A 57,671-nucleotide genomic window follows, 5' to 3' on the forward strand; every position below is an offset into this window, starting at 1 on the left:
ATCCAGATACAAATACTTTTTTTTTCATTAGAATATTTTTCAAAGTTTTAACTTACAATATATTTCATGATCTAAAATATAGCAAACATTTGTTATTGTAAATATTTGCCTTATTTGATACTTTTTTGAAAAAAATAAAATTAATTATTGTTTTTTACATCCCAAAAATCTCTTAATTGATTTCCAAGAATCATAAATGACAAGACTAAAAGAACAATCAAGGTACCAGGAATAATAGCCAAGTATGCTTTACCTGTAACAATATAATTGTAGTGGTTTTTAATAATAATTCCCCAAGATGGAGTAGGAGGTTGTGCACCTAAACCTAGAAAGCTCAACCCACTTTCTACTAAGATCGAGGCTGCAAAATTGGATGCAGAAATAACAATAACAGGTCCAATAATGTTGGGTAAAATATGTTTGGTAATGATTCTAAAGTTAGAAAGTCCTAAAACTTTAGCAGCTTCAATATATTGTAAGTTTTTAACACTTTTTGTTTGCCCTCTAACCACTCTGGCAACTTCTACCCACATGGTTAATCCCACAGCTACATATATTTGCCATAAACCTTTTCCTAAGCTCACCGTAATAGCAATGACCAACAATATGGTTGGAATGGACCAAGTAACATTAATAATCCACATGATAATGCTGTCTATAATTCCACCAAAATAACCTGCTAAAGCACCCAAAGTCAATCCAATAATTAAAGATATGCTAACAGCTATTATCCCGATAGAAAATGAAATACGAGCTCCAACAATCAATCGGCTTAATAAATCTCTTCCGTATTTATCTGTGCCTAACCAAAATGTTTTTTTAAAGACTTTTATTTGGTCACTTTTAGCAATACTTAAAGTTTCATCTTGATTTAGTAATTGATATTCAATCTTTTTTTCTCCAACTTTAAAATTATGATTGATAGGAGTTTCTTTATTGTAGGCTTTACTTCCAGAGACCATTTTACTCCATAAACTTTGCTCAATACTTTTATTGTTTTCTTGTAGGATGTAAGTTGAAAAACCAGGGGGTTTTGTTTGTATAGTTACATGCATGGTGTTTGCATTAGCAGTACTATCAGGAGCTATAACATAAGCAAACAAAGCCACGAAGGCTCCAAAACAAATAAAGCCAACACAGAGGTTGGCTAATAGGTTTTTAGAAAAAATATTTTTAAAAAGTTGCATACCCTTATTTGTTGGCTACTTTTAATTTACTCAAAGTTTCAATCGCTTCATTTACATAAATGTCATCATGTAAGCTTTTGTGCCAAAATTTTCTTTTATCTCTTAAAATGGTGTCTGTTGCTATTAAATTATTTTCGTAGTTAGGAGAATAAAAAGTAAAAGGAGAATTGTATTTTAAGACATCTTTATATTGTTTAGCTTCTTTATTTAGGGCTTCTTGTTCTTCTTGATATCCTTTTAAAGTTAATGGATATGTTAAATTATCTTGATTCTTTTTAAGCCATTTAGCGTAAGAATCAATTTTATTAAATTGAGGATTGGTGTTTATGCTATTTTGCATATCAGCTACTACTTCGTTAAAATTAGTATAGTAGTCACTATTGTTGTATTTAGCTTTTTCAATTTGATCCCAATTTAATGGAGCATCTAATTCACGCTCAGCAATGTCTAAATAACTATATCTATCTGGCATCACAATATCAGAGCTTACTCCTTTTAGTTGTGTAGAACCTCCGTTAATTCTATAGAATTTTTGAATGGTTAATTTTAGCGCTCCCAAATCTTCACTGTAGTTTAAATATTGGTTGATTGGGATAACATTTTGTACAGTTCCTTTACCATACGTTTGTTTGCTACCAATAATTATCGCTCTTTTATAATCTTGCATAGCAGCCGCTAAAATTTCAGAAGCTGAAGCAGAAAGTTCGTTCACCATGATTACCAAAGGTCCATCCCAAAGTAAACCACTATCAGTATCGTTTTTAATATCTGGTTTGTTGTCTTTGTATTTTACTTGAACAACAGGTCCTTTATCAATAAACAAACCTGCAATATCAATAGCGGTGCTTAAAGATCCTCCACCATTGTTTCGTAAATCAATTGCTAATCCTTCAATTCCTTCTTTTTTAAGTGCTTCAATTTCTTTACGCATGTCTTTTGCAGAATTGCGCTGTCCTTGTTTGGTAAAATCAATATAGAATTTTGGCAAATCTATAATTCCGTATTTTTTTCCATCTTTTACAGTTGTGGTAGATTTTACAAAAGTATCTTCAAACTCAACAATGTCTCTAACAATAGCTATTTTTTTATAAGTATTGTCAACTTTTTTTACAGTTAAAACTACAGTGGTTCCTTTTTTACCTTTGATTAATTCAATAGCATCCGTTAAACGCATACCTACAATATTAGTAGGTTCTCCATCTACTCCTTGAGCTACTTTGGTAATAATATCTCCAACCTCTAACTCACCTTGTTTATAAGCAGGTCCACCAGCAATTAATTCAACAATTTTGGTATAACCTCTTTCGTCAGAAAGTCTAGCACCAATTCCTTCAATAGATCCTGCCATGCTAGAGTCAAATTTCTTTTTCATGTCGGGAGCAAAGTAGTTGGTATGCGGATCAAATTGTGCAGTAATACAGTTTAGGAAAATAGAAAACCTATCATTTTCAGGGGTACTGTCTTCGTAATAATATAAGTCTTCAATGTTGTCTAAAGTTTTCTCTCTAGCCTTTTTCTCCAACTCATCAAAGCTTAATTTTTGATAATTCTTATCATCTTTAAATTTGTCCTCTTCATCTTTTAAGTCATCAGTCAATTTACTAATTGTAGAAAACTTTAAATGTTTACGCCAAACATCTTTTTTTGCTTCAAGGTCTTTGGGATATTCGGTAGTTTTTGGATCTAAATTGATAGATTCTTTTTTATCGTAATCGAATTTGTTCTTTAAAATATCTTGATAAATAGGTTTTGATTCTTTTAATCTTTTAACAAAAGTATCGGTTACTTCTTTAAAAAAATCGAATTTTCTTCGAATGATTTGATTGTCAATATCGTGATAGTATTTTTTAAATTCAGCCACATCACTTGCTAAAAAGTAACGTTTATAAGGATCTAAATCTTCAATATATTTTTGAAAAACAGCTTCAGAAAATTTGTCATCAATCATTTTAGGCTCGTAATGTCCTTTCTCAAGAATAAAACGAAGTGCTTCCATTAAGATTTGATCTCTTTCTGGATCTTTGTCTGCTTGATGAGTATTGAAACTGTAAAATATTGATAATCCAATAATTAAAGTAAGTGCGTATATGTGTTTGATATATTTTTTCATGTAAATGGATGGAATCTATATTGAGAGCTACTAATTTAGTTTTTTTTCAAGGGGAATTAAAATAAAATTTAGGACATCTGCAAATAATCAATAAACGTATGATTAGTTTAATTTATTCCTAAATATTAATAGTAAATTTGAATCATAATATGCTACTTATGTCAAAAAACAAGCCAAAGATTTTAGTAACCAATGATGATGGGATTACTGCTAAAGGAATTAGAAATTTAATAAAAGAGATGTGCAAGCTAGGAGATGTTTATGTGGTAGCTCCAGACAAACCTCAGAGCGGAAAAGGGCATGCCATTACTATCGATGCTATATTAGAGTTAAAGCCTGTAAAAGTAGCCGATGGAGCTATGGTAGAAGTTGCCTGCTCTGGAACTCCAGCAGATTGTGTAAAATTAGCGATTAATGAAGTTTTAGAGGTAAAGCCAGATTTATGTGTATCTGGAATCAATCACGGGAGTAATTCCTCTATTAGTGTTATTTATTCTGGAACCATGAGTGCTGCCATTGAGGCAGGAATTGAGGGAATTCCATCCATTGGTTTTTCTTTGTGTGATTATTCTAAAGATGCCGATTTTGAAGAAGCTAGACCCTTTGTATATAAAATTGCAAAGCAAGTTTTAGAAAATGGACTGCCAGATGGAGTGGTCTTGAATGTTAACTTTCCTAAAATGTCTGAAGAAGCTTATCAAGGAATTAAGGTTTGTAGACAGGCAAGAGCCAATTGGAGAGAAAAGTTTGATAAAAGAATTAATCCATTAGGAAAAGAATATTTTTGGTTAACAGGAGAGTTTGAAAACCTAGATGCTGGTGAAGATACAGATGAGTATTGGTTGGCAAAAAATTATATTTCTTTGGTGCCTATTCAGTTTGATTTAACGGCTCATCACATGATTCAGAAACTAAATACTTGGAAATTAAATGAATAATATTGTAAAACAAGTGTTGGCAGGAACGGTTTTAGGACTTTTAGTAAGTGCTCTTGGGGCGTTTATTTTTATGTTGATTTTATTGCCAACCAATGATTTACAAGATACTTTCAATAAATTGTTAACTAACGGGTTACTAACCAAAATAATCACTTTAGGGACATTGCCTAACGTAATAGTTTTTCATTTGTTGATAAAAAATAAAAGAGATTATATAGCGAGGGGAGTATTAATGGCTGTGGTTATATTGGCTATTCTTTTTGCTATTTTAAAAATGTTATAAATGAAATATTACTTAATCGCAGGTGAAGCTTCGGGAGATTTACATGCTTCTAATTTGATGAAAGCTTTGTTAAAAAAAGATCCCAAAGCAGATTTTAGATTTTGGGGAGGAGATTTAATGCAAAGCGTTGGAGGGACTTTGGTAAAACACTACAAAGACCTTGCTTTTATGGGGTTATTGGAAGTGTTAAAAAATATCAGAAGCATTTTTAAAAACATTGATACTTGTAAAAAAGATCTTTTAGATTACAATCCTGATATGGTGATTTTGATTGATTATCCAGGATTTAATTTACGAATAGCAGAATTTGCTAAAAAGAATGGTATTAAAGTTCATTATTATATTTCTCCAAAAATTTGGGCTTGGAAGGAAAATAGAATCCACAAAATAAAAAGAGATGTAGATGAAATGCATGTTATTTTCCCTTTTGAGATTGATTTTTATGAAAAGAAACACAACTTTCCTGTAAACTATGTAGGGAATCCTTTGTTGGATGCTATTGCTGATAGAGAAGCCATAAGCGAAGCAGATTTTAGAAAGGAACACCAATTAAGTGACAAACCTATTATAGCACTATTGCCAGGAAGCAGAACCCAAGAAATCACAAAAATATTAACCATTATGCTTTCGGTAGTTGATGTTTACAAAGATTATCAATTTGTTATCGCGGGTGCTCCAAGTAAATCTGATGAATTTTATGAACCCTTTATAGGGGATTCTAATGTAAAACTCATTAATAATAAAACATACGATTTGTTATCTATTTCCCATGCGGCATTGGTAACTTCTGGAACAGCTACTTTAGAAACAGCTTTATTTAAAGTGCCAGAAGTAGTTTGTTATAAAACTAGTTGGTTGACCTACAAAGTAGGAGTCATGTTGGTGAAAATGGAATTCTTTTCTTTGGTCAATTTGGTGATGGATAGGGAAGTAGTGAAAGAGCTGCTTCAGGATGAATTAAATAAAGAAAACCTAATTACAGAGTTGAATAAAATTTTATCCGGAGCAGGAAGAACTAAAATGTTAGCAGATTATGAAGAACTTCACAAAAAACTTGGCGGTGTTGGTGCTTCAGAAAAACTTGCCACGGCTATTTTAAAATAAAACAATAATTAGTAACTTCATGATGCTATGAATTTACTAATCAGCTATATACCGTTTCAGGTATTGTTGGGCGTTTTGATAGGAATTCTATATCCTGTACAGAACATCTACGTTATTTGTGTTTTACCACTTGTTACATTAATAATGATGTTTTTATTACATCGTTATTTGATGAGTAAAAGTTTTTCGCATCAACTTTTCTTTTTATTGTTGATGCTATTCGGAATGTCTGTCAGTTGGTTTTCTCAAGTCCTACAAGATGATTTAAAGGATGAAAATCATTATATAAAGTATTTAAATCAACAGGTCCATACAAAAATTACACTAGTAAAACAGTTAACCGATACCAATACTTATCAACGTTTTTATGCAAGCGTAAATGTTGTAAATGACACTTTAACAGAAGGAAAAATATTGATTGAAATTCCTGTAAAAACTTCAAAAGTTTCGGAGTTACAAGTTGGGGATATTTTGTTTTGTAAAAGTAATTTCAAAAGAATAAATCCACCATCTTCTCCATATGATTTTGACTATAAAACTTATTTAGCTAGACAAGATATTTATGCTAAAATTAAATTAGAGCACAATTATATCAAAATTGGGAATAATACTTCTTGCTTAATCAAACTTCAAAAACTCAGAAATAAAGTAAATACAGTCTTAGAAAGTTCTAGTTTATCAGCAAATACCATTGGTTTGATGAAAGCGATGTTGTTGGGAGATAAGAATGGAGTGACAGATGAAATGTTAACTTCTTTTACCAATTCTGGAGTGGTACATATTATTGCTATTTCTGGAATGCACGTAGGCGTTTTATATTTTATGTTGCTTTATACTTTTGTATTCATTAAAAGATTTAAATACGGAAATTATGTATATGTAATTGTCGTTATTCTTTGTTTGTGGAGTTTTGCTGTTTTTTCTGGTATGTCTAGTTCAGTCATTAGATCTGTAACCATGTTTAGTTTTTTTACCTTAACCAAGTTAAAAAGTGGTAAAAGATTGGTTTTAGAAGCCATCATTACCTCCATGTTGGTTTTGTTGTTATATGATTCAAATTATTTATTCAATGTAGGCTTTCAATTAAGTTATTCAGCTGTTATATCCATTGTTGTTTTTTATCCTTTGTTTTCTAAGTGGATAAAAGTAAAGTATAAAATTGCTAAATATTTTGTAGATGTTTTAGTGGTTTCGGTCATTGCTCAATTGGGTGTTTTGCCTTTTGCTTTGTATTATTTTCATCAAGTACCCCTACAATTTTTGTTTACTAACTTTTTTGCTGTTTCGTTATTACCTGTTGTTTTGTATGGAGGAATTATTGTGTTGTTTAAACTTTTGCTATTTAAAAACCAGTGTTTTATAGAAAGTTTATACAATGATTTTATTACTTATTATTTAGAAGTTGTTCAGTATTTTTCATCGTTTTCCAATTGGATTCTTAAAGATGTTTCTTTTTCTAAAATGGAGATTATATATTATTACGTTTTTCTTTTTTGTGTTTGGTACTTGGTTGATTCTTTTAATTACAAACGAATCAAACATTCATTATTTTTGATTATTATTTGTCAGTTACTTCTTTTGTTTGAGATGTATAAAGAAAATAAGGTCTCAGAATTATTGATCTATAATAGTATTGGTCAAAATATGATTACGGTTAGGCATCAAAATACAATCACAATATTTGCAAAAGATTCTTTAACAGCGAAAGATTCAGTTTTATTAAAAGCCAATCAGCTAAAAAATAAACTAAAAGAAATTAATTATTCAAGTAAAGAGGTGTTTACTTTTAAAAACGATAATTATTTAGTCATCAACAAAAACAAACCATACTATTTACTAAAACAAAAAGAGTTGATTTTAATTATTGTTGATAACCCTAGAATAAACTTAGAAAGATTGATTACTTCATTAAAGCCAAAACAGATAATCATTGCAAGCTCTAATTATAAAAACAACCAATTAAAATGGAAAAGCACCTGTAAAAAATTACAAGTGCCTATTTATTGTGTTACAGAATTAGGAGCTTTTATAAAGAATTAAAGATTGCTTTTAAATTCTTTTTCAAAATCAGCCCATTCTTTATTGATGTAAATTCCTTCGCTCATATAGGTGATGATTTTTTCCATCATAGGAGCTTGTAAATATCCAGGAATAACTTCTACCAATTCTTGATTTTTATTCAAAAAAACAGTGGAAGGAAAACTTAGCTTTCCATTTAAAAGAGAAGCTGCTAATTGATGAGTTCCTCTTCTTCCATTGGCTACAAATTTAAAGGTGTGACCATTATAAGTAATATCTTCTTTTTGTTCTGCATTTAGCTTTACTGCATAAAAATGATCATTCACATAATTCACAATTACTTCTTCACTGTAAGTACTAGCATCCATTTTATGACACCAAGTACACCAATCTGTGTAAACATCAATTAAAATAGGTTTAGGATTGGTTTTATTTAGTTCTATTGCTTTTTCAAAACTAATCCATTTAATTGATTTAACCTTAGGTTCAGGATTTGCAAATAATAGAGTTGGAATGACTAAGAGTGATAATAAAAATGATTTCATGTAAATAGATTTTATTTTTTATGTCAATTATTTTAGTTAAACCTAACAAAATTATTTAATTCCATGCATTTTTTGTACCAATACTTTGTTTAATCCAGCCATAATTAATCCAGCAATAATAGGGATGATTGTAAAGATTAAAAAGAAAGTTGATAAACTATATTTTTGAGTGATTTCTTCAATCATACCACCTGTCATACCTGCTATTTTGTTACCTGTAGCAATAAACAAATAATATACTCCAAACATAATTCCAATCCATGAAGCAGGTACTAGTTTTGACACGTAAGATAAACCTACAGGAGAAATACATAACTCCCCTAAAGTATGAAATAAATAAGCTAAAATAAGCCATACCATACTAACTTTTACAACATTTTCAGTTGATAAACCAAAGCTTCCATATGCTAGAAATCCAAAACCTAACCCTAACAGAATCAATCCTACAGCAAATTTAAAAGGTCCAGATAGGTTATATTTACTTTCCCACCATTTTGAAAATACAGGAGCAAGCAAAATGATAAATAGTGAGTTTAAAATTCCAAACCATGTTGCAGGAACTTCTGTACCCGTGGTAAAAAATTCATTATAAACCTTCCAGCCTACAATTCCCCAAATAATGATAAAACTTAATGACAAGATGATATTTCCAACTGGATATTTTTTGATAGTTTCTTTAAAAAGTTTTGCTAGTACATAGGTTATAATCGCTAATGGTACTATTGTTAAAATAGCATCTACTATTTTAAAAATAGTTCCAGCATTTCCAAATAATTCTCTTTGCGTGTATTTGTCAGCAAAAATGGTCATAGATCCTCCTGCTTGTTCAAAAGCAGCCCAAAAGAAAATAGTAAAAATTGAAAAAACCATGATAACCATTATCCTATCAAGAATTACTTTTCTTGGAGTGTGTTCAACTGCTGTGGCAACTTCATTGTCTGTCTTTGCATATTCTTTTGATTTTTTTGGTGTTAAACCAATATGTCCAAAAATATCTTGGGTAAAGTAGAACTGCAACATTCCAAAAAACATGAATATTCCAGCCAATCCAAACCCCCAACTCCATGAAACTTTCTCACCAATATATCCACACAGCATAATCCCCAAAAAGGCACCAGCATTAACTCCCATATAAAACAAGGAATAAGCTCCATCTTTTTTTTCTGGATGACTAGCGTATGCATTAGAAATAATAGAGGTCATGTTAGGTTTAAAAAAACCATTTCCAATAATCAAACAACCAATACCGATATATAAAAATAAAGGAGTTTCTACAGCCATAGCAGCGTGTCCAAGAGTCATAATAAAAGCTCCTAAAATTACAGCCCATCGATATCCCAAAAGTTTATCTGCTAAAAGACCTCCAATAACGGGAGTAAAATAAACAGACATAGTATATGTACCATACAAGGCCATTGCATCTTGAGTAGACCAAGCCCATCCGCCTTTTGCTAATTCTGATGTTAAAAATAATACCAGTAATGCACGCATTCCGTAATAAGAAAAACGTTCCCACATTTCTGTAAAAAATAAAATAAATAAACCTGCCGGATGTCCTAGCACATTACTACTGAAAAAATGATCGGATGATTTTTGACTCATAATTTTTTTATAAATAATTTTAATTTTCGTTTTCTTCTGCTCCGTGTGTTAAGGCTTTTAATTTTTTAAGGAATAACAAAATTAATCCTCCAAAAAGCATACAAAATAAAGCAATTCCGGTAAAAACAGCATATTCTCCTAAAGACGATGCTGACTCTCCTAATAATCCAGCTAATTTATTACCAATACCAGTCATAGCAAAATAAACTCCCATCATAATAGAACCATACTTTACTGGTGATAATTTGGTAATGAAGGATAGTGCTACTGGAGAAGATGATAATTCTCCAATGGTATGAAACAAATAGGCTAATACAAGCCAGTACATTGCAGACTCTCCATTGTTGTTGTATTGCGCAACTGCAGCTGTCATAAATAAGAAACCAAACCCCATAATCATGGTACCTAAAGCCATTTTAAATAATGAAGAAGCTTCTTTGTTTTTTAACTTTCTTTTAGCCCAAAATCCAGCCACTGATGATCCAAGTAAAATGATAAACAATGCATTTAATGATTGAAACCATGAAGCAGGGACTGAATTACCAATTAAAGGTAGAGAGAATGGTAATGACCGATCTGTTTTTTCAGAGGTAAAAATATTCATCAAACCTCCTGCTTGTTCAAAAGCTCCCCAAAAGACAATAACAATTAAAAATGATAATAATAGAACTATAATTCTATCTTTTTCTATGGATGTTAAAGGTTTGTTGAATTCAATATTAGATTCTTGTTTATTTGATTTTCCTAAAAAATTACCAACGTGGGATAAATGTTTTTGTCCAAATATGTATATAAGCTGCCCTAGTAACATACCTACACCAGCTAAGCCAAATCCATAATGCCAGCCAATGTTTTCACCAATATATCCAACTAATAATGAAGCTAAAAAAGCTCCTAAGTTTATTCCTATATAAAAAATAGTAAACCCTTTGTCTCTTCTAATATCTCCTTGCTTGTATAATCCACCAACCATGGTAGATATATTAGGTTTTAATAATCCTACTCCAGCAATAATTAATCCTAATCCAGTATAAAAAGCCCAATATTCTTCAATAGCTAATATTCCGTGTCCTAAAACTAAAAGGAAACCACCTATCATAACGGAACGTTTTTGTCCAATAAGCCTATCAGCAATAATACCTCCAGGTATTGATGCTACATAAACCAACATGGTATACCATCCGTATAATGCTAAGGCTTCAGTTTGTGTCCATCCTAGTCCTGCATTCTTATCTGTTGTTTGTGCGACTAAATATAGAACAAGAATAGCTCTCATACCATAGTATGAAAAACGCTCCCACATTTCTGTAAAAAATAAAATAAATAGACCTGAAGGGTGTCCTAGTATATTTTTTTGATTGCTTTTATTCTCTCCATACGTAAATTCCATGTAATTATTAATTTTAAAGGTTCAAAAATACATTTTTGTATTTTGTTTCCCTTTGATATGTAAAATAAAAAAAGCTGCCAATTGGCAGCTTTTTTTATTTTACATATGTTTTTTACAACCATTTGTTGTATCCAAATACAAGGTTTATACCGAATCTTAAGTTAACGTTTTTTATATCTTTAGGATTTCCCAATACCTCATTTAATCTAGAAGTAGCAAAAAATAATTGAACTGGACCTAATTTTGTTGCGAAATTTAATCCTAAATCCATATCTCCTTGAGCATTTTTAATACCAACAATACCATATGTAGATTTGTCTAGTGCTATGTTATACCCTAGAGCAAGAGTCGCTTCATTATTAGTATTAATAAGGTCGTTAAACATGGTAAGTCTAAGCTGGTGTATACGAGCTAATTTATAACTTGCAGAGAAATATGAGTTTGTAGCTAAGGATGTTCTGTAACTTTCACCTTTTCTTTCGCCTGTTCCTACATCATCAGCTAATTTATCTCCAAATTTTTCAGCAATATCATCATCAGTGTCTAAATCAACACCATTAACCATCAAGTCTGTTTTATCGTTTAAATAATATTCCGTGATGTTCTCTTTCCAAGTGATAGAACCTATGTCATTAATAGCAGCCTCAATAACTAAATTTGGAATAATTTCGTAACTCGCTCCAATATCAAAACCAAAACCACTATTTGCAGTATTAATTTCATAGTCTTCACCATCTTTATAACCTGCGACTCTAGCTACCGCATCTTGTGTGTTTATTATCCAAGTTAAATCATCATTTATATTAACTTTAGCATAACCATCTTCTTTAGTAGATCCGTTAGCAAGTCCAAGAATGTATTTAACACGAACACCAATCGCTAATTTATCATCTAAAAATTGTTGGGTAAATCCGATACCTCCTTCAGCATAGGCAGAACTATTGATTTTGTCGTTTAATAAAATTTCATCCTCAACACTATTAGCTAGCAAATTAATAATTCCATTTTTACTCATTTGCCAATTAGAGTTTTCTTTAATATTAGCAAAGAAGCTTATAGAACCATGTTTGCGTTTAACAGATACAGTTAAAAGGTTAACGTTTACTTTCTGATTAAGTGTACTATAATCTCCTTCTATACTATTATAAAGATTTGTAAAATTATATTTTAACTTATCTGTTCCTTCTATTGGAGTTAATAAGTCTGAAGCTGAAAACCCATTACTAAATGCCATTCCTATGTTAGGCAAAGAAATAGATAAAGAGTTTTTAGGAATATATACAGGAGATATATCTGTAGATTGTTGAACGTAGTCTCCTAAATGAAAGAAAGAGATCTCACTTTGTGCTTTTACACTGTTGTAACCTAAGACAGTGAAAGCAAATATTGCTATTAATTTTTTATAGTTTTTCATGTCTATGGATTTAGTTTTTGCTTAATTTTAAATCTCCTTTAAGGGCTAAATCAATTCTAACTTGATCTGTACTTTTAACTTTGACTGCTGTAGCAGTTCCATCACCATTGCTATCTGTGTCAAATACAATTGATAAGTTTACATTGACAGCATCACTAAGTAATTTGATTTCAGATTCGTTAAAAGTAACTGCAAAATCATTTCCATTCATAGGAACATGAGCATTTATAACACTATTATTAGTGGTGTCTATAAGGTTGTTATTGTTGTCTAAATTGTAAATAGAAAAACCATCTGTTCCTACAGGTGCTGCAACAATGGCTTGTATAGTTTTAGAAAATAGAACATTTTCATTTTCATCAACAAAATCCATATTGATAGTTCCGTTAAAAGGAATGGTGTTTTTTGTAGCAACTCTTAAAGATAATCTCTTTGCATTGTCTTGTATATCATCACCTAAGTCTAACTTAATAGGATCAGGATTGAAAGTTACATCATCAAAAGTAACATGAAGAGGCAATTCTACATCTACATTAACACTCATTGTATTACTAATATTGAAAAAGTTGTTATTGGTAGTAGTAGAATTAGGGTTGGAAGTACCAGCAACATTTAAAATAAATTGAGTTGGTTTTTCATTTAATAAAGCCGCTAAGTTTGAGTTATTACTGTTTAATGTAATTTCTGATGAAACAGCCGTGTTTGAACCAGCGGCGATCATTGCATAGTAATCACCAGCTGCTGCTGTATCTGTATTTTCAGCAATGTTATCACTTGGGTCTATTCCTGGAGCATTAATTTCTAAAATATTATTAGAAGTAGCGTCTGTAGATATTCCCTCTAATTTAATACCAATAGGGAATCCGTATTCGTTTGTAGCAGAAAGTTTTAAAATAGGTTCTTCAAAAATAAGAGATCCTTCTCCAATCTCATTAAAAAAGTCCATGTCAAAACTTTGGCTGCTTACATTAAATCCACTTTTTTTGAAATCTCCTTCAGCAGTATTCACTATAGGGTTTTCAAGGGCAATTGTGTAGGTTAACTTATCATCTGAACTAACAAGATCTCCAGTTTCAAAGGTAACAGTAGCGTCTAATTGTACAGCTATGTTGTTAAATCCACCTTTAGTATCTGGATCATTCTCAATATTTGTGTAGGTAAAATCAAAGTCATATCTATTTAAATCTACTGGTATAGTAAATTCATCAGACCCTGAGTTGTTGTTTAATATAAATTTTCTACAGTAGCTACCAGGGTATTCAGGATTTTCTATTAGTCCAGGTTCATTTGGGTCTTTTCTTTTAAAAGAAGGTATCGTAAATATAATTTCTGTTTGAGCCTCAGTAGTGGTTTCTAAAGTAATGGTAAAAGTACCTGAAGAAAAATCAGCAGCTGTTAGATCAGAATCTAAAGTTAGTGTTTGAATATCTTTAAATGAATCTTCTACTTTATCATCTGGAACTAATCCTAATGAGTAAGGTGCTTGCCCTATTAACCCAGAATCTTCCAAAAGGTTGAAATTACCATTAAATGTTTGATCTTCAACGTTTACGAAATCTGTGTTTTGACCACCATCTAAAGTTTGAGAATAAGAAAAAGTAATGATGTCATCAGTTCCAGTAGCTACTGTTAAATCTTCATTAAGTTCTTCAAATAATTGAGTAGCTGTATAGTTTACATATCCAATAGGTATACCCGAAATAGGAATTTCTGGATCTTCTATTTCCTTATCAAAAAAAGAAGTGTCAAATGTGTCGGAACAGCTAACTGTACTAAAGAGTACAGCAGCAACAAGAAAATGAAATCTTGTCTTTTTCATGTAGTTTTTCATAATTTTAATTATAGTTGTTGAAACAAAAATAGGGAAATGAACCAGATTTAACAAATGTTATCTTAATTAACCTTAGTTGTTTAATATTATAGATTCAAGCGATCTCTATTTTTGATAATATTTTAAAAAAGTAATGTAAAAATCTTTATTATATAATCTTTACATGACTTAAATGCAAAGTTACCTATACATAAAAACTTTTGAGTAGCCCAATAGGACAAAATAGTAGCCCAATAAGACATTTGTCTAGGTGTTTTGATTTATTAGAAAATCCATATAACTATTAATTGAGTGAAACCTAAGTTATTTTCTCTTTAGCTAAAGTTTAAAATAAGCAATGTATATTTGCCATAAATTTATAGCAAGTATCTAAATGTCAAAATTAGTATCAGGTTTCTCTAAACTGAACAAAGAAGAAAAGATAGCATGGCTGTCAAATTATTTTTTAAAAGACAATGTAAATGCTAGCGACATTCTTCGTTTATATTGGAATTCCGACAAAAAATTACAGCAATTACATGACGATTTTATAGAAAATACCGTGTCTAATTATTATATGCCATTTGGTGTGGCTCCTAATTTTATAATCAATGGTAAGCATTACACTATTCCTATGGCAATTGAAGAGAGTTCTGTGGTGGCTGCAGCTTCGTTAGTAGCAAAATTTTGGTCTGATAAAGGAGGTTTTAAAGCTGAAGTCATCAACACAGTTAAAGTAGGACAGGTACATTTTATGTATGATGGTGATAAAAGGGACTTACAAGAATATTTTTCTACAAAAAAATTTAACTTAATAGCTGTTACCAATGACATCACTGAAAATATGCGTAAGCGTGGTGGTGGTATTCTGGATATCGAATTAAGAGATAAAACAGCTGATTTAGAAAATTATTATCAGTTACACGTTACTTTTGAAACCCAAGATTCCATGGGGGCTAATTTTATCAATTCTTGTTTGGAGGCGATGGCTCAAGAATTTAAAAAAGACGATATTCAAATAGTGATGAGTATTTTGTCTAATTACGTTCCAGAGTGTTTGGTTAAGGCAGAAGTGAGTTGTGAGGTTGAAAAATTACATCCAACAAATGGTGCTCTATTTGCTAAAAAAATGAAACAAGCTGTTGATATTGCAAATGTAGATCCTCATAGAGCGGTAACTCATAATAAAGGAGTCATGAATGGAATTGATGCTGTGGTGATTGCTACAGGGAATGATTTTAGAGCTGTTGAGGCTGGAGTACATGCATATGCTGCAAGAACAGGTAAATATAAAAGTTTGACATCTTGTAAGATAGAAAATGGTATTTTTACTTTTTCTATTGAAATACCTTTGGCTTTAGGTACTGTAGGTGGATTAACAAGTACACATCCATTGTCTAAATTATCTTTGGAAATGTTAGGCAATCCATCGGCAAAAGAATTAATGCAAATAATTGCTGTGGCTGGATTGGCACAAAATTTTGCAGCTTTAAGAGCATTAACAACTACTGGAATTCAACAAGGGCACATGAAAATGCACTTAGGGAATATTCTGAATCAGTTAGAAGCAACCCAAGAAGAAAAAGAAGCGGTAACCAAAGAGTTATCAGGAAAAACCGTAAGTTATAGTGGAGTAGCTGATGTATTAAAAAAAATAAGAGCTTAATGCAACAATTTTATAGCAATGGTAAATTATTAATTTCGGGAGAATATCTTGTTTTGGATGGGGCTGTTTCTTTGGCTTTGCCTACTAAATATGGGCAGTCTTTGGAGGTGAATAATACTACTGCAAATACCATCTGTTGGAAAAGTTATACTGTTGACAAAGAATGTTGGTTTAATGCGGAGTTTAATATTGATGATTTTGGAATCATTAATAATTCATCTATCAAAAATGATGGAAATAAAATTGCCAAAACGCTTCAAGAAATATTAAGAACTGCAAAGTTGTTGAATCCTTACTTTCTTAAAGACTGTAAAGGGTTAGAAATAAAAACAGCTTTAAGTTTTCCTAATTATTGGGGATTGGGAACTTCATCTACCTTAATTAATAACATTGCTACCTGGGCAAATGTAAATGCTTTTGAATTGTTAGAAAAATCTTTTGGAGGTAGCGGATATGATATTGCTTGTGCTCAAAACAATCATGTGATTACTTACCAAAGAAATGGAATTCAACCTGTTGTAAAACAAATAGATTTTAACCCTTCTTTTAAAAATGAATTGTTTTTTGTGTATTTAAATCAGAAACAAGACAGTAAGGAAGGAATTAAAATGTATCGTTCTTTGTCTGTTGATAAACAGAGTTATATTGATGAGATTAATAGCATAACCAATAAAATAATTGCTTCTAAAAGTATAGAAGAGTTTGCCAAATTATTAACTGAACATGAAATTTTTTTAGGAGATATTTTAAAGGTAAAACCAGTGAAAGAAAAATTATTTCCTGATTATCATGGAGCAGTAAAAAGTTTAGGAGCTTGGGGAGGTGATTTTGTTTTGGTAACAGGTACAGAAAAAGAAGTTAAAGATTATTTTTTAAGCAAAAACTACCCAACGATTATTTCTTACAACGATATGATTTTGAATTAATAATTATCAAAATCAATATCGTCTAAGCTATCAAACTCATCAAAATGAGTATCAAAGTCATCATCATCTAAATCAAACTCATCTTTTTTAGGTTTGTCTGCTTTAAATTCTTTTTCAGGAGCTTCATCAGGAACCTCTCCAATGGTTAAAATTAACTTTGGTAATTCAGAAGTAGTTGTTTTGGTAACTTCTATCAGCTCACAGTAAAAAGTCCACATGTTTAAATAATCATATACATAAATTAATTTCTCTTCAGGATCTTCTATGTTTTGCTCAATAGTTGTTGTGGACATCGATAAAGCATTAGGATCATCATCCATAGAAAATAAAGGAATTTCTTCTCCTTGGTTCCATTCATCGTCAGATCTATAAAAAGAAGCCATTTCTTGACCGTTAAAACCAAATACTTTAGCAATTAACTTATGTAAATCCTCTAAGGTGCTTGATGAGTCTACCAAAAGGGTTCTAATTACATCTTTTTTTGTGTCTAGAATTACTCTTATTTTGTATATCATTTCTTCTAATTTATGAATGCAAAAGTAGCTATAAAACTCAATAAATATGTAATTTTACAAGAATTAAAATAGGAAGAATGGATTTTGAAAAAGCATTGATAAAAATAAATCAGGTGAGTAAAAACACTTTGATGGAAACATTGGGGATTGAGTATACTGAAATAGGGGAAAACTATTTAGTAGCTACAATGCCAGTAAATTCAAGAGTTCATCAGCCCTTAGGAATTTTACATGGAGGTGCTACGGTAGCTTTGGCAGAAAGTGTTGGTAGTGCTGCTTCATTTTTATTTGTGAATTCTAATGATTTTGTGGTAAAAGGAATTGAGATTTCTGCAAATCATCTAAAAAGTAAAACAGAAGGAGTGGTTACAGCAAAAGCAACTATTGTCCATAAAGGAAGAACGACTCATTTGTGGCAAGTAGCTATTACTGATGAAGATGGAGCGTTGATTTCCTTGTGTAAAATTACCAATATTGTAATCCCTAAGTAAACTTTTAATTTGAATTATTCCGAACAAATAAATATTGCCTTTAAGGCACAAAAGCCTTTTGTTGCTTATAAAAATCCTAATGAAAATAAAGTTCAGGTTATTATTCAAACAAGTGATGAGTTGATTGAATTTGATGATTTTTCGTTGTCTGGTTATGTTTTTGCTCCTTTTAACAATGATGAAAAAGCATATCTGATTCAACCCGATGTTTATTTTAAGGATGAGGTACAAGTTTTTGATTTTGAACCCACAGGAGTTGAGGAAAAAAACCAAGAAGCAGCAAAATTAACACATATAAATATTGTTAAAAAAGCTATAAAAACTATTCAGGAGACAGAAATTTCTAAAATTGTAGTTTCTAGAAAAGAAGAGGTTTTGGTTTCAGATTTTAACTTGTTGGAGGTTTATAACAAGTTGATGAATCAATACCCTAATGCTTATGTTTATGTGTGGTTTCATCCAAAAGTTGGTTTGTGGATGGGAGCAACACCAGAAACATTGTTAAACATTGAAAATAATACTTTTAAAACCATGGCTTTGGCTGGTACGCAAACTTTTAAAGGCGATTTAAATCCAGCATGGGGAACTAAAGAATTAGAAGAGCAACAAATGGTTTCTGATTTTATTAAGGAACATTTAGAAAATGCTGTTCAAAATTTAGAGTTCTCAAAAGTAGAAACTGTAAGAGCAGGAAGTTTGTTACATCTAAAAACAAATATTAGCGGAACTTTAGTTGATTCAAAAGATGTTGAAACCTTGGTGAAATTATTACATCCAACACCCGCGGTTTGTGGGTTGCCAAAAGAGTTGAGTAAAAAGTTTATCTTACAAAACGAAAGTTATAACAGATCTTATTATAGTGGTTATTTAGGGGCGTTAAATATGGCAAATGAAACATCTTTTTTTGTGAATTTAAGATGTTTTCAATATGTAAATAATAAAGTTGTTTTGTATGTGGGTGGTGGAATTACAGCAGAAAGCAATGCAGAAAAAGAATGGGAAGAAACGGTTGCTAAGAGTCAAATTATTAAAGCAGTTCTTTAGTTTTCTTTCTTGATTCTTTCTAATAAAGTTTTTTTGAATTTGTGTTCAGCATAATTAAGTTTTAGTATTTGTTTATACGCTAATATTTTGCTTAATTCCTTAATATAATTTGTTTTTGCTTGATTGATTTGTACTTCTTTGTCTTGAATTTTTTGAACTAAGATTTTAGCCTCTTTTTCGGTGACTTTATTAAAGTCTACACGTCTTTCAATGTTGTGTTTTTCACCATATAATTTATACATACTGTCTCTAAAGCTGTTGTAAATTGGCCAAAATTTTTCTGCTTGTTCAGGAGTAAGTGATATTTCGTTAGAGATAAAGCTAACTTTAGCACTTCTTATTTTTTCACGAGAATTTTCATCATTTCCTTGTCCAAAAAAGCTAACGCTCATGAATAGGAAAAATAAAAGTAGGGTAAACTGTTTTTTCATATGGCTAATATTCTAAAATATCATATTCGTTTAGTTCTATATCTAATTGGTCTATGTCCATGTCAATATTATCTAAACTGGTAAACATGATATTGTTTGTGTTAATGGATGTGTTTTCTAAAATATCACTGGTTTCAATACCATCTTCTGAGCTAAGGTAGTTGATAATATCTTCTCTACTTAATTTATCTATAGAAGATTGATTGTTGTTGTTAAAAATAAAAAATCCAAAAACAATAACTGCAGCTGTAGTAAAATAAGGTAGTAATGATATAATTTTACTTTGTGGTTTTTTTACTTTAAAGTTTTCAAAATAAAGTTCAGGTGTTTTAAATCCAGATTCATTAGGTAAACTTTGCTCAAAAATATCAATAGCTATTTTTTCTGATAAATTATCAAAGTAATTTTCAGGAGTTTTAAATGGATTTTTGCCTTTGGTTAAATCCTTTAAAAATTGGTCACTATGTTGATGGTTTTCATTCATGTTATTTATTAGATACACTAATAATCAAAAGGTTTAATGGTTTTTTATAAAAGCTTCTATTTTTTTTACTGCATGATGATAAGATGCTTTTAAAGCCCCTACAGAAGTTTCCAAAATTTCAGACATTTCTTCGTACTTCATTTCATCATAATACTTCATGTTAAATACAAGTTGTTGTTTTTGAGGTAACTCTGCAATTGCTTTTTGTAAAATTATTTGAATGGCATCACCATCAAAAAGTTCATCATCTTGTAAAGAAGACCTAAGTTCCTTTTGATAATCATCTATATCTAGATTACTTTTTTTAGCCTTTTTATTAAGAAAAGTGATGGCTTCGTTTGTAGCAATGCGGTACATCCATGAGAAAAGTTTGCTTTCTTCTTTAAATCCACCAATGTTTTTAAATACTTTGATAAAAGTATTTTGTAAAACATCATCTGTATCATCGTGACTAATCACAATTTTACGGATGTGCCAATACAAGCGTACCTTGTATAGTTTAACCAATTCATCAAATGCCTTAGATTGAGTTTTGGCATTTTTTAAATCGTTAATTAGTTTTTGTTCGTTATCTATCAAACTAATTATAAGTTTATTTGCTTTTTATAGCCAAACAACCCTTTAAACTTAATTGTTTCTGCAATTCCTTCAGGTAGCATTGCTTCCCAACCTTCTTCGTTAGTACTAATTTTTCTAAATACATCATGACCTTGAATTTTCATGTGAGATACATCATATTCTTTAATGTCTATAATTTTATTAGCCTGTTTAAAGTATTTATAAAGTTCTTTTACTTTATGATTTAACTTTAAATTGTTACTATCAATAATGGTTTTTTCATCGGCTCCTAAAATAGGATATAAGTATATTTTTAAGTTGTTTGAAAATAATTTTCCGATTCCTTCAAGGATACTTCCTTTTAAATTGTTGTAGTATTTAATATCAAAAATATTCATAATACTATCGGTACCCATGGCGAATCCAATTTGTTCGTTAGTAAATTCACCAAAGTATTCCACCAACTTATAATATTCTTGAAAATTGGTAATCATTACAATTTGCCCTAAAGAGCACAATAAATCTGCTCGGTCTAAAAAGTCACGTTCATTAATCTCCCCTTCATTTTTTAAGTTAGAAAGTGTAATTTCAAAAATGGTTCTGGTTGCTGCTGGATCTACTCTTTTGTTTTCAAAAAATAATTTCTGTGATCCTTCGTAAACATCCATGTTTACTTTGGTAACAGGTCTAAATCGACCTCTTAATGCCAAAATATTTTTTTTATATAGTTCTTGAGCAGGCAAAAGATTTTTCCCTAAAGAATCAAACATTACCGCATTGGTCATTCCGTTTTTAACCAATTGTAAACTCATCAATCGGTTATCAACATAAGTAAAACGAGGACCAGAGAAGTTAATCATGTCAATTTCAATTTCATCTAAACCTATGTTGTCATACAAAGACTTGATTAAATCTTTAGGGTTGTCATTATAATAAAAAGCTCCGTAAATAAGGTTGACTCCTAAACGTCCAAGCGTTTCTTGTTGTAAAGTAGCGTCTGTTTGTTTAAATCTGGTATGCAGTACAATTTCGTTGTAACGCTCATTAGGATCTAATTGAAACTGAATTCCAACCCATCCATGACCTTTAAATTTTTTGGCAAAATCTATGGTTGCAACAGTATTGGCGTAAGAAAAGTAAATTTTTTCTGGATGTTTAATTCGGTCAAGTCTGTCTTCAATTAATTGAATTTCGTGACGCAACATTTTCTTTAAACGACTTTCGGTAACATATCTATTGTGTTCTTCGACTCCATAAATTGCATCAGAAAAGTCTTTGTCATAAGCACTCATGGCTTTAGCAATAGTTCCGGAAGATCCACCAGCTCTAAAAAAATGTCTTACTGTTTCTTGTCCGGCACCAATTTCAGAAAACGTTCCATAAATGTTTTCATTAAGATTAATTTTAAGAGCCTTGGTTTTACTAGTTAGGATATTTTCAACAGGAATGTCTCCTTTATGTATTACAGCCATGTTAATTTATTCAATGTTTTATCCCAAATATACCAATTTTTGTGCCGTAACTAACTGTGTTTTCGTATTTTTGAATAAGATTTTTTTACATGAAGATAACTTTTTTAGGCACAGGTACTTCCCAAGGTATTCCCATGTTATTATCTGATGAACCAGTCAATTTTTCAACAGATAACAAGGACAAAAGAATGCGTTCCTCCATTCATATTCAATGGGACAAATTTTCTTGTTTGATAGATTGTGGAGCCGATTTTAGAATGCAAATATTAAATAATAATATCAAGAATATTGATGGTATTTTCTTTACCCACGAACATTCTGACCATATTGCGGGTTTAGATGATATTAGACCTTTTTGTTATAAAATTGGACCAATGCCTGTTTATGCAATGCCTAGAGTAATGGAAAGTTTGGCTAATAGATACGATTATATTTTTAGTACGGAAAACAGGTACCCTGGTGCGGCAGCTGTACTTCCTAATATTGTTGATGAACATCCTTTTACTTTTAAAGATAAAATCATTATTCCTATAGAAGTAGATCATGGAGGTTTGCCTATTTTAGGATATAGAATTGATGATTTTGCCTATTTAACAGATGTAAAAACAATTTGTAAAGCATCTTTAGAAAAACTAAAAGGAGTAAAAACCATTGTGTTGAGTGCGCTTAGAATTGAAACACATCCTACGCATATGAATTTGGAAGAAGCTTTGGAAATGGTAAAAATCATCCATCCAGAAAAAGCTTATTTTACTCATATTAGTCACCGATTGGGTTTTCACGAAGAAGTGAGTAAGACTTTACCTAAGAATGTTTTTTTAGCTTATGATGGTTTACAAATTGAATTGTAAACATAATTATTCGTAATTTAGGTTGGTAACACTCAATCTAAAATTATGACCAACAAAATCTTACTCATCATACTTGCTATTTTATTACCACCATTAGCTGTCTATTTAAAAAGAGGAGTAGACAAACATTTACTGATCAATATTGTATTATGTTTTGTCTTTTTTTTACCAGCTATTATACATGGATTGTGGGTGGTGATGCAAGATTAAAATCATTTCTTTTTAACTCAAAAATCAAAGATGTCATTGTAAATGACATCTTTTTTTATGTCTAAAAACTATATAATTAGTTATTTAACTATTTTTTTAGTTGTATAACTAATAAAATAGTTTTAGGTTTGTGTCAACGAACGATTCATATATGAATATGTTTTTGGAATTTAACAATAAAAAGGATATGGAAAAATTAACAAACAAAGAAGAAGAAGTAATGCATGTAATATGGAAGTTAGAAAAAGCTTTTGTAAAAGATGTGTTGGCAGAAATTAAGGGAGACAAACCTCATTACAATACGCTGTCTACCATAGTTAGGAATTTAGAAGAGAAAGGATATGTAACTTATCATGCTTATGGAAAAACACATCAATATTATCCTGTGGTTAAAAAAGAAGAGTATAGAAAACAATTTATGAATCAGGCCATTGATCATTATTTTAACAATTCTTATAAAAACATGGTGTCATTTTTTGCTAAAGAAGAAAAGATAAGTGTAGAAGAGCTAAAAGATATTATTGCCTTAATAGAAAACAAAAAATAGCATGGAATATTTATTAAAAGTAAGCGCTGTTATTGTAGTTTTTTATGGAATTTATAGGTTGTTTTTACAAAGAGATACTTTTTTTGAGGCAAACAGATGGTTTTTAATTTTAGGAATTTTAATGTCTTTTACAATTCCACTAATTGTGATTCCGGTATATCATGAATATATTCCTCGGGAAGAGTCTGTTGATTCTATTGAAAGTTTTCAAGAAGTAGAAATGTTGACGCCTACAGTTGTTGACAAGCCTTTTGATCTATTAGATTATTTGCCGATGGTCTATGCTTTAGGAATCATCATTTTTTCTCTTCGTTTTTTCTTTAGATTGATTTCTTTGGCTAGCGTGATTAAGAAAAATAAGAGTCACAAAAAAGAAGGATACATTTTTACAGAAACCACAACTGAACTTTCGCCTTTTTCATTTTTTAAATGGATTGTTTACAATCCAAATCAGTTTAACTCAACAGAGTTAGAGCAAATTATTACGCATGAAAAAGTACATGCCAAGCAATATCATTCTGTAGATATTTTATTGATGGAAATTTGTTGTGTATTGCTTTGGTTTCATCCTTTTGTATGGTTGTATAACAAAAGTTTAAAACAAAACTTAGAGTTTTTAGCCGATAAATATGCTTTAAATCAATTTAACGATACAAAAAGTTATCAATATACTTTGTTAAAAGTCAGTGTTCCTAACCATCAAGTGGCTTTGAGCAATCATTTTTACAATTCATTAATCAAAAAAAGAATCGCTATGTTACAAAAATCAAAATCTAAAAAAATTAATTTATTAAAGTATGCGCTGGTAGTTCCTGCGTTAGCTTTGTTTTTAATGAGCTTTAATACTGAAGATGTTTATGTGGAGAGAATTGAAGAACATGTTTTAAATAAAAATGAGTTTATTATTTACAATACATTCTCTGAACTAGATTTTAAACAGTTTAGACAAAAGCTAGAAAGTCAAGGTTTTGAATTGGATTTAAAAAAAGTAAAAAGAAATGATAATAATTTAATTACATGGATAGATTTTACAATTCTTAAAGACGGGAAAGATGGACGTTATAGAATTAACAGTGGTGCTCCTATAAATGCAATACATATAAAATATGAAAACAATTTGTTTCACATTAATTCTTTGGATTTTGTTGAAAACGAGAGAAAAAAAGGACGTAACGATATTTTTGAAATTATAATAGATAAAGATATAACGGTCGATTACTTAGAGAGTGTTAAAAAACATTTTAATGATAAGTATGATGTTGAGTTTAATTTTAAAGTATTAAAAAGAAACGAAAATAATAAAATTAGTCAACTAGAATATGAATTCAAAAATAATGGTGGGGGAAAAACTGTGACTATGGATGTTAAAGATAAAAGTGTTTTAAGATATAATCCCGTAACTAAATTATTATCTACTTCTAAAGTAAATAAAACTGGAGCGGTTACTTATGGAGATCTAGACGTTCTTGCGGGGTCTCATTCTTTCGCGACTAGAATAACTAAAAATTATAGTGATAAATTCTTAGAAAAGTGTGTAGACCGATTAAAGGAAAAAGGAATTATTATAGAGTTTAAAAATGTTAAAAGGAATAGTAACGGTCAGATAAAAGCTATAGAAATTATTGCAGAATCAAAGTATTCTGATAAAAAAAAATTAATTGTAGAATCTCCAGAAGCTCTAAAAAAGGATATTATGATTTCATATGTAGGAGATGGATACGGTCTCAAGTTGTATCAAGAGAAAGCATTTAGTTTCGAGAAAAAGAAGATCGTTGTTTTAAAAGAAAATATTAACTCTAAAGATTCTATCATTAAGATGAAATCTCTAGGCGATTTAAGAAGTGATAATGCTACCGAGGCTGATTATGGTAATCCCCCCAATAATTCATCAGTAATAATAAAAAGAAAGATTTCTTTGAGTGATAAAAATCCACTATATATTATCGATGGAAAAGAAATTTCTGATGAAGAGTTCAAAAAAATAAATCCAGATGATATAGATAATATTACTGTTTTGAAAGATAAACATGCCACAGAAAAATATGGAGAGAAAGGAAAAAATGGAGTTGTGGAGATTACCATGAAAAAAGATAATGATTCAACAACTCAAGTTTCAAAATCTTATCCTGATATAAAAGTTGTATCCTATGGAGATGGAGTTAAAACCGAATCTTTAGGTATAAAACAACGTACAATAGAGTTAGATGCTAAGGATCTAAATTTAATTAAAAACCCTTTATATATTATCGATGGAGAAGAAGTTTCCGATGAAGAGTTCAAAAAAATAAATCCAGACGATATTCAATCAATAAATGTTTTAAAAGATAAACATGCAACAGATAAATATGGAGAAAAAGGAAAAGATGGAGTGATAGAAATTACGATGAAAAAGAAAAAAAAATAAATTAAACTCCTCTTTTATGTAAAACGCTCAACTTAAGTTGAGCGTTTTTTGTTACATACGTTTTAAAATCCAATCTTTAAAATCGTAGAAATTGTTAGGGTGTATTCCGTGTCCTACAGGATATTCTTTATAAGTATTATCAATTCCAAGAGACGTTAAAAATTCAGGAGCTTTTCTAGCCCAATCTACAGGAATTACTTGATCTACGGTTCCGTGAGAAATAAAATAATCAACCTTATTTTTAGTAGGTTTTTCTATCAAAAAATCGTGATTAAAATATCCGCTTATCGCCGCTACATGTTGTACTTTATCAGGAAAAGTAAAAGAATAGGCATAACTTAAAATAGCTCCTTGACTAAATCCTGTTAAGAAAATATTGTTTTCATCAACCTTATATTTTTGAATGATTTCTTCTAAAAAAATATTCAATTTTTGAACAGAAGCTTTTCCTTCATCAGGATCAGAAAACTTATTTTCATCGGCATCAAAAGTAATACTGTACCAAGCATAGCCACCAAAAGGCAAAGCAATAGGAGCTTGTACGCTTACTATCAAAGCTTGTTTTGGCAATTCACTAGCAAAAGAGAATAAATCTTCTTTGTTACTTCCGTATCCGTGAATCAATAATATTAAAGGTGTTTTGTCTGTTTTTATACTTGGTTCTTGTACCAAATATTCTAAAGATAAATCTGTCATTAAGCTAAAGTTAAAATCCCATTGTTATAAGTTCCGTATACTTTACCAGTTGCTTTTTTACCTAAATAAGCACTGTTTGTTGAGGTAGATAAGATATCTTCCTGAGTAAATGTTTTGGTTCCTTTGGTGGTGAATAAACTTAAATTTGCTTTTTCTCCTTCTGTAATAGTTGAGTTTGATAATCCAAAAATTGTTTGTGGAGTTGTTGTAATTTTTTCAATCAATAAATCTAGACCTAAAATATCTTGTAAACTCACAAACAAACTTTCTAAACCAATACTTCCATCAATGGCATGGCTGAATTCTAGTTTTTTGTTTTCTATATCAATAGGGTCGTGGTCAGAAGTAATAAAATCAATGGTTCCATCTTTTAATCCCTCAATCAATGCATTTACATCTTGTTGCGTTCTTAGTGGTGGAGCAATTTTGTAATTGGCATCAAAACTAGCCAATTCATCATCTGTAATGGTTAAGTGATCTGCACTTACGCTACAGGTAATATTTAACCCTTTTGCTTTTGCTTCTTTTATTAAGGCTACTGATTTTTGAGTACTGATGGTAGGTATATGAAGTTTTCCTCCGGTATATTCTAGTAAAAATAAATCTCTACTCACTTGTAATTCTTCTGCCAAAGCAGGCGTACCTTTTAAACCTAAACGGGTACTGTTAATTCCTTCATTTACCAAACCTTCACCCGCAATGTTACAGTTGCTTGGGTAACTCATCACCAAACCACCAAAACTTTGTGTGTACTGTAAGGCAATTTTTATAAGATTGGCATTTTGGGTTCCTTTTTTATAATCGTTAAAAGCAATGGCACCTGCTTGTTGCATGTCATACAATTCTGCAATTTCTGTTCCTTCACTTTTTTTAGTCAAGCTTCCTATAGGATAAATATTAACAGCAGTTCCTACAGCTTTGGTTTTTAAAAAGTTTACGATTGATTTTGAATCTGTATAAGGATAACAGTTTGAGTTTAGTCCTATTTGAGTAAATCCACTTTTGGCAGCTACTTCAATACCGTTGGCAATGGTTTCTCTGTCTTCGTAACCAGGTTCTCCAAAACTGACACTAGCATCAAACCATCCGTTAGAAATAATTAAGTTTTCTAGGTTGATTTCATCACAGTTTGTTGGACAAGAAATGTTGTTGTCTATTTTAGAAATAAGACCATTTTCTATTAAAACATCCACTGTTTGGTTATGGTGCGTGCTTTTAGGGTCAAAAACGGTAGCCGATTTTAATAATATATTCATGCTGTTTGCTTAATCAAAATGTTGGAAAATATGGAATAAGTTGCCCTATAAATAGGGAAATAAACAAATTTGCTCTGTTGAGCTGACTGGTATTTCGCGTAAAGATGTTTAGCGTTATTCGTCATTGTTTCAAGGATTGGTCAAAGATACAGAAACTATGCTTAACTGCAATAATTTTCTAGAATCCCTTTTGCATACTTGCTGGCAATTTGTTTGGTAAAGGCAGGGAAATCTATATGTGCACTATGGTCTGCCTTGTCTGATATAATTCTAATAATATGAAAAGGAATTTTATATTCATCACAAACTTGAGCCACTGCAGCTCCTTCCATTTCTACACATTGTAAATCAGGAATGTCATTTTGTAATTGTTTTTGTTTGATATTATCGCTAATAAATTCATCACCACTAGCAATAATTCCTTTGATTATTTTAGGATATTTAATTCCGAATTCATTGGCTTCTTCTGGAGAAACATACTCATAATATTGCTCCTTAAATTCCTCAATGCAACTAAATAATTTTTCATCTTCTACAGTTTGAATGGTTGATTTCCCTAATAATGGAATTTCAAATTTTGGAAACAATGGAGAAGCGTCCATATCGTGCTGAATTAAAGAAGTTCCATAAACAATATCACCAATATTTAAGGTCGGATTGATAGCACCAGCCACCCCAGAAAAAATAATTTTGGTAGGTTTAAAACTACTAATTAGTTGAGTAGTAGTAATAGCAGCGGCGACTTTTCCCCATTTAGAAAAAACAATGACTACTTTTTGATTGGTAATATTTCCTGTGTAATATTCTCTATTCCCAAGAACTATTGTTTTTTTGTCTTGTAAAATATCTAAGAGTTCTGCCAACTCATCGTGCATAGCACTAATAATTCCGATCATGTTTTTTTTAGTTGTTAATTGGTGGTTACTGGTTTCTAGTTGATTTTAGAATAGTTATACACTTATTTTATAGGCGTTTGAAGAAATGTGTTTATGAATTTTATCATTGGCATATTTAAGGAACAACCAAGAACTATAAACCAAAACCCAAGAACTAGTTTACAAGATGTCCATCTCTCATGGTTAATTTTCTATCAGCCATGTTGGCTAAGGTTTCGTTGTGGGTAACAATCACAAATGTTTGGTCAAATTTATCTCTTAGTTCAAAAAACAAATCATGTAAATTGGCAGCACTTTCAGTATCTAAGTTTCCACTAGGTTCATCAGCAAACACTATAGCTGGTTGATTAATTAAGGCTCTAGCAACCGCAACACGTTGTTGTTCTCCACCAGAAAGTTGATTGGGTTTACGGTCTGCTTTGTCTTTAATTCCTAAAAAATCTAACAATTCTAAAGCTCTTTGTTTTGTCTCTTCTGTTTTTTTATTTCCTATATAGGCAGGAATACAAACATTTTCTAGGGCAGTAAATTCAGGTAACAATTGATGAAATTGAAAAACAAAACCAATATGCTCATTCCTGAATTCCGATATTTTTTTATCATTTAATTCAATAGGCGAGATGTTATTAATTTTTAATGCACTCTCTTTAATTTCATCAGGTTTATCTAACGTGCTTAAAATTTGCAAAAGGGTTGTTTTACCGGCACCAGAGGGACCAACAATAGCAACTACTTCGGCTTTTTTAATATGTAAATCTATTCCTTTAAGAACAAGATTGTTGTTAAAGGTTTTTTGAATGTTTTTTGCAGTTATCATAATATGTAGAAAGTAACCAAACGAAAGTACTAAAAAAGTTACGATTCTGGCTTTTTTGTTAAATACTTATTTTTTATAGAAAAATATTGTGTGAATGAGGAGGTTAGTGGCAGGTAATTTATATTTTTGATTTTATTACACATAATTTTAAGAGAGAGTTTTATGAATTTACACGAATTTCAAGGAAAGGAAATTTTAAAGAGTTTTGGAGTAAAAGTGCCTATGGAGCTTGTTGCAACAACTCCTGAAGAAGCATTAGAAGCTGCAAATAAGATTCATGCAGAAAAAGGATGTACTGTTTTTGCGGTAAAAGCACAAATACACGCTGGTGGACGTGGTAAAGGAGGTGGTGTAAAAATCGCTAAATCTATCGAAGAAGTTAAAATGTATGCTGAGCAAATCATCGGAATGATGTTGGTGACCCCTCAAACTTCTGCTGAAGGAAAAGAAGTACACCAAGTATTGATTTCTGAGAACGTTTATTACGATGGACCTTCTAAACCAGAAGAATATTATATGTCTGTTTTATTAAACAGAGCTACTGGAAAAAATATGATTATGTATTCTCCAGAAGGGGGTATGGATATTGAAGAGGTTGCAGAAAAAACTCCTGAGTTAATTTTTACTGAAGAAATTGACCCAGCAACAGGATTGTTACCTTTTCAGGCTCGTAAAATTGCTTTTAATTTAGGATTGTCTGGAGCTGCGTTTAAAGACATGACCAAGTTTGCAACTGCTTTATACAAAGCATACGAAGGTTCTGATTCTTCTTTATTTGAAATAAATCCAGTATTTAAGACTGCTGATGATCAAATTTTAGCGGTTGATGCAAAAGTTTCTTTAGATGAAAATGCATTGTATCGTCATAAAGATTATTTAGCATACAGAGATATTCGTGAAGAGCATCCAATTGAAGTAGAAGCAAAAGCTGCAGGATTAAACTATGTTGCTTTAGATGGAAACGTAGGGTGTATGGTAAACGGAGCAGGTTTGGCAATGGGAACCATGGATTTAATTAAACAAGCAGGTGGAGAACCAGCTAACTTTTTAGATGTTGGTGGTACTGCAGATGCAAAAAGAGTAGAGATTGCTTTTAGAATTATTTTAAAAGATCCTAATGTAAAAGCTATTTTGGTAAATATTTTTGGAGGTATTGTTCGTTGTGACCGTGTGGCACAAGGGGTTGTAGATGCTTACAACAATATGAAAAACGCTATTAATGTGCCAATTATTGTAAGATTACAAGGGACTAATGCTGTAGAAGCAAAAGCATTGATTGATGCTCAAGAAGGATTAAACGTAATTTCAGCAGTTGAATTCCAAGAAGCTGCAGAAAAAGTACAAGAAGTATTGGCATAGTTTTCCATTACTTTTATATATTAAAAAAACCGCTTTCATGTATTTGAAAGCGGTTTTTTGATTGTTGTAATTACTGGGTTTATAGTGGTAGAAAACGTTTTAGAAAATTTTAATTAAAAATTACAAATATTACTAAAAGATATATATTGATATCACTACTTTTACGGCGATTATAAAAACACTTATTAAAAAATAACAATGAACTTACACGAATATCAAGGAAAAGAGATTTTAAGTAGTTTTGGCGTTGGAATTCAAAGAGGAATTGTAGCTCAAACTCCTGAAGAAGCTGTTGAGGCTGCCAAAGAATTAACCGAGAAAACAGGAACTAGCTGGTACGTTGTAAAAGCTCAAGTTCACGCTGGTGGTCGTGGTAAAGGTGGTGGAGTTAAGTTGGCTAAAAACTTAGACGAAGTAAAAAAGATTTCTAATGATATTATTGGAATGATGTTGATTACACCTCAAACTTCAGCAGAAGGAAAATTGGTGAGTCAAGTTTTAATAGCAGAAGATGTATATTACCCAGGAGAAAGCGAAACAGAAGAGTTTTATGTTTCTGTATTGTTAAACAGAGCTACGGGTAAAAATATGGTAATGTATTCTCCAGAAGGAGGAATGGATATTGAAGAGGTTGCTGAAAAAACGCCAGAATTAATCTATACTGAAGAAATTGATCCGGGAACAGGATTGTTACCTTTCCAAGCACGTAAAATTGCTTTTAACTTAGGGTTGTCAGGAAATGCTTTTAAAGAAATGACAAAATTTGTGATGTCTTTATATAAAGCATACGAAAGTTCTGATGCTGCCATGTTTGAAATCAACCCAGTATTAAAAACTTCTGATAATAAAATTTTAGCAGTAGATGCAAAAGTTTCTTTAGATGAAAATGCATTATACCGTCATCAAGATTATTTAGCATATAGAGACATTCGTGAAGAGCACCCAATTGAAGTAGAAGCAAAAGCAGCAGGATTAAACTATGTTGCTTTAGATGGAAACGTGGGATGTATGGTAAACGGAGCAGGTTTGGCAATGGGAACTATGGACTTAATAAAGCAAGCGGGTGGAGAACCAGCTAACTTTTTAGATGTTGGTGGTACTGCAGATGCAAAAAGAGTTGAAATCGCTTTTAGAATTATCTTAAAAGATCCTAATGTAAAAGCTATTTTAGTAAATATTTTTGGAGGTATTGTTCGTTGTGACCGTGTGGCACAAGGGGTTGTAGATGCTTACAAAAACATGAAAAACGCGATTAATGTACCAATTATTGTAAGATTACAAGGGACTAACGCTGTGGAAGCAAAAGCATTGATTGATGCTCAAGAAGGATTAAACGTAATTTCAGCAGTTGAATTCCAAGAGGCTGCAGAAAAAGTACAAGAAGTGTTAGCTTAAGCTTACTGCTTTTTATAAATTTTAAAAACCCACTTTCATTAGATTGAAAGTGGGTTTTTTAGTTGAGAGTTGTTTTAAATTGAGTGTTTAAAGAGCTCTTAATTTAGACTCAAGAAGATGCTTATGGAATTTAGAATCTTTAAATTTGTAAGTATCAAATAAAAAATAAAGTATGTCAAAATTATTTACCCCATTAAAAATAAAAAATATCACTTTTAAAAACAGAATCGTAACCTCACCAATGTGTATGTATTCTGCTAAAGAAGGTTTTGCTTCAGAATGGCATTTGGTTCATTATGGTACAAGAGCCATGGGAGGAGCGGGTACAGTTTTTTTAGAAGCAACAGCAGTACATCCTGAAGGTAGAATTAGTTTAGGAGATTTAGGTATTTGGAATGATGAACATATTGAGTCCTTAGAGCGAATTACAAATTTTATTAAAAGTACAGGTGCAGTAGCAGGTATTCAATTAGCCCATGCAGGAAGAAAAGGTAGTTATAAAGTAGAAGGTTCTGATCATAAATTGTTAAGAACAAAAGAAGAAGGCGGATGGAAAGTATTAGCTCCATCATCTATTCCTTTTTCTGAGGAAGCTTTAGTTCCCAAAGAAATGAATTTAGACGATATCAATAATATTAAAGAATATTTTAAAAGCGCTGCCGAAAGAGCTTTAAAAGCAGGATTTCAATTGTTAGAAATTCATGGAGCACATGGGTATTTAATCAATTCTTTTTTGTCACCAGTTTCTAACAAAAGAATTGATGAATATGGAGGAAGTATAGAGAATAGGGCTAGATTATTGTTTGAGATTATAGAGGAGGTAAAAAGCGTTTGGCCATCTAATTTACCGATGGCAGTTAGAATTTCTGCAACAGATTGGGATGAACGTGGATGGGATATAGAATCTTCCGTATGGTTAAGTAAGGAGTTAGAAAAATTAGGGATTGATATTATTGATGTTTCTAGCGGAGGTTCTCTACCTAATGTAAAAATTCCTGTTGGGCCATCTTATCAATTACCATTGGCAAAAGAGATTAGGAATACAACACTATCATCAAATATGTATGTAGGAACTGTTGGGATGATTACAAGTGCAGCCCAAGCGGAGACTATTTTGCTTAATAACGATGCGGACTTTATATTTCTTGGAAGAGAATTGTTAAGAAATCCATACTTTCCAATACAAGCAGCAAAGGAGTTAAGAGCTGATATTGAAATTCCTAAGCAGTACGAACGAGCATTTCCTGGGTAGTTTTAATTAAAAAGACAAGAATAAAAAAAGCTCCGTTTAGAAATAAACGGAGCTTTTTTTATTAAATATCATCAAAATTAACTTCTGTGAAATCTGCAGTTGCCATGTTTTCATCATCGGCATCTTCTTCTTTCTTAAAGTCTTTTTGATGTCTTTCGCTAATAACTTCTTCACCTTTTTCGTTAATGATATAGTCTGTAGCTTGTTTTAATTGTTCCTGAAATTCAACAAAATCTTCTTTGTATAAATAAATTTTGTGTTTTTGGTAATGAAAAGATCCATCATCATGAGTAAATTTTTTACTCTCGGTTACCGTTAAGTAATAATCTCCTGCTTTGGTAGCTCTTACATCAAAAAAATAGGTTCTTCTTCCTGCCCTCAAAATTTGAGAAAAAATTTCTTCTTGCCCTTCTCTTTCTTTCATTATTTAGCTAATTATTGTTATCTACTCAAATATATAAAAATAATTATTTAGAGCACATTATTCTATTTCTTTTTCTTGTAACTGTTGTTCGTACATATCGTGGAAAATTCCTTGTTGGTTTAATAGCTGAGAATGAGTTCCTTGTTGTACGATTTCACCATTATCTAACACAATAACTTTGTCTGCATTTTGAGCTGCACTAATTCTGTGACTCACAATTAACGTGGTATTGTTCTTACTAATAGATTTTAAGTTTCTTAAAATTTGTTCTTCCGTTTCGGTATCTACAGCAGATAAACAGTCATCAAAAATATAAATCTTAGGATTTTTAATAATCGCTCTGGCAATAGAAACTCTTTGTTTTTGTCCTCCTGATAAAGTAACCCCACGTTCACCTAAAATAGTATTGTATTTTTTGTTAAACGCAATAATATTATCGTGAACCACTGCTTTTTTAGCAGCCTCCATCATTTCTTCTTCTGTAGCGTCTTCTTTACCAAAACGAATGTTATTGGCAATGGTGTCAGAAAACAAGAAAGGATCTTGTGGTACAAAACCAATGTTGTTTCTTAGGTGGTAAAGATGATGTTCCTGAATAGGTTGTTCATCAATTTCAATAACACCTGTGGTTGCATCATATAATCTACTAACAAGATTTAAGATACTAGATTTTCCGGATCCTGTTTTACCAATAATAGCAATGGTTTCTCCAGGATTTACTTCAAAAGAAATATTTTTTAGCGCTATAATATTAGTATCATCATAAGTAAGAGATACATTTTTAAATTTAATAGCTCCTTTTATTTCAACTAAATTTTCATTCTGATTGGTGATTTCAGGTTCTTGTTTTAAAAACTCGTTGATTCTTTTTTGCGATGCTTCTGCTTCTTGTACGGTAGAAGTAACCCAACCCACAATAGCCACTGGCCATGTTAACATATTGGTATACATAATAAACTCAGCAATAACTCCAACGCTAATGTTTCCTTTAATATATTCCATTCCCCCCACATACAGTACAATAATGTTTGCAGTACCAATTAGTAAAATCATCAAAGGAAAAAAGAAAGCCTGAACTTTAAATAGACTAATGTTTTTCTGTTTGTTTTCTTCTGCAATATTAACAAAGTCATTACGAGAAATTCCTTCTATAGCATAAGATTTAATTACATTCATTCCAGAAAAAATTTCTTGAGTAAACGTAGTTAGTTTAGATAATTGTTGTTGAACAATGGTACTTCTTTTGTTGATGTTTTTACTTAATATGAAGATTGAAATCGATAACAAAGGAAAAGGAATTAAAGTATAAAAGGTAAGTTTTATATCAATCTGAACCATTTTATAAATCGCCACAGAAAACATCACCAACATATTTATGGTGTACATAATGGCTGGTCCAACATACATTCTAACTTTTCCAACATCTTCACTAATACGGTTCATTAAATCTCCCGTACGATTCTTTTTATAAAAATTTAAGCTCAAACGTTGGTATTGTTGATAAACCTGATTTTTTAAATCATACTCCACCAATCTAGAAGTTACAATAATAGTTTGTCTCATTAAAAAAGTAAAGAAACCAGATAGGGTGGCCAAACCAACAATTAATAAAATGTTGTGTAGTAATTCAGTTTCCACAGCAGCTAAGTCAGTTAGTTTTCCTTTGTGATAATCTGTGGCAGCATTTACAGAATTTTTAACAATCTCGGGTACTTTAACAGCTAAGTATCTTGAGGCTATGGAAATTAAGATACCTAATAACAAACGATATCTGTATTTATAAAAAAATTGATTGATATATTGTAATTCTTTCATAGGAAAGGGGAGTGCATTATTTACGGGTACGAAGATACTATATTCTTGTTATTAAACTAGGTCGATTTCATGTGGAAGCATTACACAAAATGTACCGAAGTAATATTTTTAACTTAATCTTTCAAAATAATTCAATTATGTATTACTTTTGCATACTCAAAACTATAAGTTCTTTGTAAATGATTAACAGAAGACATATTCGTGTAAAGGTGATGCAATCCGTTTACGCAATGATTCATGCCAAAAGTGATAATATTGTTAAAGAAGAAAAATTCTTGAGACAAAGTATTGATAAAATGTACGACTTGTACATCCTGTCTTTAGATATGTTGGTAAGGGTTAATCAAATAGCAGAAAAAACTTCAGAAATTTCTAAAAAGAAGTATTTTGTTACCAAAGAAGAATTAAATCCAAACCGAAAATTTATAGATAATAAAGTCATAAAAACTTTAAAAGAAAGTGTGTCTTTACAAAACTATATAGAAGAAAACAATTTAAACAATTGGTACTTAGATGATAAGTATGTTTCTATTGTTTACAACAACTTGTTGGCTAGTGATTTGTATAAAGATTATATGGCAGAAGAAGAAACTTCTTTTAAAAAAGATCAAAAATTTGCCATTAAGTTTTTTGCTGAATTTATTGCTCCTAATGAAAAATTGGCTGAATATTTTGAAGGGGAAAACATTAGCTGGGTAGATGATATTCCTTTTGTAAATACTTGGGTAGTAAAAACCTTACAAGAGTTAAAAGCTAAAGATGATTTTATTATTGGTAGACTTTATAAGAATAGTGATGATGAGGCATTTGCTTCAGAATTGTTTAAAAAAACTGTTTTAAATTTACCAAAGTTTGAAGAAGAAGTAGCTGATAAAACACCAAACTGGGAAACAGATCGTATTGCAGATTTAGATATGATTTTGATTAAAATGGCTATTTGCGAATTTTTAAAGTTCCCATCAATACCAGTAAAAGCAACCATAAACGAATATTTAGAAATAGCTAAAGATTACTCAACAGAAAAAAGTAGTACGTTTATCAATGGTGTTTTAGATAAAATTTGGAAAGATTTTCAAGAAACAAATAGATTAAATAAAATTGGTAGAGGAACTTTGTAGTAAAGAAACAAACTCATAAGTTTACTGTAAATTTTTAAAGATATAAATTAATCAACAAATAGTTTAAAATGATAGCATTACAAGAAGGAGCCATGAGCCCAATGTTTTTAGTTATAATGGTAATTTTCGTAGTATTTTTTATGATCATTCCACAAGTAAGAAGAAGCAGAAACGAAAAGAAATTTAAAGAAACTTTGGTAAAAGGAACTAAAGTAGTAACTACTGGAGGAATTCATGGGAAATTAGTAGAAGTGAATGAAGGTACCGTAATGATTGAAACCAATGCTGGTAAATTGTTAATGGAAAAAACAGCCATATCTATGGAGTTAACAAAAAAATACAATCTTCCTGAAAAAAAATAATTTTTTAGAAAAGTCATAAATTAAACACCTTTAGAGAAATCTAAAGGTGTTTTTGTTTGTAATAAAAGTACTTTGTTTGGCTTTCATTTCCTATTTTAGCTACTATGAAGAAAAATAAAAAACAAACTATTTTTAAATTCAATAAAAAGCGAGACTCTGTGTTTTTAATATTTGTTTTAGGAACTTTTGTTTTTTGGTTTCTTAATAAATTATCAAAAGAATACAGTCAGGTAATTTATTATCCCATTCATTATTCTTCATTGTCAAAAGAATACGTATTTCAAGAAAACCCACCAAAAGAGTTAGGGTTTAGAATAAAAGCCAATGGTTTTTATTTTTTAGGAGCAGCGTTTAATAAGTCAGAAATTGATGTTTCGGTAAAACATTTAAAAAGAAAAAATAGGTACGACTATTACTTGGTTAACGATGATTTAAAAAAACAAGTAAGAAATTCTATCAAAGAAAATATTACCTTGGTTGATGTGATTTCAGATACCTTATTTGTGAAATTAGGAAAGAGAAGTTTTAAGAAAGTTCCAGTGGTACCAAATATTAATATAGGATATCATTTAGGATATAAATCTTTTTCAGGAAACGTAATTGCTCCAGATTCTATACAAATTTCAGGACCAGAGATGCAGGTAGCTAAAATTGATAAAATAGCTTTAGAGTCATTTAAAAAAATGAATATTCAAGAATCTTTAAATGAAGAGATTGCTATTGTAAAGCCCAACATTCCAAAAATTACTTACTCAACTGAGAAAGTAACTTTAAAAGTAGAGGTTGAAAAAATTACAGAAAAAACATTAACAGTTCCCGTGCAAATTATCAATGCTCCAAGCAATGGTGAAATTGTGGTTTATCCTAAAAAAATAGAATTAAGCTGTTTGGTAAGATTGTCTCAGTTTAATGAAGTAAAAGCTTCTGAATTTTTAGTAGTTTGTGATTATAACAAAAGAACAAGCAAACATATGAAGCCTGAAATAAGACAAAAACCCACCATGGTTTCTTCTGTTAAATTAAATATTGATGAAGTGGAATATTTAATTCTAAAATAAATGATTGTAGGATTAACAGGAGGTATAGGAAGTGGTAAAAGTACTGTGTTAAAAATGTTTGAATCTTTAGGGGTTCCAATATATCAGGCAGATATTGAAGCTAAAAACATTATGGTTCACTCTCAAGAGGTTAAAAAAAAGATCATTCATTTGTTAGGAGATGAATCTTATCAAAATGATGAGTTAAACAGAACTTACATAGCACAAAAAGTATTTAATAACAAAGAATTATTAGCATCATTAAATGCTATTGTTCATCCTGCTGTTTACAAACATTTTAAAAATTTTGTTGCAAAGCAAACCGCTCCATATTTGGTCTATGAAAATGCTATTTTATACGAGAATAAAAGTGAGCATCTTTGCGATAAAGTTATAGTGGTAACAGCAGATTTAGAAGACAGGATTTCTAGGGTGATGAAAAGAGACAAAGTAGATAGAGAAGCTGTATTGGCTAGAATGAACAATCAATGGTGTCAAGAAGATAAAATTAAAAAAGCTGATTTTGTGATTCATAATAGTAATTTAGACGAACTAGCTAAAGAAGTAGCAGTAGTACATAATCAATTATTAAAGGCGAATGAGTTTTAGATAAAATCTAAAATTAGATTATGCATAAATATTAAAATCAACCGTTTATATTTGCTCACGAAGAAGTATTAAAGAATGAAGTATATAATTTTTCTGTTTTCTGCATTAATATCAAGCAGTCTGTTTTCGCAAACTGGAGGTGAGACTTTATATTCTTTTTTGAATATTCCCACTTCTGCCAAGCAAGTTGCTTTGGGTGGAGTGACTTTAACTTCTAGAGATGATGTTTCTCAAACTTTGTGGAATCCATCATCGGTAAACTTAAAAATGGAGAATGATTTATCTTTAAATTATATCAAATATATTTCAGGAATCAATGTAGGATCACTTTCTTATGCAAAATCCATCAATCCTTCATATGGAACCGCATTTTTTGGTGTTCAATATTTTGACTATGGTGATTTAGAAAGAACAGATGCCAGTGGACCAACTGTTTTGGGAGTGTTTTCGGCAAGAGATCTTTCTTTTAATTTAGGATATGGATATACTTTTCAATCTGTTTCTTTTGGAGCTTCATTAAAATATATTTCCTCTAAAATAGATACCTATACCTCGTCTGCTCTTTTATATGATTTAGGAATTACTTACATACATCCTACCAAACCATTGGTGATGTCTTTAGTGTTAAGAAACTCAGGAAATCAATTAACTCAATTTATAGACGATAAAGAACCTGTAAACAACAATGTCATATTTGCTATTGAATATAGGTTAGAGCATGTTCCTATTAAAGTATATGGAGCTATTGATGAATTGAATAATTGGAATATTAGTGAGCCAAATCCATCAAGATCAAAAACAGATTTAGAAAACAATGTTACCCCCGAAACAATTAGTGATATTAATAATGCTTTAAGACATGTTTCCATAGGTGCTGAGTTATGGCCAGAAAAAATGATTAATGTTAGAATAGGATATAATCACCGTAGATCTCAAGAATATCAATTAAACGAAGTAAGAACAGGAGCAGGATTGTCTTATGGTTTCGGTTTCAATACTAAATTTTTAAGATTTGATTATGCTTATGCTAAATTTCAAGAAGGAGCAAAGTATAGCACTTTTGGATTAACTGTACATTTATAATATATGACATCAAAAATAACCATTGCTATTGATGGATTTTCATCAACAGGAAAAAGTACTGTAGCCAAACAATTGGCAAAAGAATTAGGGTATATTTATGTAGATACTGGAGCGATGTATAGAACTGTAGCTTTATATGCATTACAAAATAATTTTGCTAAGCAAGGTGAAGTAGATGCTGAGAAGTTGATAGAAAATTTAGATAAAGTAAATATAGACTTTAAGTACAATGCTCAACTAGGTTTTTCGGAAGTATATTTAAACGGCGTAAATGTTGAAACTGAAATTAGAGGAATGGAAGTTTCTTCATATGTAAGTAAAGTAGCTTCTATTTCTGCAGTAAGACAAAAATTAGTAGCTCTTCAGCAAGAGATGGGTAAAGCCAAAGGGATTGTAATGGATGGTAGAGATATTGGTACGGTGGTGTTTCCAAATGCTGAGTTAAAATTATTTATGACCGCTTCGGCAGAAACCAGAGCACAACGCAGGTTTGATGAACTACAAGCCAAAGGAAATACAGAGGTTTCTTATAAAGAAGTATTCAACAATGTTTTAGAACGTGATACTTTAGATACCACAAGAGCAGATTCGCCTTTAGAAATGGCAAAAGATGCTGTTGAAATAGACAATTCAAACCTATCTAGAAAAGAACAGTTTGATAAAATTTTATTGTTGGTAAACGCTAAGCTTTAAGGAATATTTAAATACTTATGAGTTTGTAAAGAAATTTTCCATTTAGGATTTTTCATTACATAATCTACAATCATAGGAGTCATCAATTCTTTTTTACTCCATTCAGGTTGTAAGTACAATCCACATTTATCAGAAACTTTAGCCGCTTGTTGCTCAGCAAATTCAAAATCACTCTTGTTGTGAATAATCATTTTTAGTTCATGTGCTTCAGAATAAATTCCCTCTAAAGGTAATTTTGTTTTTTTAGGCGATAAACAAATCCAGTTCCATTGTCCACTTAATGGATAAGCACCAGAAGTTTCAATATGTGTTTGTAATCCTTGATTTTGCAAAGAGGAAGTTAAATATTGCATGTCCCACATTAAAGGTTCACCACCAGTAATCACAATAGTTTTATAAGGACTAGCATTTTTAACAATTAAATCAGCATGTGTTGGCGGGTGTAAATTTGCATCCCAACTTTCTTTTACATCACACCAATGGCAACCAACATCACAACCACCTACTCTAATAAAGTAAGCAGCAGTACCTGTGTGCGCACCTTCTCCTTGAATGGTGTAGAACTCTTCCATTAAAGGAAGCATAACACCTTTGTTTACAAGTTCTTTAGTTTTGTTGTCCATTGGGTTTGTTTTGGTGCGCAAAGATACAAGAAAATAAAGAATATAAATTAATTGTTGTTCAAAGCTTTTGTGATCGATATCCTGATGGATTTGTGTAACTTAGTACTTTAAATTTTTAAACTATATGAAAAGAGTATTTGCCCTGTTGGTAGTGATTGTAATGGCAGTTTCGTGCCAGTCAAAAGACACTACTATTGCTTTACACAAAGTTGGACCTATTACTAATACGACAAGTGTTAAAGAATTACCTAATTTATTTAAGAATGATTCTATTGTTTCTAGATTAAGCGAAGGAGATTTAGGAAACATGAACGATTACATTGGAGATAATGATACTTATTTGGTTTATCAAAAAGGAGGGAAGTTGTTATTATCTATATCACCTATTAATCCTTTAGATAGTGTTTCTAAAATTAAGAGTGTTACGGTTTTTAGTGATGAATTTAAAACAAAGCAGTCTGTAGGTTTGGGATCTACTTTTAATGATTTAAATGTGAATCATACCATAGAAAAATTAGAAGCAAGTTTTAAATTGATTACAGTTTTTGTAAAAGACATTAATGCTACTTTTACTATTGATAAAGAAGATGTTGGTATTAAAGTTTTTACATTGGGGAATATTGATAAAAATCAAATACCAGAGAGCTCAAAATTTACATCATTTACGGTTTGGTTTGATCAGGAATAGTGTTCTTATAAAACCATAAAAAAGGCATCCTAAATTTAGGATGCCTTTTTTATGATATAAGGTCTTGAATAATTAAGCTCTGTTTTCTCCAGCCAATAAAGTATTCTTTAATAACATGGCAATCGTCATTGGACCAACACCTCCAGGAACAGGAGTGATAAAAGCTGCTTTTGGTGCTACAGATTCAAAATGAACATCACCTGCCAAACGGAAACCATTCTTTTTAGATGGATCGTCTAAACGAGTAATTCCAACATCAATAATAGTCACCCCTTCTTTTACCATGTCACCAGTTAAGAATTCTGCAACTCCCAAGGCAACTACAATAATGTCAGCCTTTAAAGTCAATTCTTTTAAGTTAGCCGTTCTTGAGTGTGCCACGGTTACAGTAGCATCACCAGCAGCTCTTTTTTGAGACATTAAAATACTCATAGGTCTTCCTACAATATGAGAACGACCAATAACGACTACATTTTTACCAGAAGTAGGAACCTTGTAACGCTCCAATAATTCCATTACTCCATAAGGAGTAGCAGGTAAGAACGTAGGGAGTTCTAAAGCCATTCTACCTACATTTGTAGGGTGAAAACCATCTACATCTTTAGTCGCATCAACGGCTAATAAAACTTTATGCTCATCAATGTGTTTTGGTAAAGGCAATTGTACAATATAACCATCAATAGCGTCATTATTGTTTAATTCTTCTATTTTAGCTAACAATTCAGCCTCTGTAGTTTCGGTTGGTAATTCTATTAGAGTAGAATCAAAACCAACTAACTCACACGCTTTAACTTTAGCTCCAACATAGGTTTTACTGGCACCATCATTTCCAACAATAACAGCTGCTAAATGAGGTGTTTTTTTACCTTGAGCTTTTAATTCTTTTACTTTTTCTGCAATTTCAGCTTTGATGTCTGCAGAGGTTTTTTTACCGTCTAATATTGTCATCTCTTAATTAGTTTACAGTTTTTCAGTTTTCAGTAATCAGTTTTGCAAATGAATTTAAGTTACTTACTTCCGAATCTTTCTGGGTTATTAATCATGTAATTAATAAGCTTGCCTATTTCTTTACTTTTGTTTTCTAATTCAATTGCTTTTTCTTGGTCAATGTATTTACAAGCTAAAGCAAAGTCTATCCATAATTGTGTTTCAGAATTTTCACTATCAGCATCGGAAAGTTTACTTCTGAAATGCTTAATATACTGCCTCTTTCTATAGGCTTCTGCAATAGCAGAACAAACAGCTCTACTTGATCTTACTACTAGTGAAGTTAATGCAAATTGTTCATGTGATGGAAAATCTTTACTAACTTGAAAAACTTCCATAGCTAATTCAAATCCTTTTTGATATGCTAGTAAAGTTTTAAAACTCATCACTTATAATTTAAATAACTGAAAACTGAAGACTAAGTATTGCTAACTTGTTTACATTCCCGGCATTCCACCTTTCATTCCTTGCATCATCTGCATCATTTTTCTAGAACCACCACCTTGCATCATTTTCATCATTTTACTCATTTGGAAGAATTGCTTTAATAATTGGTTTACTTCGGTAATAGAAGTTCCAGATCCTTTGGCAATTCTCTTTTTTCTAGAAGCGTTAATTACTTTAGGCTCTGTTCTTTCTAAAGGAGTCATAGATTTTATAATCGCTTCAATTCCTTTAAACGCATCATCATCAATATCAACATCTTTTAAGGCTTTTCCAGCACCTGGTATCATTCCAACCAAGTCTTTCATGTTTCCCATTTTTTTAATTTGCTGAATTTGACTTAAGAAATCATCAAAACCAAATTGATCTTTGGCGATTTTCTTTTGTAATTTTCTAGCTTCTTCTTCATCATATTGTTCTTGGGCACGTTCTACTAAAGAAACAACATCTCCCATTCCTAAAATACGATCAGCCATACGTTCTGGATAGAAAACATCTATGGCCTCCATTTTTTCTCCAGTACCAATAAACTTAATAGGCTTGTTAACTACAGATTTAATAGTTAAAGCAGCACCACCACGCGTATCACCATCTAATTTTGTTAAAACAACTCCATCAAAATTTAACAAATCATTAAAAGCTTTGGCAGTATTCACAGCATCTTGACCTGTCATAGAATCCACTACAAATAATGTTTCTTGTGGATTTACCGCTTTGTGAATGTTAGAGATTTCGGTCATCAAAGCTTCATCAATTGCCAAACGACCAGCCGTATCTATAATTACTGTATTTTTACCATTAGCTTTTGCATAAGCAATTGCATTTTTAGCAATTTCTACAGGATTTTTATTTTCAATTTCAGCATATACTTCAACACCAATTTGTTCTCCAACAACTTGTAGCTGATTAATAGCGGCAGGACGATAAACATCGGCTCCAACCAAAAGTACTTGCTTGGTTTTTTTAGTTTTTAGATAGTTGGCTAACTTTCCAGAAAAAGTAGTTTTACCAGAACCTTGTAAACCAGCCATTAAAATTACAGTTGGTGTACCTGTTAAATTTACTCCAGCAGTTTCGCCTCCCATTAATTCAGTTAACTCGTCTTTTACAAGTTTTACCATTAATTGACCTGGATTCAAGGTGGTTAATACATCTTGTCCAAGGGCTTTTTCTTTAACTCTTACCGTAAAATCTTTAGCAATTTTAAAGTTTACATCGGCATCTAACAATGCTCTACGTACTTCTTTTAAAGTTTCTGCTACATTTACTTCTGTTATTTTTCCGTGTCCTTTTAAAAGATGTAAGGCTTTATCTAGTTTATCTGATAAATTATTAAACATATGCTGTAATTTACTTTGTTAAAGTTGAGCTGCAAATATACAAGAATATCATAACTTTTAAAGGGTTTATACATAACAAAAAACCCTCCATATTTGGAGGGGTTAATTGTAAAACATAAAAACAAATACTATAATTTTTCTTAAAATGATTAAACGACCATGAAACGAGTTGTTTAACATTTGTTCTCCATAAATTTATGTATTAAGTGTTTAAATATCATTGACTTATGTTAGGTTATTGTGATTTCTTGAATTTTAAGGCTAAAGAATTTACACAATATCTTTTTCCTGTGGTTTTTTTTGGCCCATCCATAAACATATGTCCTAAGTGTCCATCACAAATATTACAAATAATTTCCGTTATAGTATCTCCAAATCTATGATCTTCATTAAAACCAACATTATTTCCTATATGGTTATCAAAGGAAGGCCATCCTGAACCTGAATCAAATTTATTTTTAGAACTGAATAAAGGAGTTCCGCAAGCAGCACAATAATAAGTTCCCTTTTCATAAAAGTGATCATATTTTCCAGAAAAGGCACGTTCTGTTCCAGCTTTTCTTAGAACTTGATATTCAGCTGGAGAAAGAATTTTTTTCCATTCAGCATCTGTTTTAATAATTTTTGTTTGAGCAGAAATACTATTGATACAAAGAATTGCGAATAAGGTAAAAAGGCTAAGTTTTGATTTCATTTTTTTGATATTTAAAAATTAAGTCGAATCTCTAGTGGAATCATTACTTAGTTTTCTGTCAAATGTTATATTTGTGTAAATCAAATTTATTTTCGACATGAAAAAAATAATATCATTAATTATAGTAACATCAATCATGGTAGCTTGTTCTACCGTTCCCATTACAGGAAGAAAACGTTTAAACTTTGTTTCTGATGCAGAGGTGCTTCCTACAAGTTTTGCACAATATGATGCCTTTTTAAAAGAAAACACCATTTCTACAGACAAAGCAAAGACTCAAGAAATTAAAGCTGTTGGAGCTAGAATTGCAGCAGCAGTTGATAAGTTTATGCGTAAGAATGGAATGAGTGCCGAAGCAGATAGTTATCAATGGGAGTTTAATTTGGTAAAAGATGACCAATTAAATGCATGGTGTATGCCAGGAGGGAAAGTAGTTTTTTATACGGGAATTTTACCTGTGGCTAAAAATACGGATGGAATTGCAGCCATTATGGGACATGAAGTTGCCCATGCTTTTGCTAAACATGGTCAAGAGCGTATGAGTTCTAGTCAAATTCAACAATATGGTGCAATGGCTATTGAAATTGGAACAGGAGATGCAGATGCAAAGACCAAAGAAATGTGGAATATGGCTTATGGAGTTGGATCTCAATTAGGAATGTTAAAATACAGTAGAACTCATGAAACAGAAGCTGATAAGTTAGGGTTGGTTTTTATGATCATGGCTGGTTACAACGGAGAAGAAGCAGTTAGCGTTTGGGAACGTATGAGTGAAATTGGAGGAGGAGCTCCACCAGAATTTTTAAGTACTCACCCGTCTAACAGTACAAGAATTTCTACATTAAAATCATATTTACCAGAGGCTAAAAAATTAGCCGCTCAGTATGGAAACTAATAAATAGAGAACTAAAAACAAAAAAGCGATACTTTATTAAAGTATCGCTTTTTTGTTTTTAAAGTTCTTTTAATCTTACGTAAAAATTTTCATCAATTTTTAGTTGTTGGTATTTTCCAATTATTTTTTTCCATTCTTTTTCTTTAGGAATAATCCATTTTTCTTTTCCATTAAGATAAATTTTTAACGGAATTTTGAAATCATCTACTACATTTTCCCAAGTGTAATAAATTCCATCTTTTTTTTGTTTAACAACCAGAGTCGGAATTTTAGTAGTCGTTAAATATTGTTTAAAAAAGCTAGTTAAATCTATCTTAATTTTTTTGTTGATATAATCAATAACTTGATTTCCAGTGACTGTTTGATGATAAAATTCATCATTAAGACCTCTTAAAATGTTTCGCCATTTTTTATCGTTATTAATAATTTGACGTAAGGTATGCAGCATCAAACTACCTTTAGGGTACATGTCCGAGCTACCTTCATGATGTACATTGTAAGTACCAATAATAGGACGATCGTTTTTTACCAGAGCTCTTTGTCCTTGCGCATATTCATTTCCTGCTTTTGTCCCATAATGATAGTCTACAAAAAGGGTTTCGGAATAAGAGGTAAAGGCTTCATGAATCCATAAGTCGGCAACATCTTTACAAGTAATATTGTTGGCAAACCATTCGTGACCAGATTCGTGAATAATAATAAAATCAAACTTTTTACCCCATTCTGAGGTTCCCATTGGGTAGCCTAAATACCCTTTTAAGTATTTATTTCCATAAGCCACACAACTTTGGTGTTCCATGCCTAAATATGGCGTTTCAACAAGTTTGTATCCATCTTCGTAAAAAGGATATGGCCCAAACCAATATTCAAATGCAGCTAACATTTTAGGAACGTCTTTAAAATGTTCTTTGGCTTTGTTTAAGTTGTTAGGAAGTACATAATAATTACAATCTAAGTTTCCTTTTTTTCCTTTGTAAATTTCGCTAAAATGAGCATACTTAGCAATGTTTAAACTAATACCATAATTGTTAATCGGGTTGGTTACTTTCCAAGTATAAGAAGTAGTATGATCTTTATTTTTTTTGGTTTTGATATTTCTACCGTTAGAAACATCCATTAAAGGACTAGGACAAGTTACAGTAATTTGCATGCTTTCCGCTTCATCAGCAGGATGATCTTTACAAGGCCACCAAATACTAGCTCCAATAGATTGATTTGCGGTAGCTATAAAATTATTTCCATTTTGATCTTTGCTCCAAACAATTCCACCGTCCCAAGGAGCTTTTACCGCTTCTTTAGGTTTTCCATGATAATAAATAGTGATTTTTTCTGAAGCATTTATTTCTTGCTTTTTTATTAAATTGATAAAGTGACTAAAGCCGATTTTATGATATGATAGTTTTTGTTTGTTTTGAATAATAGAATCAATCACTAAGGGAGCTTGAAGTTCTATCTGTAAAGTTTGATGAGGTTTTAAAACTTTGTAGGTAATGGTATTACTACCTTTTATGCTTTTGGTTTTAGGAAAAACACGAACATCTAAAGTATATTCTTTTACATCCCACCATATTCGTTCAGGTGTAATACTTCCTCTAAGGCTATCCTGTTTGGTAAAAATGTTTTTTGGGGTAAAATCTTGAGCATATAAAAAACTGCACAAAAAAGTGCAAAGTAGGGTAAACTTATACATAGCAATATTATTTAAAATGTGCTTTTGTGTAAAAAAAGTTAGTCTTGTATAATATGGGTTGTTCCACTTTGTACAAAATCACTTCCTAGATAAGCACCTTTAAATTTATAATAATTATTTTTAATGGCGGTAATTCTTACCTTAAAAGGAATACTGTCTAATTTACTTTGTGGATTTACTTTAAGTAATTCATATTCAAAGTTAGAAATCCATCGAATATGAAAAGTATCTGTTTTATTTTTGTAAGTTTCTATTTGTAAGTCTTTGGTTCTGTAAAAATTAGAACTGTCTTTTCTTTCTCCCAAATAGGTTTTAAAATGTCCTTCTCTAAAAGACAAAACATCCGTTTTGTTTCCTGTATTACAGGAAATAAAAACGGATGCTGATATGATATATAGTAGAAACCTCATTAATTAAATTCCTGTATAGTTAGCTGGAGTAATGACTTTTAATTCAGCTTTAATTTGATCAGAAACCTCTAAAGTATCAATAAAGTTAGCAATGGTTTCTCCTGTAATCTTTTCGTTTACACGAGTCAATCCTTTTAATGCTTCGTAAGGATTTGGATATGCCTCTCTACGTAAAATTGTTTGAATTGCCTCGGCAACAACTGCCCAGTTATTCTCTAAATCTCTAGCAAAAGCATCACGGTTAATCAATAATTTACCTAAACCTTTTAAAGTAGAAGCAAAACCAATTAAAGTATGTCCAAAAGGAACTCCAATATTTCTTAATACGGTAGAATCTGTTAAATCACGTTGTAATCTAGAAACTGGTAATTTAATTGCCAAGTGTTCAAAAATAGCATTGGCAATTCCTAGGTTTCCTTCAGAGTTTTCAAAATCAATAGGGTTTACTTTGTGTGGCATGGCAGATGAACCTACTTCTCCTTTTTTGATTTTTTGTTTAAAGTAGTCGTTAGAAACATATGTCCAAACATCTCTATCTAAATCAATAATAATGGTATTGATTCTTTTTACGGCATCAAAAATAGCAGCCATATGGTCATAGTGCTCAATTTGTGTTGTAGGAAAAGAGTGGTGTAAACCTAATTTATTTTCTACAAAGTCAGTTCCAAAAGATTTCCAATCGATATTTGGATATGCTACGTGGTGTGCATTGTAGTTTCCTGTTGCTCCACCAAATTTTGCTGCGTGAGGCACTTGTTTTAACAAAGTGATTTGTTGCTTGATACGTTCTACAAAAACCATGATTTCTTTACCTAAACGGGTAGGTGAGGCCGGTTGTCCGTGGGTACGTGCCAACATAGAAACATCATTCCATTCAGTAGCCAATTCTTTTAATTTGTTTACTACCGCTTCTAATTCAGCATTGTAAACTTCATCAAACATATCTTTGATAGATAAAGGAATGGCGGTGTTGTTTATATCTTGAGAAGTCAATCCAAAATGAATAAATTCTTTAAAAGGTTGTAATTCTAAAGCATCAAACTTTTCTTTAATAAAATACTCAACCGCTTTTACATCGTGGTTGGTTACTTTTTCAATGTCTTTAATTTTTTGAGCATCAGCAGTAGTAAAATTTTGATAAATCTTTCTTAAATCTGCATATAAATTTGTGTTAAAATCCTCTAATTGTGGTAATGGAATTTCGCACAAAGCAATAAAATACTCAATTTCAACTTTTACTCTGTATTTAATTAATGCTTCTTCAGAATAGTAGGCAGCTAAAGATTCTACTTTTCCTCTATATCTTCCATCAATAGGAGAGATGGCATTTAAATTTGATAAACTCATGTTTTTGTAAATATGTTTAAGCGACAAAAGTACGTCAAATTAAGAAAAGTTAAAAGATGTTTTTTTGTAATCCTTAAACTTTGTAATTTCCATTTTTTTATAAGTAAAGATAATGGTTACAACACTAGTCTAAGTCTTGCGTTATAGAGAATATCATCACGTTAAAAAATAGTTTCATGTATAAAAAAAGTGTATTCTTTTTATTGTTTTGTTTGCCTTTGTTCCTTTTTGCTCAAGAAATTAACAAGTTTGATGCCCAAGGAAAGCGACATGGCTTTTGGGAAAAAAGATATGATTCAGGTAGAGTTCGTTATTCTGGAACTTTTGAACATGGAAAAGAAGTAGGCGAATTTTTGTTCTACGAAAATAAAATCATCAATAATTATCCAAGCATTAGGAAGTTTTTTGATGATAAATCTGATAAAGCAGATGTTACTTTTTATGACCTCTATGGTAAAAAGAAAAGTGAAGGAACCATGGTTGGTAAAAACAGGGTTGGTGTTTGGAAATACTATGGTTATAAAGGTAAACTTATTTTAGTTGAGCATTATGAAAACAATCAATTAAATGGGGAAAGAAAAGTTTTTTATACCAATGATAGTATTGCCGAAATTAGTGAGTATAAAAACGGAAAATTAGATGGTGTTACGGCTCGTTACTCTAAAGATGGAATTAAGTTACATGAAATGACCTATCAAAATGGTTTGCTACATGGACGTTCAACTTTTTTTGAAGTGAATGGAAATATTAAAGAGTCTGGATTGTATTACAAAGATTATAAAGTAGGACGATGGGATTACTATATTAATGGAGAATACATGGGATACAAAGAGCCTAATAAAAAAAGAGACCGTCCGTCTGATGAAGCTATTTTAGCTAGTATTGATGAAAAAGCAGAGAACCCTAAAGAATATCCTGAAATTACAGACGAAGATATATTAGCAAACATAGAACGAAAAAAAGAAAAAGAATATTCATATGATTCTCCTTCGGATGAAGAAATTTTAAAAAATATAAAAAGAAAAAAAGCAACTAAAAAAGAATATTTTAAAGCTACAGATGATGAGATTTTAAGAAGTATTGCCTCCAAAATGGAAGCTAAAATAAAAGAAATAAAAAGGGTAGAGGATGCTGAAATTTTAAAAAATATCCAAAAAAAGAAAGAGCAAGAAGAAAAGGATAGAATTAGAAAACTAACTGATGAAGAGATTTTAGAAAACATTAAAAGGAAACAAAAAGAAAGTGAAAAATAAAAGAAAAGCTTGCTTGTCCAACACGGATAAACAAGCTTTTTTTTGATCTATTGTTTAGGTTTCTAACTCTTATTTTTATACTATCTTTGTAACCTCAATTTTTTGAATATGAAACGTGTAGTAGTTGGACTTTCAGGAGGAGTAGATAGTAGTGTTGCAGCGCATTTGCTACAGCAACAAGGATATGAAGTGATTGGTTTGTTTATGAAAAACTGGCATGATGATTCTGTAACTATTTCAAACGAATGTCCTTGGTTAGAAGATAGTAACGATGCCATGTTGGTGGCAGAAAAACTAGGAATTCCTTTTCAGGTAGTTGACTTGAGTGAGGAGTACAAAGATCGTATTGTAAACTACATGTTTAAGGAATATGAATTAGGAAGAACACCAAATCCTGATGTGCTTTGTAATCGTGAAATTAAGTTTGATGTGTTTATGAAAATTGCATTGAGTTTAGGAGCAGATTATGTAGCTACAGGACATTATTGTCGCAGAGGAATTACACAAGATACAAACGGAAAAGAAGTATATCAACTAAAAGCTGGGGTTGATAACAATAAAGATCAATCTTACTTTTTGTGCCAATTGTCACAAGAGCAATTGTCTAAAGCCTTGTTCCCAATTGGAGAACTAACCAAACCAGAAGTAAGAGAAATTGCTAAGGAGTTAGATTTGGTAACGGCTGAGAAAAAAGATTCACAAGGTTTATGTTTTATTGGTAAAGTACGTTTGCCAGAATTTTTACAACAAAAACTACAACCTAAAGAAGGAGTTATTGTTCAGATTCCAAATACTTTTGATGGATACACGAGAGAAATTCCTGTGTTTGAAAATAAGTTAGAAGAATTGGCTTTCCATAGCCAAAAACACACTTATTCTGTTGCTAACGGAAAAATAGTTGCAAAACACCAAGGAGCACATTATTTTACCAAAGGTCAGCGTAAAGGTTTGGCAGTAGGTGGAACACAAGAACCTCTGTTTGTGATTGAAACGGATGTAAACGAAAATGTAATCTATACAGGAGAAGGTAAAAATCACCCAGGCTTATACAGAAAAGTATTGTTTGTTAGTAATGAAGAGTTGCATTGGATTCGTGAAGATTTAGCTTTAAAAACTGGAGAATCTATGGAAGTGTTGGCAAGAATTCGTTATCGTCAACCCTTAGAAAAAGCAACTTTATACCAAGTACCAAATGGAATGTATGTGGAGTTTGAAAATCCACAATCAGCTATTCAAGAAGGACAATTTGTAGCTTGGCATTTAGAAGATGAGCTTTTAGGATCAGGAGTAATTGCGTAACTTCACTACAAACTAAAATCAGGATGAAAAAGTTTGTGTTTTTGATGTTTTTATGCTCAAGCATGTTACAAGCTCAAGAACACGCATGGGTGTATTTTAAGGACAAACCCAATGCTCAAACTTATCTCAGTAATCCTTTAAGTATGCTGTCGAAACGTGCTATAGATAGGAGAAATCGTCAAAATATTAGCATTACTACTCAAGATGTTCCTGTAGATGAATTCTATGTTTTATCAGTAAAAAATAGTAATGGTATCACGGTAAAAGCAACATCTAAATGGTTAAATGCAGTTCATGTTTATGGATCGGAAACAGCTATTACTAATCTTCAAAATTTAACATCGGTAGATAGTATTCAGTTTGCGAATAAAAATTTAGCTGTTATCAATACATCAACTTCTAAACTGAGCAAAGTTTTTAAAATAAATAAGTTTGATGATGAAGTAACATCTATTTATAATTACGGAGAAGCTACTAATCAAACAGAAATGTTAGGAGTAGAAAAGTTTCATCAAGAAAATATTAAAGGGCAAGGAATACAAATAGCCATTATTGATGCAGGTTTTTATGGAGTAAATACAGCTGGTGCTTTTAGTCATTTGTTAGATGGCAACGAAACCAATGGTGAAATTTTAGGAGGTTATGATTTTGTACATGCTGCTACTGATTATTATGCGTTTACAGGAACTACTCATGGAACAAAAGTACTATCAACCATTGCGGCTATAAAAGAAAACGAATTTGTAGGAACAGCTCCAAAAGCAAGTTTTTATTTGTTTGTAACCGAAGATGATGCTAATGAAACTCCTTTAGAAGAGAGTTTATGGGTACAAGCAGCTGAGCGAGCAGACAGTTTGGGAGTAGATATTATCAATACTTCTTTAGGATACAGCGAATTTGATGAAAGTAAGTATAACTACACTTATGCTGATATGGATGGAGAGACTACGTTTATTACTCGTGGTGCCAATATAGCAGCCCAAAAAGGGATGGTTTTGGTAAATTCCATGGGGAATTCGGGAAATGATACTTGGCATTATTTAACTGCTCCAGCTGATGCAGAAAACATCATTTCTGTTGGTGCGGTTGATGCCAATGAAAATATGGTGAGTTTTTCCTCTTTCGGACCATCAGCAGACAACAGAATTAAACCAGAAACATTGGCTCAAGGTGGGAATGTTTTTGTTGTTAATGAAGAAAATCAGGTGGGAATATCTAATGGAACCTCTTTTTCAGGACCTATCATTGCTGGAGCAGTGGCTTGTTTATGGGAAATGTACCCAAATAAAACAAGTTTAGAGATTAGACAAATGGTGATGGAGCATTCAAAAGATTATTTAAATCCAACAGATCAAAGAGGGTTTGGGGTTTTAAACATGAATGATTTGGCACCTCAATTATTGTCTGAGTTTCTATATAAGGGACCTCCTTTTTATATTATATATGGAAATCATGGTATTTATGTACAATTACATCAAAATTTTGATGAGGTTTCTATTCAGGTTTTTTCTACGTTGGGAAATTATATAGTGGATAAAAAACTGACAAAGAATAACAATGGTTTTTTAATAGAAAATTTATCGCCTGGAATATATTATGTAAAATATCAATTTATGGGTAAAAGTAAGGTGATGACTTTTTTCAAAAGAGAATATGGAAAATAATAGAATTACAGAATTATTTGGAATAGAATATTCAATTATTCAAGGAGGAATGGTTTGGGTGAGTGGATATAAATTGGCATCTGCTGTTAGTAATGCAGGAGGTTTAGGGTTGATAGGAGCTGGTTCTATGTATCCTGATGTTTTTAGAGAACATATTAAAAAATGCAAAAAAGCTACAGATAAACCTTTTGGAGTCAATCTTCCTTTGATTTATCCTGATATTGATAAAATGGTAGATATTGTGATAGAAGAAGGGGTAAAGATTGTATTTACATCGGCAGGAAATCCTAATACTTGGACGGCAAAATTAAAATCACATGGTATTAAAGTGGTGCACGTGGTAAGTAGTATCAAATTTGCTGTTAAAGCACAACAAGCTGGAGTAGATGCTGTAGTGGCAGAAGGTTTTGAAGCAGGTGGACATAATGGACGTGAAGAAACTACTACGTTTACTTTAATTCCAATGGTTAAAGAACATTTAACCATTCCTTTAATTGCTGCAGGAGGAATTGCTAGTGGAAGAGGAATTTTAGCTGCTGAAATTTTAGGAGCAGATGGTGTACAAGTAGGAAGTAGATTTGCAGTGAGCACAGAATCATCGGCACATATAAAATTTAAAAATTTAATTACTGAATTGCAAGATGGTACTACGCAATTAACTTTTAAAGAGTTGGCACCAGTTAGAATTATCAAAAATAATTACTATCAAAAATTAGTAGAACTATATCAGACAAATCCATCAAAAGAGACTTTAAAAACCTTTTATGACAATGCTAAATTAAAAACAGGTATTTTTGAGGGGGATGTAGAAGATGGAAAATTAGAAATAGGTCAAATTGCTGGTTTGATAAAACAAGTTCAGCCAATAGCCACTATTATGAGTGAAATGATTACAGAATATAAAACTGTAAAACAGAATTTAAATTAAAGAGAATGACAAATAACGATGTGTTTAGAAGGCTTAAATATGCTTTTAACTACAATCCAGAAAAAATAATTTTACTATTTAATCATGTTGGAATTAAGGTGGAAAGGGAAGAGGTTTCTAAATGGTTGGAAAAAGATACTGAAGAAAAAGAAAATTTATCTTTATCTGATGAGCAATTTGCTAGCTTTTTAAATGGGATGATTATTGAGAATAGAGGTAAAAAAGATGGTCAGATTCCGGTAGCAGAAAAAGAATTAGATAATAATATAGTTTTTAGAAAATTAAGAATTGCTCTGAATTTAAAAGATACTGATATTTTAGACTTGCTAAAGTTAGCTGGACTAAATTTTGGTAAATCTGAGTTGTCTGCTTTTTTTAGAAAACCAGGACATCAGCATTATAAAAAATGTCAAGACCAAGTACTTAGGAATTTTTTAAATGGATTGTTTTTGAAACATCAAGGAGGTCATAAAAAATAAAGAAATAAAAGAAGCCAAAACAAATTTGTTTTGGCTTCTTTTATTTAAAATGTATAAGTGGTTTGTTTGCTTAAATCTTCCTCAAAAATAATATCCCAATCATTATTAGGCTTTAAGATATTCGTGTTTTTTGCCATGGATGGATTACTTGGATATTTTCCCCCTTTAAATTCAAGAATTTTTAATTTCCCTTTATTAAAAGTATATAAGTTAGCCCAATTATTTTTTATTGTTTCTACATAAATAGGAGCTCTGGTTACAGAAAAAGTATTGATATGATTCAGTTGGTTGTCTAATAGTAAAAAAGTACAACCACCAGTTCCGCAAAAATAAGGAGAGACAAACTGAATAAAAATTTCATCTTTTCCATCATCATTTAAATCTATCAATGTCATTTGAAACTTTTTATCATCAGGAGTCATAAATTCAATATCCTCTTTTAAGAAATCATTGATTAAATAAGTTTTTACTTTTTCTAATACTTCATCATTATTAGCTTTTTTATCCTTACATGCAGTAAAAAAAAAGATTATAAAAGCAATTTGAAAAAACTTGTTTATCATGTTTTGGAAATTTAAAGGATTCAATAGCAGTAAAATTATTTAAATATTGAAAATCATACTACTAAATAACAAAATAAAAATAGGAATTTAATAATTGATTAGTGATATCTATTCTTATTTTTTAGGGTTTTAAACCATTTTTAAATGATATTTCAAATTTTACTCAAATAGAAAACTTTGAAACGTTAAGTTAAAAAATGAGTGTACCTTTGCATGGTTTAAATAGTAAACCAAGAATAAAAGTTGTTGAATGAAAAAGGAATTGCTACCCTTAGCCTTAGGAGGTTTGTCTATAGGAACCACCGAGTTTGTAATGATGGGATTATTACCTACGATTTCTAAATATTTTGATATAACCATTTCTCAAGCAGGAGGTTTTATTTCTATGTATGCTTTAGGAGTTGTTATAGGGGCTCCGTTAATTGTATTTTTATCAGGAAGGTTTACTTCTAAAAAAATATTATTAGCCTTGATGGTTATTTTTACGGTATTTAACCTATTAAGTGCTTTAAGTCCTAACGAGACTTTTATGTATATTTTTAGATTTTTATCTGGATTACCTCATGGAGCATTTTTTGGAGTGGGATCTATTGTTGCCAGTAGATTGGCCAAAGAAGGTCAAGAGGCCAAAAATATATCTATGATGTTTGCAGGCTTAACTTTTGCCAATTTAATTATGGTGCCTCTTGGGACTATTTTAGGGCAAACTTTTTCTTGGAGAATAACTTTAGGAATTGTTGCTATTATAGGTTTTTTAACCTTATTATCTTTGTTTTTATGGTTGCCTAATTTACCCATTAGAAAACAAACCGATATTAGAGGAGAGTTGTCTTTTTTTAAAACCAAAGAAGCTTGGATTATAACTTTAATGACAGCCATTGGAACTGGAGGTGGTTTTGCTTGGTTAAGTTATATAGCTCCTTTGATGACTAAAGTAGCTGGAGTTGATGAAAAGTATTTGATGGGGATTATGATGCTTGTTGGCTTAGGAATGGTGGTAGGAAATATATTTGGAGGAAGATTAGCTGATAAAGTTGCTCCAGTTAAAGCTTGTATGATTTTGTTTGGAGCCATTGCTCTAAACTTATTGTTAGTTTTTTTGTTAGCAGATAATGCTATTATTGCCTTAATTTTGTGTTTTACAGGAGGAGCATGTTTTTTAGCACTAGGAGCACCCATACAAATTTTAATGATTAAAACAGCAGGAAAGGCCGAAATGGTTGGGGCTGGAGTTACTCAAGCAGCTTTTAATATAGGGAACTCAGTAGGTGCTTTTTTGGGAGGATTAATTCTAACATTAGGGTATGGCTATAAATATCCATCTTTATTAGGTGTTGTTTTAGCCATAATAGGAGTAGGGTTTACTTTATTATTACTTAAAACCAACAAGAAAAAACAGGCTGATTTAGAGTTAGGAAGATTGGCTACTTGTGATAAATAATAGTATAAACAGTATAAAAGAAAAGAGCCAAGTAATGTTACTTGGCTCTTTTTGTTTTTATAAGTTGATGGGAACACCAAAATAAAACTCTAATACTTTTAATTTAAAAATAT

At 31.1% G+C, this 57,671-nt stretch carries 58 protein-coding genes (2 of these 58 only partly in view); 29 read left to right on the forward strand and 29 right to left on the reverse strand.

All coding sequences use genetic code 11. The features are described from left to right. From QVZ41_RS06605 to QVZ41_RS06615, 3 genes are all read right to left on the reverse strand, one after another. Window positions 1-28, reverse strand: the 5' portion of a protein-coding gene (locus QVZ41_RS06605; RefSeq protein WP_302883755.1) for an FAD synthase family protein. It extends 1,124 nt beyond the left edge of the window; the window shows 28 of its 1,152 coding nt (coding positions 1-28); its start codon is at window positions 26-28; the stop codon falls past the left edge of the window. A 112-nt stretch (window positions 29-140) separates the two neighbouring features. Further along, window positions 141-1,187, reverse strand: coding sequence for an ABC transporter permease (locus tag QVZ41_RS06610; RefSeq protein ID WP_302883756.1), 1,047 nt, complete (start codon window positions 1,185-1,187; stop codon window positions 141-143). 4 nt (window positions 1,188-1,191) lie between these two features. Continuing rightward, entirely contained in the window at window positions 1,192-3,297 is a 2,106-nt protein-coding gene (locus tag QVZ41_RS06615; protein WP_302883757.1) for a carboxy terminal-processing peptidase, read from the reverse strand. A gap of 158 nt (window positions 3,298-3,455) precedes the next feature. Here QVZ41_RS06615 and surE point away from each other — a divergent pair, with 158 nt between their 5' ends. From surE to QVZ41_RS06635, 4 genes are read left to right on the forward strand one after another with little or no spacing between them, the layout of a single operon-like run. Further along, window positions 3,456-4,235 carry a 5'/3'-nucleotidase SurE gene (surE, locus tag QVZ41_RS06620; RefSeq protein ID WP_302883758.1) on the forward strand — a complete coding sequence of 260 codons (780 nt, stop codon included), beginning with the start codon at window positions 3,456-3,458 and terminating at the stop codon, window positions 4,233-4,235. Continuing rightward, entirely contained in the window at window positions 4,228-4,518 is a 291-nt protein-coding gene (locus tag QVZ41_RS06625) for a hypothetical protein (RefSeq protein ID WP_302883759.1), read from the forward strand. The genes surE and QVZ41_RS06625 overlap by 8 nt, the downstream gene beginning before the upstream one ends. Continuing rightward, complete coding sequence (gene lpxB / locus QVZ41_RS06630; RefSeq protein ID WP_302883760.1) at window positions 4,519-5,622, forward strand: lipid-A-disaccharide synthase; 1,104 nt, start codon at window positions 4,519-4,521, stop codon at window positions 5,620-5,622. Window positions 5,623-5,649: 27 nt separating this feature from the next. Beyond that, a complete protein-coding gene (locus QVZ41_RS06635; RefSeq protein WP_302883761.1) occupies window positions 5,650-7,662 on the forward strand; it encodes a ComEC/Rec2 family competence protein in 2,013 nt (670 codons plus the stop codon). On the opposite strand, the gene QVZ41_RS06640 is transcribed toward QVZ41_RS06635, so the two are convergent. From QVZ41_RS06640 to QVZ41_RS06660, 5 genes are all read right to left on the reverse strand, one after another. Beyond that, window positions 7,659-8,186, reverse strand: coding sequence for a thioredoxin family protein (locus tag QVZ41_RS06640; protein WP_302883762.1), 528 nt, complete (start codon window positions 8,184-8,186; stop codon window positions 7,659-7,661). The genes QVZ41_RS06635 and QVZ41_RS06640 overlap by 4 nt on opposite strands. 51 nt (window positions 8,187-8,237) lie before the next feature. Next, complete coding sequence (locus QVZ41_RS06645) at window positions 8,238-9,788, reverse strand: peptide MFS transporter (protein WP_302883763.1); 1,551 nt, start codon at window positions 9,786-9,788, stop codon at window positions 8,238-8,240. 19 nt (window positions 9,789-9,807) lie between these two features. Beyond that, a complete protein-coding gene (locus QVZ41_RS06650) occupies window positions 9,808-11,178 on the reverse strand; it encodes a peptide MFS transporter (RefSeq protein ID WP_302883764.1) in 1,371 nt (456 codons plus the stop codon). Window positions 11,179-11,290: 112 nt separating this feature from the next. Next, window positions 11,291-12,592, reverse strand: coding sequence for a DUF5723 family protein (locus QVZ41_RS06655; protein ID WP_302883765.1), 1,302 nt, complete (start codon window positions 12,590-12,592; stop codon window positions 11,291-11,293). Window positions 12,593-12,602: 10 nt separating this feature from the next. Continuing rightward, complete coding sequence (locus QVZ41_RS06660; RefSeq protein ID WP_302883766.1) at window positions 12,603-14,411, reverse strand: hypothetical protein; 1,809 nt, start codon at window positions 14,409-14,411, stop codon at window positions 12,603-12,605. A gap of 385 nt (window positions 14,412-14,796) precedes the next feature. Between QVZ41_RS06660 and QVZ41_RS06665 the strand changes: the two genes are divergently transcribed. Further along, window positions 14,797-16,068, forward strand: coding sequence for a hydroxymethylglutaryl-CoA reductase, degradative (locus QVZ41_RS06665; protein ID WP_302883767.1), 1,272 nt, complete (start codon window positions 14,797-14,799; stop codon window positions 16,066-16,068). Beyond that, on the forward strand, window positions 16,068-16,994 hold the full coding sequence (locus QVZ41_RS06670; RefSeq protein ID WP_302883768.1) for a GYDIA family GHMP kinase: 927 nt from the start codon (window positions 16,068-16,070) through the stop codon (window positions 16,992-16,994). The genes QVZ41_RS06665 and QVZ41_RS06670 overlap by 1 nt, the downstream gene beginning before the upstream one ends. On the opposite strand, the gene QVZ41_RS06675 is transcribed toward QVZ41_RS06670, so the two are convergent. Beyond that, entirely contained in the window at window positions 16,991-17,509 is a 519-nt protein-coding gene (locus tag QVZ41_RS06675) for an IS1096 element passenger TnpR family protein (protein WP_302883769.1), read from the reverse strand. The two genes, QVZ41_RS06670 and QVZ41_RS06675, sit on opposite strands and share 4 nt — an antisense overlap. A gap of 77 nt (window positions 17,510-17,586) precedes the next feature. Between QVZ41_RS06675 and QVZ41_RS06680 the strand changes: the two genes are divergently transcribed. Next, on the forward strand, window positions 17,587-18,000 hold the full coding sequence (locus QVZ41_RS06680) for a PaaI family thioesterase (protein ID WP_302883770.1): 414 nt from the start codon (window positions 17,587-17,589) through the stop codon (window positions 17,998-18,000). 9 nt (window positions 18,001-18,009) lie between these two features. Beyond that, entirely contained in the window at window positions 18,010-19,044 is a 1,035-nt protein-coding gene (locus tag QVZ41_RS06685; RefSeq protein ID WP_302883771.1) for a chorismate-binding protein, read from the forward strand. Here the strand turns inward: QVZ41_RS06685 and QVZ41_RS06690 are convergent. Genes QVZ41_RS06690 through QVZ41_RS06705 form a run of 4 tightly spaced genes read right to left on the reverse strand, consistent with a single transcriptional unit; the run spans window position 19,041 to window position 21,989 of the window. After that, window positions 19,041-19,475, reverse strand: coding sequence for a hypothetical protein (locus tag QVZ41_RS06690; RefSeq protein ID WP_302883772.1), 435 nt, complete (start codon window positions 19,473-19,475; stop codon window positions 19,041-19,043). The two genes, QVZ41_RS06685 and QVZ41_RS06690, sit on opposite strands and share 4 nt — an antisense overlap. Window positions 19,476-19,479: 4 nt before the next feature. Then, window positions 19,480-19,959, reverse strand: coding sequence for a hypothetical protein (locus tag QVZ41_RS06695; RefSeq protein WP_302883773.1), 480 nt, complete (start codon window positions 19,957-19,959; stop codon window positions 19,480-19,482). 33 nt (window positions 19,960-19,992) lie between these two features. Beyond that, window positions 19,993-20,535 (reverse strand): RNA polymerase sigma factor, encoded by a 543-nt coding sequence (locus QVZ41_RS06700; protein ID WP_302883856.1) that lies wholly within the window; start codon window positions 20,533-20,535, stop codon window positions 19,993-19,995. An 8-nt stretch (window positions 20,536-20,543) separates the two neighbouring features. Further along, window positions 20,544-21,989, reverse strand: coding sequence for a TonB-dependent receptor (locus QVZ41_RS06705; protein WP_302883774.1), 1,446 nt, complete (start codon window positions 21,987-21,989; stop codon window positions 20,544-20,546). Window positions 21,990-22,078: 89 nt separating this feature from the next. On the opposite strand from QVZ41_RS06705, the gene QVZ41_RS06710 reads away from it, so the two are divergent. From QVZ41_RS06710 to QVZ41_RS06725, 4 genes are all read left to right on the forward strand, one after another. Continuing rightward, on the forward strand, window positions 22,079-22,840 hold the full coding sequence (locus QVZ41_RS06710) for an MBL fold metallo-hydrolase (protein WP_302883775.1): 762 nt from the start codon (window positions 22,079-22,081) through the stop codon (window positions 22,838-22,840). 45 nt (window positions 22,841-22,885) lie between these two features. Further along, window positions 22,886-23,050, forward strand: coding sequence for a YqaE/Pmp3 family membrane protein (locus QVZ41_RS06715; RefSeq protein WP_302883776.1), 165 nt, complete (start codon window positions 22,886-22,888; stop codon window positions 23,048-23,050). Window positions 23,051-23,237: 187 nt separating this feature from the next. Then, window positions 23,238-23,597 (forward strand): BlaI/MecI/CopY family transcriptional regulator, encoded by a 360-nt coding sequence (locus tag QVZ41_RS06720; RefSeq protein WP_302883778.1) that lies wholly within the window; start codon window positions 23,238-23,240, stop codon window positions 23,595-23,597. Window position 23,598: 1 nt separating this feature from the next. After that, a complete protein-coding gene (locus QVZ41_RS06725; protein WP_302883779.1) occupies window positions 23,599-26,001 on the forward strand; it encodes a M56 family metallopeptidase in 2,403 nt (800 codons plus the stop codon). A gap of 51 nt (window positions 26,002-26,052) precedes the next feature. Here the strand turns inward: QVZ41_RS06725 and QVZ41_RS06730 are convergent, their stop codons facing one another. The 4 genes from QVZ41_RS06730 to QVZ41_RS06745 all read right to left on the reverse strand — a co-directional run bounded on the left by QVZ41_RS06730 (window position 26,053) and on the right by QVZ41_RS06745 (window position 29,666). Continuing rightward, a complete protein-coding gene (locus QVZ41_RS06730; protein WP_302883781.1) occupies window positions 26,053-26,697 on the reverse strand; it encodes an alpha/beta hydrolase in 645 nt (214 codons plus the stop codon). After that, entirely contained in the window at window positions 26,697-27,953 is a 1,257-nt protein-coding gene (locus QVZ41_RS06735) for a dihydroorotase (RefSeq protein ID WP_302883782.1), read from the reverse strand. The genes QVZ41_RS06730 and QVZ41_RS06735 overlap by 1 nt, the downstream gene beginning before the upstream one ends. A 161-nt stretch (window positions 27,954-28,114) precedes the next feature. Continuing rightward, window positions 28,115-28,849: a 5'-methylthioadenosine/adenosylhomocysteine nucleosidase gene (locus tag QVZ41_RS06740; RefSeq protein ID WP_302883783.1), complete on the reverse strand. Its 735-nt coding sequence runs from the start codon at window positions 28,847-28,849 to the stop codon at window positions 28,115-28,117. Between the two features lie 154 nt (window positions 28,850-29,003). Then, entirely contained in the window at window positions 29,004-29,666 is a 663-nt protein-coding gene (locus QVZ41_RS06745) for an ABC transporter ATP-binding protein (RefSeq protein ID WP_302883784.1), read from the reverse strand. A gap of 162 nt (window positions 29,667-29,828) precedes the next feature. Between QVZ41_RS06745 and sucC (QVZ41_RS06750) the strand changes: the two genes are divergently transcribed. The 3 genes from sucC (QVZ41_RS06750) (at window position 29,829) to namA (ending at window position 33,672) form a co-directional block, all read left to right on the forward strand. Then, window positions 29,829-31,025 carry an ADP-forming succinate--CoA ligase subunit beta gene (gene sucC / locus QVZ41_RS06750; protein ID WP_302883785.1) on the forward strand — a complete coding sequence of 399 codons (1,197 nt, stop codon included), beginning with the start codon at window positions 29,829-29,831 and terminating at the stop codon, window positions 31,023-31,025. 198 nt (window positions 31,026-31,223) lie between these two features. Further along, complete coding sequence (gene sucC, locus QVZ41_RS06755; protein WP_302883786.1) at window positions 31,224-32,420, forward strand: ADP-forming succinate--CoA ligase subunit beta; 1,197 nt, start codon at window positions 31,224-31,226, stop codon at window positions 32,418-32,420. A 172-nt stretch (window positions 32,421-32,592) separates the two neighbouring features. Then, complete coding sequence (gene namA, locus QVZ41_RS06760; protein ID WP_302883787.1) at window positions 32,593-33,672, forward strand: NADPH dehydrogenase NamA; 1,080 nt, start codon at window positions 32,593-32,595, stop codon at window positions 33,670-33,672. Window positions 33,673-33,733: 61 nt separating this feature from the next. Here the strand turns inward: namA and QVZ41_RS06765 are convergent, their stop codons facing one another. Next, a complete protein-coding gene (locus tag QVZ41_RS06765) occupies window positions 33,734-34,096 on the reverse strand; it encodes a PUR family DNA/RNA-binding protein (RefSeq protein ID WP_302883788.1) in 363 nt (120 codons plus the stop codon). Between the two features lie 57 nt (window positions 34,097-34,153). Beyond that, on the reverse strand, window positions 34,154-35,911 hold the full coding sequence (locus QVZ41_RS06770) for an ABC transporter ATP-binding protein (RefSeq protein WP_302883790.1): 1,758 nt from the start codon (window positions 35,909-35,911) through the stop codon (window positions 34,154-34,156). A 179-nt stretch (window positions 35,912-36,090) separates the two neighbouring features. Between QVZ41_RS06770 and nusB the strand changes: the two genes are divergently transcribed. The 6 genes from nusB to cmk all read left to right on the forward strand — a co-directional run bounded on the left by nusB (window position 36,091) and on the right by cmk (window position 40,813). After that, window positions 36,091-37,029, forward strand: coding sequence for a transcription antitermination factor NusB (gene nusB / locus QVZ41_RS06775; RefSeq protein ID WP_302883791.1), 939 nt, complete (start codon window positions 36,091-36,093; stop codon window positions 37,027-37,029). Window positions 37,030-37,097: 68 nt separating this feature from the next. Next, window positions 37,098-37,391 (forward strand): preprotein translocase subunit YajC, encoded by a 294-nt coding sequence (yajC, locus tag QVZ41_RS06780; protein WP_302883792.1) that lies wholly within the window; start codon window positions 37,098-37,100, stop codon window positions 37,389-37,391. Window positions 37,392-37,495: 104 nt separating this feature from the next. Then, window positions 37,496-38,449 carry a YbbR-like domain-containing protein gene (locus QVZ41_RS06785; protein WP_302883793.1) on the forward strand — a complete coding sequence of 318 codons (954 nt, stop codon included), beginning with the start codon at window positions 37,496-37,498 and terminating at the stop codon, window positions 38,447-38,449. After that, window positions 38,450-39,037, forward strand: coding sequence for a dephospho-CoA kinase (coaE, locus tag QVZ41_RS06790; RefSeq protein ID WP_302883794.1), 588 nt, complete (start codon window positions 38,450-38,452; stop codon window positions 39,035-39,037). It begins immediately after the preceding gene. Window positions 39,038-39,112: 75 nt separating this feature from the next. Continuing rightward, complete coding sequence (porQ, locus tag QVZ41_RS06795; protein ID WP_302883795.1) at window positions 39,113-40,120, forward strand: type IX secretion system protein PorQ; 1,008 nt, start codon at window positions 39,113-39,115, stop codon at window positions 40,118-40,120. 3 nt (window positions 40,121-40,123) lie between these two features. Next, complete coding sequence (gene cmk / locus QVZ41_RS06800; RefSeq protein WP_302883796.1) at window positions 40,124-40,813, forward strand: (d)CMP kinase; 690 nt, start codon at window positions 40,124-40,126, stop codon at window positions 40,811-40,813. Here the strand turns inward: cmk and QVZ41_RS06805 are convergent. Further along, window positions 40,810-41,436, reverse strand: coding sequence for a 7-carboxy-7-deazaguanine synthase QueE (locus tag QVZ41_RS06805; RefSeq protein WP_302883797.1), 627 nt, complete (start codon window positions 41,434-41,436; stop codon window positions 40,810-40,812). The genes cmk and QVZ41_RS06805 overlap by 4 nt on opposite strands. Window positions 41,437-41,560: 124 nt before the next feature. On the opposite strand from QVZ41_RS06805, the gene QVZ41_RS06810 reads away from it, so the two are divergent. Beyond that, window positions 41,561-42,124: a hypothetical protein gene (locus QVZ41_RS06810; protein ID WP_302883798.1), complete on the forward strand. Its 564-nt coding sequence runs from the start codon at window positions 41,561-41,563 to the stop codon at window positions 42,122-42,124. A gap of 72 nt (window positions 42,125-42,196) precedes the next feature. Here the strand turns inward: QVZ41_RS06810 and QVZ41_RS06815 are convergent, their stop codons facing one another. From QVZ41_RS06815 to msrB, 4 genes are all read right to left on the reverse strand, one after another. Further along, window positions 42,197-43,072: a bifunctional 5,10-methylenetetrahydrofolate dehydrogenase/5,10-methenyltetrahydrofolate cyclohydrolase gene (locus QVZ41_RS06815; protein ID WP_302883799.1), complete on the reverse strand. Its 876-nt coding sequence runs from the start codon at window positions 43,070-43,072 to the stop codon at window positions 42,197-42,199. Between the two features lie 59 nt (window positions 43,073-43,131). Then, a complete protein-coding gene (locus tag QVZ41_RS06820; protein WP_302883800.1) occupies window positions 43,132-43,497 on the reverse strand; it encodes a four helix bundle protein in 366 nt (121 codons plus the stop codon). Between the two features lie 51 nt (window positions 43,498-43,548). Then, on the reverse strand, window positions 43,549-44,895 hold the full coding sequence (gene ffh / locus QVZ41_RS06825; RefSeq protein WP_302883801.1) for a signal recognition particle protein: 1,347 nt from the start codon (window positions 44,893-44,895) through the stop codon (window positions 43,549-43,551). Window positions 44,896-45,130: 235 nt separating this feature from the next. Then, the gene (msrB, locus tag QVZ41_RS06830) at window positions 45,131-45,589 is read right to left on the reverse strand and encodes a peptide-methionine (R)-S-oxide reductase MsrB (protein WP_302883802.1); all 459 of its coding nucleotides are present in this window, start codon (window positions 45,587-45,589) and stop codon (window positions 45,131-45,133) included. 97 nt (window positions 45,590-45,686) lie between these two features. Here msrB and QVZ41_RS06835 point away from each other — a divergent pair, with 97 nt between their 5' ends. Then, entirely contained in the window at window positions 45,687-46,484 is a 798-nt protein-coding gene (locus tag QVZ41_RS06835) for a M48 family metallopeptidase (protein ID WP_302883803.1), read from the forward strand. A gap of 58 nt (window positions 46,485-46,542) precedes the next feature. Here the strand turns inward: QVZ41_RS06835 and QVZ41_RS06840 are convergent, their stop codons facing one another. Genes QVZ41_RS06840 through purB form a run of 3 tightly spaced genes read right to left on the reverse strand, consistent with a single transcriptional unit; the run spans window position 46,543 to window position 49,931 of the window. Continuing rightward, window positions 46,543-48,174, reverse strand: coding sequence for a M1 family metallopeptidase (locus QVZ41_RS06840; protein WP_302883804.1), 1,632 nt, complete (start codon window positions 48,172-48,174; stop codon window positions 46,543-46,545). 38 nt (window positions 48,175-48,212) lie between these two features. Then, window positions 48,213-48,584 carry a hypothetical protein gene (locus tag QVZ41_RS06845; protein WP_302883805.1) on the reverse strand — a complete coding sequence of 124 codons (372 nt, stop codon included), beginning with the start codon at window positions 48,582-48,584 and terminating at the stop codon, window positions 48,213-48,215. A 3-nt stretch (window positions 48,585-48,587) separates the two neighbouring features. Further along, window positions 48,588-49,931 carry an adenylosuccinate lyase gene (gene purB / locus QVZ41_RS06850; protein ID WP_302883806.1) on the reverse strand — a complete coding sequence of 448 codons (1,344 nt, stop codon included), beginning with the start codon at window positions 49,929-49,931 and terminating at the stop codon, window positions 48,588-48,590. Between the two features lie 176 nt (window positions 49,932-50,107). On the opposite strand from purB, the gene QVZ41_RS06855 reads away from it, so the two are divergent. The 5 genes from QVZ41_RS06855 to QVZ41_RS06875 all read left to right on the forward strand — a co-directional run bounded on the left by QVZ41_RS06855 (window position 50,108) and on the right by QVZ41_RS06875 (window position 55,554). Then, entirely contained in the window at window positions 50,108-51,184 is a 1,077-nt protein-coding gene (locus tag QVZ41_RS06855) for a toxin-antitoxin system YwqK family antitoxin (RefSeq protein ID WP_302883807.1), read from the forward strand. Window positions 51,185-51,292: 108 nt separating this feature from the next. Beyond that, window positions 51,293-52,483, forward strand: coding sequence for a tRNA 2-thiouridine(34) synthase MnmA (gene mnmA / locus QVZ41_RS06860; RefSeq protein WP_302883808.1), 1,191 nt, complete (start codon window positions 51,293-51,295; stop codon window positions 52,481-52,483). A 23-nt stretch (window positions 52,484-52,506) separates the two neighbouring features. Further along, a complete protein-coding gene (locus QVZ41_RS06865) occupies window positions 52,507-54,147 on the forward strand; it encodes a S8 family serine peptidase (protein ID WP_302883809.1) in 1,641 nt (546 codons plus the stop codon). Next, on the forward strand, window positions 54,137-55,075 hold the full coding sequence (locus QVZ41_RS06870) for an NAD(P)H-dependent flavin oxidoreductase (RefSeq protein ID WP_302883810.1): 939 nt from the start codon (window positions 54,137-54,139) through the stop codon (window positions 55,073-55,075). The genes QVZ41_RS06865 and QVZ41_RS06870 overlap by 11 nt, the downstream gene beginning before the upstream one ends. A gap of 5 nt (window positions 55,076-55,080) precedes the next feature. Next, complete coding sequence (locus tag QVZ41_RS06875; RefSeq protein WP_302883811.1) at window positions 55,081-55,554, forward strand: YehS family protein; 474 nt, start codon at window positions 55,081-55,083, stop codon at window positions 55,552-55,554. Window positions 55,555-55,598: 44 nt separating this feature from the next. Here QVZ41_RS06875 and QVZ41_RS06880 read toward each other — a convergent pair whose 3' ends face one another. After that, window positions 55,599-56,117 (reverse strand): hypothetical protein, encoded by a 519-nt coding sequence (locus tag QVZ41_RS06880; protein WP_302883812.1) that lies wholly within the window; start codon window positions 56,115-56,117, stop codon window positions 55,599-55,601. Between the two features lie 250 nt (window positions 56,118-56,367). Here QVZ41_RS06880 and QVZ41_RS06885 point away from each other — a divergent pair, with 250 nt between their 5' ends. After that, a complete protein-coding gene (locus tag QVZ41_RS06885; RefSeq protein WP_302883813.1) occupies window positions 56,368-57,558 on the forward strand; it encodes an MFS transporter in 1,191 nt (396 codons plus the stop codon). A gap of 57 nt (window positions 57,559-57,615) precedes the next feature. On the opposite strand, the gene QVZ41_RS06890 is transcribed toward QVZ41_RS06885, so the two are convergent. Then, window positions 57,616-57,671, reverse strand: the final stretch of a protein-coding gene (locus tag QVZ41_RS06890; protein WP_302883814.1) for a TolC family protein. Its footprint extends 1,270 nt past the window's final position; the window shows 56 of its 1,326 coding nt (coding positions 1,271-1,326); its start codon lies off the right edge, out of view; the stop codon is at window positions 57,616-57,618.

It is taken from the genome of Wenyingzhuangia gilva (assembly GCF_030519655.1).
In the GTDB taxonomy this organism is placed as follows: Bacteria; Bacteroidota; Bacteroidia; order Flavobacteriales; family Flavobacteriaceae; genus Wenyingzhuangia; species Wenyingzhuangia gilva.

Excerpts from the sequence above, each read along its gene's own strand:
- QVZ41_RS06610 (WP_302883756.1), bottom strand. The coding sequence starts at position 1,187 with ATGCAACTTTTTAAAAATATTTTTTCTAAAAACCTATTAGCCAACCTC.
- QVZ41_RS06615 (WP_302883757.1), bottom strand. The coding sequence starts at position 3,297 with ATGAAAAAATATATCAAACACATATACGCACTTACTTTAATTATTGGA.
- surE (WP_302883758.1), top strand. The coding sequence starts at position 3,456 with ATGTCAAAAAACAAGCCAAAGATTTTAGTAACCAATGATGATGGGATT.
- QVZ41_RS06625 (WP_302883759.1), top strand. The coding sequence starts at position 4,228 with ATGAATAATATTGTAAAACAAGTGTTGGCAGGAACGGTTTTAGGACTT.
- lpxB (WP_302883760.1), top strand. The coding sequence starts at position 4,519 with ATGAAATATTACTTAATCGCAGGTGAAGCTTCGGGAGATTTACATGCT.
- QVZ41_RS06635 (WP_302883761.1), top strand. The coding sequence starts at position 5,650 with ATGAATTTACTAATCAGCTATATACCGTTTCAGGTATTGTTGGGCGTT.
- QVZ41_RS06640 (WP_302883762.1), bottom strand. The coding sequence starts at position 8,186 with ATGAAATCATTTTTATTATCACTCTTAGTCATTCCAACTCTATTATTT.
- QVZ41_RS06645 (WP_302883763.1), bottom strand. The coding sequence starts at position 9,788 with ATGAGTCAAAAATCATCCGATCATTTTTTCAGTAGTAATGTGCTAGGA.
- QVZ41_RS06650 (WP_302883764.1), bottom strand. The coding sequence starts at position 11,178 with ATGGAATTTACGTATGGAGAGAATAAAAGCAATCAAAAAAATATACTA.
- QVZ41_RS06655 (WP_302883765.1), bottom strand. The coding sequence starts at position 12,592 with ATGAAAAACTATAAAAAATTAATAGCAATATTTGCTTTCACTGTCTTA.
- QVZ41_RS06660 (WP_302883766.1), bottom strand. The coding sequence starts at position 14,411 with ATGAAAAAGACAAGATTTCATTTTCTTGTTGCTGCTGTACTCTTTAGT.
- QVZ41_RS06665 (WP_302883767.1), top strand. The coding sequence starts at position 14,797 with ATGTCAAAATTAGTATCAGGTTTCTCTAAACTGAACAAAGAAGAAAAG.
- QVZ41_RS06670 (WP_302883768.1), top strand. The coding sequence starts at position 16,068 with ATGCAACAATTTTATAGCAATGGTAAATTATTAATTTCGGGAGAATAT.
- QVZ41_RS06675 (WP_302883769.1), bottom strand. The coding sequence starts at position 17,509 with ATGATATACAAAATAAGAGTAATTCTAGACACAAAAAAAGATGTAATT.
- QVZ41_RS06680 (WP_302883770.1), top strand. The coding sequence starts at position 17,587 with ATGGATTTTGAAAAAGCATTGATAAAAATAAATCAGGTGAGTAAAAAC.
- QVZ41_RS06690 (WP_302883772.1), bottom strand. The coding sequence starts at position 19,475 with ATGAAAAAACAGTTTACCCTACTTTTATTTTTCCTATTCATGAGCGTT.
- QVZ41_RS06695 (WP_302883773.1), bottom strand. The coding sequence starts at position 19,959 with ATGAATGAAAACCATCAACATAGTGACCAATTTTTAAAGGATTTAACC.
- QVZ41_RS06705 (WP_302883774.1), bottom strand. The coding sequence starts at position 21,989 with ATGGCTGTAATACATAAAGGAGACATTCCTGTTGAAAATATCCTAACT.
- QVZ41_RS06710 (WP_302883775.1), top strand. The coding sequence starts at position 22,079 with ATGAAGATAACTTTTTTAGGCACAGGTACTTCCCAAGGTATTCCCATG.
- QVZ41_RS06715 (WP_302883776.1), top strand. The coding sequence starts at position 22,886 with ATGACCAACAAAATCTTACTCATCATACTTGCTATTTTATTACCACCA.
- QVZ41_RS06720 (WP_302883778.1), top strand. The coding sequence starts at position 23,238 with ATGGAAAAATTAACAAACAAAGAAGAAGAAGTAATGCATGTAATATGG.
- QVZ41_RS06725 (WP_302883779.1), top strand. The coding sequence starts at position 23,599 with ATGGAATATTTATTAAAAGTAAGCGCTGTTATTGTAGTTTTTTATGGA.
- QVZ41_RS06730 (WP_302883781.1), bottom strand. The coding sequence starts at position 26,697 with ATGACAGATTTATCTTTAGAATATTTGGTACAAGAACCAAGTATAAAA.
- QVZ41_RS06735 (WP_302883782.1), bottom strand. The coding sequence starts at position 27,953 with ATGAATATATTATTAAAATCGGCTACCGTTTTTGACCCTAAAAGCACG.
- QVZ41_RS06740 (WP_302883783.1), bottom strand. The coding sequence starts at position 28,849 with ATGATCGGAATTATTAGTGCTATGCACGATGAGTTGGCAGAACTCTTA.
- QVZ41_RS06745 (WP_302883784.1), bottom strand. The coding sequence starts at position 29,666 with ATGATAACTGCAAAAAACATTCAAAAAACCTTTAACAACAATCTTGTT.
- sucC (WP_302883785.1), top strand. The coding sequence starts at position 29,829 with ATGAATTTACACGAATTTCAAGGAAAGGAAATTTTAAAGAGTTTTGGA.
- sucC (WP_302883786.1), top strand. The coding sequence starts at position 31,224 with ATGAACTTACACGAATATCAAGGAAAAGAGATTTTAAGTAGTTTTGGC.
- namA (WP_302883787.1), top strand. The coding sequence starts at position 32,593 with ATGTCAAAATTATTTACCCCATTAAAAATAAAAAATATCACTTTTAAA.
- QVZ41_RS06765 (WP_302883788.1), bottom strand. The coding sequence starts at position 34,096 with ATGAAAGAAAGAGAAGGGCAAGAAGAAATTTTTTCTCAAATTTTGAGG.
- QVZ41_RS06770 (WP_302883790.1), bottom strand. The coding sequence starts at position 35,911 with ATGAAAGAATTACAATATATCAATCAATTTTTTTATAAATACAGATAT.
- nusB (WP_302883791.1), top strand. The coding sequence starts at position 36,091 with ATGATTAACAGAAGACATATTCGTGTAAAGGTGATGCAATCCGTTTAC.
- yajC (WP_302883792.1), top strand. The coding sequence starts at position 37,098 with ATGATAGCATTACAAGAAGGAGCCATGAGCCCAATGTTTTTAGTTATA.
- QVZ41_RS06785 (WP_302883793.1), top strand. The coding sequence starts at position 37,496 with ATGAAGAAAAATAAAAAACAAACTATTTTTAAATTCAATAAAAAGCGA.
- coaE (WP_302883794.1), top strand. The coding sequence starts at position 38,450 with ATGATTGTAGGATTAACAGGAGGTATAGGAAGTGGTAAAAGTACTGTG.
- porQ (WP_302883795.1), top strand. The coding sequence starts at position 39,113 with ATGAAGTATATAATTTTTCTGTTTTCTGCATTAATATCAAGCAGTCTG.
- cmk (WP_302883796.1), top strand. The coding sequence starts at position 40,124 with ATGACATCAAAAATAACCATTGCTATTGATGGATTTTCATCAACAGGA.
- QVZ41_RS06805 (WP_302883797.1), bottom strand. The coding sequence starts at position 41,436 with ATGGACAACAAAACTAAAGAACTTGTAAACAAAGGTGTTATGCTTCCT.
- QVZ41_RS06810 (WP_302883798.1), top strand. The coding sequence starts at position 41,561 with ATGAAAAGAGTATTTGCCCTGTTGGTAGTGATTGTAATGGCAGTTTCG.
- QVZ41_RS06815 (WP_302883799.1), bottom strand. The coding sequence starts at position 43,072 with ATGACAATATTAGACGGTAAAAAAACCTCTGCAGACATCAAAGCTGAA.
- QVZ41_RS06820 (WP_302883800.1), bottom strand. The coding sequence starts at position 43,497 with ATGAGTTTTAAAACTTTACTAGCATATCAAAAAGGATTTGAATTAGCT.
- ffh (WP_302883801.1), bottom strand. The coding sequence starts at position 44,895 with ATGTTTAATAATTTATCAGATAAACTAGATAAAGCCTTACATCTTTTA.
- msrB (WP_302883802.1), bottom strand. The coding sequence starts at position 45,589 with ATGAAATCAAAACTTAGCCTTTTTACCTTATTCGCAATTCTTTGTATC.
- QVZ41_RS06835 (WP_302883803.1), top strand. The coding sequence starts at position 45,687 with ATGAAAAAAATAATATCATTAATTATAGTAACATCAATCATGGTAGCT.
- QVZ41_RS06840 (WP_302883804.1), bottom strand. The coding sequence starts at position 48,174 with ATGTATAAGTTTACCCTACTTTGCACTTTTTTGTGCAGTTTTTTATAT.
- QVZ41_RS06845 (WP_302883805.1), bottom strand. The coding sequence starts at position 48,584 with ATGAGGTTTCTACTATATATCATATCAGCATCCGTTTTTATTTCCTGT.
- purB (WP_302883806.1), bottom strand. The coding sequence starts at position 49,931 with ATGAGTTTATCAAATTTAAATGCCATCTCTCCTATTGATGGAAGATAT.
- QVZ41_RS06855 (WP_302883807.1), top strand. The coding sequence starts at position 50,108 with ATGTATAAAAAAAGTGTATTCTTTTTATTGTTTTGTTTGCCTTTGTTC.
- mnmA (WP_302883808.1), top strand. The coding sequence starts at position 51,293 with ATGAAACGTGTAGTAGTTGGACTTTCAGGAGGAGTAGATAGTAGTGTT.
- QVZ41_RS06865 (WP_302883809.1), top strand. The coding sequence starts at position 52,507 with ATGAAAAAGTTTGTGTTTTTGATGTTTTTATGCTCAAGCATGTTACAA.
- QVZ41_RS06870 (WP_302883810.1), top strand. The coding sequence starts at position 54,137 with ATGGAAAATAATAGAATTACAGAATTATTTGGAATAGAATATTCAATT.
- QVZ41_RS06875 (WP_302883811.1), top strand. The coding sequence starts at position 55,081 with ATGACAAATAACGATGTGTTTAGAAGGCTTAAATATGCTTTTAACTAC.
- QVZ41_RS06880 (WP_302883812.1), bottom strand. The coding sequence starts at position 56,117 with ATGATAAACAAGTTTTTTCAAATTGCTTTTATAATCTTTTTTTTTACT.
- QVZ41_RS06885 (WP_302883813.1), top strand. The coding sequence starts at position 56,368 with ATGAAAAAGGAATTGCTACCCTTAGCCTTAGGAGGTTTGTCTATAGGA.